The organism is Streptomyces sp. AMJ-169 (assembly GCF_055597585.1).
On sequence record NZ_JBVLTJ010000008.1, the window covers coordinates 343,540 to 401,210 of the forward strand.

Sequence of the window (57,671 nt, forward strand, 5' to 3'; positions counted from 1 at the left end):
GGGCGTCACGCTCGCCGCGACCGGCGCCACCGCCCTGCGCGTCCGCCTCGCCCCCGACGGCCCCGACACCCTCACCGTCCAGGCCGCCGACACCGCGGGCGTCCCGGTCCTGGCCGCCGACCGCCTCCGCGTCCGCGCGGTCCCCGCGACGACGGCCGGCCCGGCGAACAACCTCCAGCGCATCACCTGGGAGAAGCTCCCGGCGGCGGGCGCCGCCCCAGCCGACTGGCTCACCTTCGACGCCCTGACCCCGGGCGCCCGCCCAGGCCAGGTGATCCTGCCCGCCCAGTCGCTCCACGCGGTCCTCGCGACCGTCCGCGCCTGGCTCACCGAAGAGGCCTACGACGGGCTGCCGTTGACGGTCGTCACCCGCGACGCGCAGTCCACCGGCCTGGAGTCACGGCCTGTCGACCCCGAACAGGCCGCCGTCTGGGGCCTGTTGCGCACCGCCCAGTCCGAGAACCCCGGCCGCTTCACCCTCGTCGACCTCGACACCCCGTACGACGAAGGCGCGTTGGCGGTGGCCCTCGGCACCGGGGAGCCGCAGGTCGCCGTGCGCGGCGGCGAGCCGTACGTGCCCCGGCTCGCCAAGGACAGCGCCGCGCTCACCGTCCCGGACGTCCCGCTGTGGCGGCTCGAGGCGCCCGAGGGCGGCGGCTCGCTGGACTCCGTCGCGCTGGTGCCGTGCGAGGAGACCGACCGGCCGCTCGGGGAGTTCGAGGTCCGGTTCGAGGCCCGCGCCGCCGGGCTGAACTTCCGCGACGTCATGATCACCCTCGGGCGGATGGAGTACACCGCCGGACTCGGCTGGGAGGCCGCGGGCGTCGTCACCGGTATCGGCTCCGGCATCACCCACCTCGCCGTCGGCGACCGCGTCGCCGGCATCACCATCGACGGCAGCGGCTTCGCGCCCGTCTCCGTCATCGACGGCCGCGACCTGGCCCGCGTCCCCGAGGACTGGTCCTTCGTCCAGGCCGCCGCCGTCCCGCTCGCCTGGGTGACGGCCCAGTACGCGCTCGCCGAACTCGCCGCGCTGAAGCCCGGCGAGAAGGTACTGATCCACGCCGCAGCGGGCGGTGTCGGCATGGCGGCCGTGCAGATCGCGCGGCACCTCGGCGCCGAGGTGTTCGGCACGGCGAGCCCGGGGAAGTGGGACACGCTGCGTGAACTGGGCCTGGACGACGCGCACATCGCGAACTCGCGTGACCTGGACTTCGAGTCGAAGTTCCCGCGCGTGGACGTCGTACTCGACTCCCTGGCAGGGGAGTTCGTGGACGCCTCGCTCCGACTGCTGGGCGACGGCGGGCGGTTCGTCGAGATGGGCAAGACCGACATCCGTGACGCCGACGAGGTCGCCGCCCAGCACCCCGGGGTCGCGTACGACGCCTTCGACCTGCGGGACCTGGAGGCGCCGCACCGGGGGCGGATGCTCGCGGAGGTGCTGCGGCTCTTCGCGGACGGGACGCTGACCCCGTCGCCCGTGACCACCTGGGACATCCGCCGAGCCCCCGAGGCCCTGCGGTACCTGAGCCAGGCCCGCAACACCGGCAAGATCGTCCTCACCCTCCCGCGCGCCCTGCGCCCCGAAGGGACCGTCCTCATCACGGGCGCCACCGGCACCCTGGGCGGCCTCGTCGCCCGCCACCTGGTCGCCGAGCACGGCGTACGGCACCTGCTGCTCGTCGGCCGGCGCGGCGCCGCCGCCGAGGGGATGCCCGAACTCCAGGCGGAACTCAAGGAGTTGGGCGCCGCGGAAGCCACCGTCGCCGCCTGCGACGTCGCCGACCGGGACGCCCTCGCCCAACTGCTGGCCGCCGTCCCCGCCGACCGCCCGCTGACCGCCGTCGTCCACGCGGCCGGCGTCATCGACGACGGTGTCCTCGCCCAACTGACCCCAGAGCGGCTGGAGAAGGTGCTGCGGCCCAAGACGGAGGCCGCGCAGGCACTGCACGAGCTGACGGAACATCAGGACCTCAGTCACTTCGTGCTGTTCTCCTCCATCGCCGGTGTCATCGGCAACGCCGGACAGGCCAACTACGCGGCCGCCAACGCCGCGTTGGACGCGCTCGCCGTCCGCCGCGCCCGCGCCGGGCTCGCCGCGACCTCCGTCGCGTGGGGGCTGTGGGACCAGGAGAGCGGCATGACCGGGCACCTCGGCGCCGCCGAGAAGGCCCGCCTCGCCGGCGCCGGCGCCCTCGCGCTCGCCACCGAGGAGGGGCTCGCGCTGCTCGACGCGGCGATGGCCGGACCCGAACCGGCCGTCGTCGCCTCCCCCTGGGACCTCGGCGCACTGCGCGCCCGCGCCCAGCGGGGCGACGAACTGCCCGCCCCGCTCAAGGGACTTGTACGGGTCCGCCGCCGGGCCGCCGAATCCGCGCCGGCCGTCTCCGCCGCGCCGGGCGCGAGCTTCGCCGACAGCCTCGCCGGGCTCGACGAGGAGACGGCGCGCCGGCGGGTCACCGACGCCGTGCGCGGCCTCGTCGCCGGGACCCTCGGCTACGCCGCCGACGCCGCCGTCGCCCTCGAACGGCCCTTCACCGAGCTGGGGTTCGACTCGCTGACCTCCGTCGAACTGCGCAACCGGGTCGCCGCGCTGACCGGGCTGCGGCTGCCGACGACGGTCGTCTTCGACCACCCGACCCCGGCGCAGCTCTCCGCGCACCTGCACACCAGGCTCGCCGCCCAGGCCCCGGCCAAGGAAGCCCGGGTGGCCGGCGAACTGTCCCTGTCCCTCGACGAGTTGGAGCGGGCGCTGCGCGGCGCGGCCGGCAAGGCCGGCAGCGACGAGGCCGTGCGCGACGGGCTGCTGCGGGTGCTGCGGCAGACGCTCGCCGGGCTCGACACGGCGGCCGTCGAGAGCGCCGACGCGGCCGACGGGTCCGCCGAGGAGGCGGCGGAGTTCGACTCCGACGAGGAGATGTTCGCGTTCCTCGACCAGCAGGTCTGACCCTCTTCATCCTCCGGCCGGTCAGGCCGGCAGCCACCACCCGGGCCGGCGCCGCCCCGCCGGCCCGGGTGCCCCCAAGACGACAAGACGAGAAGAGCCCGAGAACCCCCATGGCCGCCACCGAAGACACGCTGCGCGACTACCTCAAGCGCGCGACGACCGACCTCGCGCGCACCCGCCGCAAGCTCGCCCAGATCCAGGAACGCGCCGACGAACCCATCGCGATCGTCGGCATGGCCTGCCGCTACCCCGGCGGCGTCGCCTCCCCGGACGACCTGTGGCGGCTCGTCGCCGACGGCGTGGACGCCACCGGGGACTTCCCCACCGACCGGGGCTGGGACCTGGACGCCCTGTTCGCCCCCGAGGGCCCGGCCACCAGCTACGTCCGGCGCGGCGGATTCGTCTACGACGCCGACCGGTTCGACGGCCCCTTCTTCGGTATCAGCCCCCGCGAGGCCCTCGGCATGAACCCGGCGCAGCGGCTCGCGCTGGAGACCGCGTGGGAGGCGCTGGAGCGGGCCGGACTCGACCCGGCGGCGCTGCGCGGCTCCGACACCGGCGTCTACCTGGGCGTCATGGACGACGAGTACGGCCCCCGCATGGACGAGCCCGGCGAGGCGGGCGGCCATGTCGCCACCGGCAACCAGGCCAGCGTGACGTCCGGCCGCATCTCCTACACCTTCGGCTTCCACGGCCCCGCCCTCTCCGTCGACACCGCCTGCTCCTCCTCCCTGGTCGCGCTGCACCTCGGCGTGGAGGCGCTGCGGCGCGGGGAGTGCTCGCTCGCCCTCGTCGGCGGCGTCACCTTCATGTCGGGGCCCGGCACGTTCGTCCAGTTCAGCCTCCAGGGCGGGCTCTCCCACGACGGCCGCTGCAAGTCGTTCGCGGCCTCCGCCGACGGCACCGGCTGGGGCGAGGGCGCCGGCATGCTCGTCGTCGAACGCCTCTCCGACGCCCGCCGCCTCGGCCACCGGGTCCTGGCCGTCGTCCGGGGCACCGCCGTCAACCAGGACGGCACCAGCAACGGGCTCACCGCGCCCAACGGGCCCGCGCAGGAGAAGGTGATCCGGCAGGCGCTGGCCGCCGCCGGGCTCTCCGCCGACGGCGTCGACGCGGTCGAGGCGCACGGCACCGGGACCGTCCTCGGCGACCCGCTGGAGGCCGCCGCGCTCATCGCGACCTACGGCCAAGAGCGGCCGCAGGAACGGCCGTTGCTGCTCGGCTCGCTCAAGTCGAACATCGGGCACACGCAGGCCGCCGCGGGTGTCGGCGGGGTCATCAAGATGGTCATGGCGATGCGCAACGGCCTCTTCCCCGCGAGCCTGCACCTCGACGAGGCGACACCGCACGTCGACTGGAGCGGCGGGGGAGTGGTCCCGCAGGCGACGGCCGTGCCCTGGCCGGACAGCGGGCGCGCCCGGCGCTCCGGCGTGTCCTCGTTCGGGATCAGCGGGACCAACGCGCACGTGATCCTGGAAGGGGTCGAGGAGGAGGAGCCGGCGCCCGAGGGCTCCTTCGAGCCCGCTCCCGCCCTCGCCTGGCCGCTCTCCGGCAAGGGCGAACCCGCGCTCGCCGGCCAGGCCGCCCGGCTGGCCGGGGCCGCCGTCGACGCGGACGGCGCCGACATCGCCGTCTCCCTCGCCGGCCGCGCCGCCTTCGAGCAGCGGGCCGTGGTCGTCGCCGCCGACGCGGCCGCCGCGCGGGCGCTGACCGAGGCCGTCGCGGCGGAGGACGACGCCGACGGGATCGTCCGCGGCAACGCGCCCGCGGTACGGCGCCGGCCCGTGTTCGTGTTCCCCGGGCAGGGCGCCCAGTGGGCCGGCATGGGAGTTCAACTCCTCGACGAGTCACCGGTGTTCGCGGCGACGGTCGCCGAGTGCGAGGCCGCGCTGGCGCCGTACGTCGACTGGTCGCTGACCGAGGTGCTGCGGGCCGGCGCCGACGCCGGGTGGCTGGAGCGGGTGGACGTCGTACAGCCCGTGTCCTTCGCCGTGATGGTCGCGCTGGCCCGGGTGTGGGAGGCGGCCGGGGTGGCGCCGGCCGGGGTGGTCGGGCACTCGCAGGGGGAGATCGCCGCCGCGTGCGTCGCCGGGATCCTGCCGCTGGAGCAGGCCGCGCGCGTGGTCGCCTTACGCTCGCGGGCCATCACCGCGCTCGCCGGGCAGGGCGGCATGGTCTCAGTGCCGCTGCCCGTGGACCGCGTCACCGGACTCATCGCCCCCTGGGCGGGCCGGATCGAGATCGCCGCCGTCAACGGGCCCGCCCTGACCGTCGTCAGCGGCGACGCGGAGGCCGTCGAAGAACTCCTCGCCGCCAGCCCCGACGCCCGCCGCATCCCCGTCGACTACGCCTCGCACTCCCACCACGTCGAGCGCATCGAAGGCGAACTCGCCGTACTGCTGGCCGAGTTGACGCCACAGAAGGGCCGCGTCCCGCTGTACTCGTCCGTCACCGGCGAGGACACGACCGTCACCGCGACCGACGGCGCCTACTGGTACCGCAACCTGCGCGGCACCGTCCGCTTCGAGTCCGCGCTGCGCGCCGCGCTCACCGCCGGGCACGACGCGTTCATCGAGATCAGCCCGCACCCCGTGGTCACCGTCGGCGTCACCCAGACCGTCGAGGACTCCGGCGCCGCCGTCGCCACCACCCTCCGCCGCGAGCAGGGCAGTTGGGCCCGGATGCTCACCGCCTTCGCCGAGGCGTGGGTCCAGGGCGTCCCCGTCGACTGGGCCGCCCTGCACCCCACGGGCCGCCGTGTCCCGCTCCCGACGTACGCCTTCCAGCACACCCGCTACTGGCTGACCCGCGAACCCTCGGGCGCCCCCGCCCAGTTGACCAGTGCGGGCCTCGAAGGCACCGGGCACGCGCTGCTCAGCGCCGCCGCGCCGATCGCGGACACCGGGCAGTGGCTCCTCACCGGCCGCCTCTCCCTGCGCACCCACCCCTGGCTCGCCGACCACGCCGTCGAGGGCCGCGTCCTGCTGCCCGGCACCGCCTTCACCGAACTCGCCGTCACCGCAGGCGACTTGGCGGGCTGCCCGACCGTCGACGACCTCACCCTGCACACCCCGCTCACCCTCACCGAGGGCGAGGCGGTCCGCCTCCAGGTGTGGGTCGAGACACCGGGCGAGGACGGCCGCCGCGCCCTGACCGTCTCCTCGTCCCCCGACACCGGCTCGACCTGGACCCGCCACGCCTCCGGCACCCTGACCCCGGCCCAGGCCCCCACCCCGGACCCCCTCACCCTCTGGCCCCCGAAGGCCGACCCGATCCCCGTCGACGGCCTGTACGCCACCCTCGCCGCCGCGGGCTACGGCTACGGCCCTGCCTTCCAGGGCCTGCACGCCGTCTGGCACGCCGGGGACGACCTGTACGCGGAGGTCGCCCTCCCCGACGAACACGCCGACAGCACAGGGGAGTTCGGCCTCCACCCGGCCCTCCTGGACGCGGCCCTGCACACCCTGCGCGCCGCCGACTGGTTCCCCTCCGGCGCCCCCCTGCTGCCCTTCCACTGGTCCGGCGTCCGCCTCCACGCGAGCGGCGCGACCCGGCTGCGGGTCCGGCTGCGCCGCGCCGGGAGCGGCGAGGTGGAACTCCTCGCCGCCGACCCGGCCGGCGCCCCCGTCGTCACCGTCGACGCCCTCACCCTCCGCGAGGCGACCGCGACGGCACAGGCGGCCCACGTCGAGCACCTCTACGAGGTGAGGTGGACGCCCGTCGAGGCAGCCGCCGGGCAGCCGGCGCAGGACGTGACCGTCGTGCCCTGCGCCACCGTCCAAGAAGCCCTCGCCGCAGTCCAGTCGGACGACCCGCAGATCGCGATCGTCACCCGGGGAGCGGTCACCACCGCCCCCGCCGACCGACCCCCGGCTCCCGAACTGGCCGCCGTCTGGGGCCTGATCCGCTCGGCCCAGTCCGAACAGCCGGACCGCTTCGTCCTCGTGGACGCCGACACCGACACCCACGACGCGGCGGTGATCGCCGCACTGGCCTCGGGTGAACCGCAACTCGCCTACCGCGCAGGCACGTTGTACGCACCCCGGCTGGTCCCCGCGACCCCGGCCCTGCAACTGCCGCCGTCCCCCGCCTGGAAGCTCACCGCCACCACTACCGGCACCCTCGACAGCCTCGCGCTCACCCCCTACGAGGAAGCCCTGCGCCCCCTCGCCCCCGGCGAGGTCCGCATCGGCATCCGCGCGACCGGCGTCAACTTCCGTGACGTCCTCATCACCCTCGACATGGTCGAGAAGGGCGCCGGACTCGGCTACGAGGCCGCCGGCGAGATCCTGGAGACCGGCCCCGGCGTCACCGGACTCACCGTCGGCGACCGGGTCACGGCCATGGTCGAGGGCGACGGCTACGGCCCGGTGTCCATCACCGACCAGCACAACGTGGCCCGCATCCCCGGCAGTTGGACCTACGCCGACGGCGCGTCGATCCCGGTCGCCTGGCTCACCGCCTCCTACGGCCTCATCGACCTCGCCGCGCTGAAGGCGGGGGAGAAGGTGCTCATCCACGCCGCAGCGGGCGGTGTGGGCATGGCGGCGGTGCAGATCGCGCGGCATCTCGGCGCCGAGGTGTTCGGCACGGCGAGCCCCGGGAAGTGGGACACGCTGCGTGAACTGGGCCTGGACGAGGCCCATATCGCGAACTCGCGTGACCTGGACTTCGAGTCGAAGTTCCCGCGTATGGACGTCGTACTCGACTCCCTGGCAGGGGAGTTCGTGGACGCCTCGCTCCGACTGCTCGCCGACGGCGGGCGGTTCGTCGAGATGGGCAAGACCGACATCCGTGACGCCGACGAGGTCGTGGCCCGGCACCCCGGCACCTCCTACCGCGCCTTCGACCTGCGCGAGGCGGGCCCCGAGCGGACCCGGCAGATGCTGACCGAGGTCCTGGACCTCTTCGAGACCGGCGCCTACACCCTCCTCCCGATCACCACCTGGGACGTCCGCCACGCCCCCGAAGCCCTGCGGTACGTCAGCCAGGCCCGCCACACCGGCAAGGTCGTCCTGACCGTCCCCCGCCCCCTGGACCCCGAAGGCACGGTCCTGATCACCGGCGCCACCGGCACCCTGGGCGGCCTCCTCGCCCGCCACCTCGTGACCGGGCACGGCGTACGCCGCCTGCTGCTCGTCGGCCGCAGGGGTGCCGCCGCCGAGGGCATGCCCGAACTCCGGGCGCAGCTCGAGGAGTTGGGGGCCTCGGAGGTCACCGTCGCCGCCTGCGACGTGGCCGACCGGGACGCCGTCGCCGCCCTCCTCGAAGAGCACCGCCTCTCCGCCGTCTTCCACGCGGCGGGCGTCCTCGACGACGGCGTCGTCCAACAGCTCACGCCCGAACGGCTGGAGAAGGTCCTGCGCCCCAAGTCGCAGGCCGCGCAGGTACTTCACGAGCTGACGGCGGGGCACGACCTCACCCACTTCGTGCTCTTCTCCTCCCTCGCCGGTGTCGTCGGCAACGCGGGACAGGCCAACTACGCCGCCGCGAACGCCGCGTTGGACGCCCTCGCCGAACAGCGCACCCGCGCCGGACTGCCGGCGGTGTCGCTGGCGTGGGGCCTGTGGGAGCAGGTCAGCGGGATGACCGGGCACCTCGGCGCCGCCGAGAAGGCCCGCCTCGCCGGCGGCGGCGCGCTGCCGATGTCCGACACCGAGGGGCTCGCGCTGCTCGACGCGGCACTGGCGTCCGGCGGCGCGGCGCTCGTCCCGGCCAAGCTCGACACCGCGCGCCTCGCCGCCCCGGTCCCGGCCCTGCTGCGCTCCCTGGTGCGCACCCCGGCCCGCCGCACCGCCGCGCGCGCCGCCGAGGCGGGCACCGGACTCGCCGACCGGCTCGCCGCGCTGCCCGAGGCCGACCGGGACGCCGAAGTCCTCGCCCTGGTACGGGAGGAGACCGCCCGCGTCCTCGGCCTCGCCGCCCCGGACGCCGTCGAGCCCGACCGCCCCCTGCGTGAACACGGCCTCGACTCCCTCCTGGCCGTCGAGCTGCGCAACCGCATCAGCACCCGCGTCGGCGCCAAGCTCCCGGCGACCCTCCTCTTCGACCACCCCACCCCGCAGCGCCTGGCGGCCCACCTGCTGACGACCGTCCTGGGCGCGCCCACGACCGCCAAGCCAACTTCCGTACAGAGCAAGGCAACTGACGAGCCGATAGCGATCGTCTCCATGGCCTGCCGGCTCCCCGGCGGGGTCGCCTCGCCCGAGGACCTGTGGCAGCTGGTCATGGACGGCCGCGACGCGGTGGGCCCCTTCCCGGCCGACCGCTGGGACGTGGCGGACCTCTACGACCCCGACCCGGAGGCCCTGGGCAAGTCGTACGCCCGCGAAGGCGGCTTCCTCGGCGACATCGGCTCCTTCGACGCCGGGTTCTTCGGGATCGCCCCGAAGGAGGCGGCGGCGATGGACCCGCAGCAGCGGCTGCTGCTGGAGACCACCTGGGAGGCGCTGGAGCGGGCGGGCATCGTCCCGGCCGACCTCGCGGGCAGCACGACGGGCGTCTACGTGGGCCTCTTCGACAGCGGCTACCACAACGACTCCGGTCTCGACCGGATGGACGGGTACGTCACCACCGGCTCGGCGGTCAGCGTCGCCTCCGGGCGGCTCGCCTACGCGCTCGGCCTCAACGGGCCCGCGATGTCCGTCGACACGGCCTGCTCGTCGTCGCTGGTCGCGCTGCACCTCGCGGTGCAGGCGCTGCGCGCGGGCGAGTGCGACCTCGCGCTGACCGGCGGCGTCACCCTCATGGTCACGCCCCGCATGTTCGTCGAGTTCAGCAGGTTGCGCGGGGTCTCCGAGACCGGCCGCTGCCGCTCCTTCTCCGACGGCGCCGACGGCGCGATCTGGGCCGAGGGCGTCGGGATGGTCGTCCTCAAGCGGCTCAGCGACGCGCGGCGGGACGGGGACGAGGTGCTGGCCGTCGTGCGCGGCACCGCCGTCAACCAGGACGGGCGCAGCCAGGGGCTCAGCGCCCCCAACGGGCCCGCGCAGGAGGAGGTCATCCGGCGGGCGCTCGCCAGGTCCGGGCTCGGGCCCGCCGACATCGACGCCCTGGAGGCGCACGGCACCGGCACGAAGCTCGGCGACCCCATCGAGGCGAACGCGCTCGCGGCCGTCTTCGGCGCCAGCCGCCCCGACGGGCGGCCCCTGCGGCTCGGCTCGCTGAAGTCCAACATCGGCCACGCGCAAGCCGCTTCGGGCGTCGCGGGCCTCATCAAGGTCGTCCAGTCGCTGCGGCACGAGACCCTGCCGCGCACCCTGCACGCCGCCGAGCCGAGCCGCCACGTCGAGTGGGACGGCAGCGGACTCGCCCTCCTCCAGGACCACCAGCCGTGGCCCGCCACCCCGGAGCGGGTGCGCCGGGCCGGCATCAGCTCCTTCGGGATCAGCGGGACGAACGTCCACGCCGTCATCGAAGAGGCGCCGGCCGTCGAACCGGCCGCCGAAGTCCCTTCAGGGCCCGGCCTGTTCACCCTCTCGGGCCGCACCCCGGACGCCGTCCGCACCCTGGCCGGACGGCTCGCCGAAACCGTCACCGGAGGCGCAGAACTCCCCGCGCTCGCCCACAACCTGGCCCGCCACCGCACCCACTTCGACCGGCGCACGGCCGTGGTGGCGGACGGCCGGGACCAACTCCTGGGCGCCCTTGAGGCGTTGGCGTCCGGCGACACCCCGCTGCCCTCGGCCGACGCCCCGGCGGGCAAGGTGGCCTTCGTGTTCCCCGGCCACGGCGGCCAATGGCCCGGCACGGGGCTTGAGTTGGCATCGAGGTCCGCCGCGTTCGGCGCGGAGCTGGACCGCATCGACGAAGCCGTCCGGCGGATCGCGGGCTGGTCGGTCACCGACGCCCTCAGGGGCGAGGAGTTCGGGCGCACCGAGATCCTCCAGCCGGTCCTGTTCGCCCTCAACGCGGCCCTCGCGGCGGCCTGGCGCGCCCTCGGCGTCCACCCCGACGCGGTGCTGGGCCACAGCCTCGGCGAGATCGCGGCGGCCTACGTGTCCGGCGCCCTGCCGCTCGACGCGGCCGTCACCGTCGTCACCCGCCGCGCCAGCGCCGTCGTCCCCGTCGAGCACCAGGGCGGCATGCTCGCCGTCGAGCTGCCCGAGGCCGAGGTGCGCGCACTGCTCACGCCCGGTCTCTTCATCGGGGCCGTCAACAGCGCGAACTCCACGGCGGTCTCCGGAACCTCGGACGAACTGGCCGCGCTCCGGCGCGAGTTGGACGGCCGCGACATCCGCACCCGCGAGCTGTCGACGCCGTTCGCCTCGCACACCCCGCTCATGGAAGCCGTCCGCGAGCCGTTCCTGAACGGCCTCGACGGACTCACGCCGACGGGGGAGAAGGTCCCGTTCTACTCGGCCGTCACCGGCGCCCAGGAACCCGGCGAACTCCTCGACCCCGCCTACTGGTTCGCCAACCTGGCCGAGCCGGTCCGGTTCGCGGACGCCGTACGGCGCATGCTCGACGACGGCTACCGCTGGTTCGTCGAACTCAGCCCGCACCCCTCGCTGGCCGCGTCGGTCGAGGCCGTCGCCGCCGAGGCCGGCGTCCGCGTCGCGACCGTCGGCTCCCTCCGCCGCGACCAGCCCGAACTGCTGCCCAGCGCCGCCAAGTTGTACACCGCCGGATACGACCCCGACTGGCGGGACCCGTTCCCGGCCGGCCGGCGCACCGCGCTGCCCACCTACCCCTTCGCCCGCGAACGCCACTGGGTGACGGCGGCCCCGGCGACCCGCGCGGGCGCAACTCCCTTGGTGGAGACGCATGTCGAGCCGAGCGACGAGCCCGGCCGGCACGTCTTCGAGACCCGGGTCGACCTGCGCGACCCCCGCTTCGCCTACCTCGCCGACCACCGCGTCTCCGGCGAGGTCTGGCTGCCCGGCGCCGCCTTCCTGGAAATGGCCTTCGAAGCGGCCTCCCGCCTGCGCGACGGCGAACTCCGGCTCGCGGACGTCCAGTTCCTGCAACCCCTGCGGCTGACCGAACAGACCCCCGTGGACGTGCAGCTGGTCCTGCGCGCGGACGGCTTCACCATCGCCTCCCGCACCCAGGGCGCCCCGTGGGAGATCCACGCCACCGGCCGCATCGCCGGCCAGGACACCCCGTTCACCGCAGACGACACCCCGCTCGGCGAACTCCGCGCCCGCTGCACCACCGAAGTCCCGTCCGTGTACGCCGACTTCACCGCCGCCGGCATCGACTACGGGCCCGCCTTCCGGGGCCTGGCCGAAGGCTGGTCGGGCCCCGGCGCCTCCCTGGGCCGGCTGACCGGACGCCCGCACGCCGGGCACCTGATCCACCCGGCCGTCCTCGACGCCGCCTTCCACGCGGCGGCCCTCCCGGACGAGGTCCCCTCGGGGCGCCCGTTCGTCCCGGCCGCAGTCGGCGCCCTGCGCTTCACCGGCCGCCGCACCGCGCCGAGTTGGACGGCCTGCCGGCTGCGCTCCGCCTCCGCCGACCGGCTGACGCTGGACATCCGGCTGCTCGACGAGGACGGCCGGCCCGTCCTGGAGATCGAGGGCTTCGAACTCGCCGCCCTCTCCGCCCAGGACCGCTCCCTCATGGAGGTCCGCTGGCAGCCGCGCCCCGCACCGCAGGAACCCCCGCGCAAGGGAAGCTGGCTGATCCTCGCGGACAGCAAGGGAGTCGGCGCCCAGCTGGCCGAACGGCTCGGCGACACGCCCTACGTACTCGCCCGCAGCGGCGGCGAGTTCACGGCGGACGCCCCCGGCCGCTACACCCTCGACCCGGCCGACCCCGCCCACCTCTCCCGCCTCCTCGACGAAGCCTTCCCCGGTGAACTCCCGGCGACCGTCGTGCAGTTGACGGCCCTGGACGCCCCCGCGATCGACTCCGCCGGCACGGCGGACGAGGCCGCGCGCCTGGGCTGCCTCAGCACCCTGCACCTGGTAAGGACGCTGACCGAGCACCGGGGTAAGCCGGGGCGCGGGGGCAAGCCGGGGCGCGGAGGCAAGGCCCCCCGGCTCTTCCTCGTCACCCGTGCCTCCCAGCCCGCCGACGAGACCGGCGTGGCCCACCCCGCACAGGCCCTCGCCTGGGGCTTCGGCCTCACCGTCGCCCAGGAGCACCCCGAGCTGACGGCCACCCTCGTCGACCTCCCCGCCGACGGCGGCACCGACGCCCTGTGGATCCAGCTCCGCCACGCCGACGCCGAACCCCTCGTCGCCCTGCGCGAATCGGGCCGCCTGGTACCGAGGCTCGCCCGCGCCCAGGTCACCGAGAACGCCGAACTCACCACCGACGGCGTCCACTTGATCACCGGCGGGCTCGGCGGACTCGGCCGCGTCGTCGCCGAACGGCTCGCCGCCCGGGGCGTCCGCAAGCTCGCCCTGCTCGGCCGCGGCGCCCCCGCCCCGGACGCCGTCCGCTGGGCCGACGCGCTGCGCGAACAGGGCGTCGAGATCACCCTGGCCCGCGCCGACGTCACCGACCGCGCGAGCCTCACCGCCGCCCTGGCCGTCGTACACACCCAACTGGGCGGTGAGATCACCGGAGTTGTACACGCCGCCGGGGTGCTCGACGATGCCACGCTCGGGAATCTGAGCGAGGAGCGGGTGCGGCGGGTGCTGGCGCCCAAGGTGCTCGGGACCGTGCTGCTCGCCGAACTCACCCCCCAGGCACGGAGTTTCGTACTGTTCTCCTCCGTGGCCGGGCTCTTCGGGTCCGCCGGGCAGGCGCCCTACACGGCCGCCAACGCCTTCCTCGACGCCTGGGCCCACCACGTGGAGCGGCCCGCGCTCAGCCTGGACTGGGGAGCCTGGGACGAGGCCGGCATGGCCGCCGCGACCGGCGGACGCACCGCTTCGGCGGGCCGGCGCGCGCTCGTCGGACTCAGCCCGCAGGACGGCGGCGCCCTCTTCGACCGCGCCCTGACCAGCGGCGCACGCCAACTGGTCCCGGCCGCCCTCGACTGGCCGGCGCTCGCCCTGCACCCGGAGACCGCCCGCGCCCTGCCCCTCCTCGGCGACCTGGTCACCACCCCGGACAGCGCCCCCACCGACCTGGTCGACCGCATCCTGGCCGCGCCGACCGGGGAACTGCTGGAGTCCTACGTCCGCACCAAGGTCGCCGAGGTCACCGGCGGCCGGGTCACTGACCTCGCGCCGACCACCTCCCTCAAGGAACTCGGCCTGGACTCCCTGATGATCGTCCAGCTGCGCAACGCCTTCAGCCGCGACCTCTCCGTCGACCTCACCGCCTCGGCGGTCTTCGCGGCGGCCGATGTCCGGGGCCTGGCAGCGGACTTGGGGACGGCCCTCGCGGACGGCACGGCGACCTCGGCCCGGCCGGCCGAGGAACCCGAAGGGGAGGTCCCGGACACCGAGGTCTTCCCCGCGACCCGGGACGTCGTACGCCTGCTGCGCACCGCCCAGCAGGGGGTACCCGGCGCCGCGCACGCCATCGGGCTCGCGCTGCGGCTGCCCGCGCCCGCCACGCGCGAGACGCTGACCGGGATCGTCGACCGGATCGCCGCCCGGCACGCGGCGCTGCGCACGGCCGTCGTCACCGAGGACCGCGCCCTGCGCGTCGACCGCGCCCTGCCCGCGCCGCTGCTGCGCTGGACCACGGCCCAGGCCGACGACCCCGGCACCGACGCCGCCGACCGGCTGCGCGAACTGCTGGAACCCGAGTTCGACCTCGCCGCGCCCTCGCTGTGGCGCTTCGAGCTGCTCGACTACGGCACCGGCGGCCAGATCCTGGTCTTCGGCGCCCACCACGCGGTCAGCGACCTCCAGTCGCTGCTGCTGGTGACCGGCGAACTCGACGCGGAACTCTCCGGCACCCGGCTGTCCGCCGAGGTCACCAACCGGGACGTCGCCCAGCTGCTGCGCTCCCAGGACACCGGGCCCGCCAAGGCCGACGCCGACGCCGACTGGAGCGCCGCCTTCGACGGGGTCCAGCGCCTCGACCTCACCCTCGCCGCCCCGCGCCCCGAGCGGCGGACGTACCGCGCGGGCAGCGTCACCCTCCCCGTGCCCGGCGACCTCATGGACCGGGTCACCGCGCGGGCGAGCAGCCTCGCGATCACCCCGGCCGCGTTCTGCCTGGGCACGCTCACCGTCCTGCTGGCCCGCAGGCGCGAGCGCGAGCGGTTCGTGCTCGCGGTGCCCGTCGACACCCGCATCCACGTCGACGCGCCCGGCGCCCTCGGATTCTTCGGCGTCCCCGTGCCCTTCCCCGTCGAGGCACGCCCCGCCGAACGCGTCGAGGACGTGCTGCGCCGCACCGACGGCCGGCTGGAGAAGGTCCTGGAGAAGGGCGCCATGTTCTCCGACACCCTCGCCGAACTCGCCGCGCAGGGCCTGTACCGGACCAACGCCCCCATGGTGGAGGTCTACTTCAACTACGTCCGCAGCGCGCCCCCGGCCGGCGGCGTGGACGTCCTGCCCGCCGGGACCGGCTACTCCGACCTCGACCTGATGATCACCTTCACCCCGGACGCGGGACGGATCCGGCTGGACTACAACTCGGACATCCTCGACGCGGCCAACACCGCCGAGCTGGGCGAGGAGTTCCTGGCACTGCTGGAGGAGAACGCCGCGCGGCCTGGGGAGTCGGTGCGAGCCGAGAGTGAACTGGCTGCGGATCAGGGCGAACCAGCTATGGCTCAGGGCGAATCGGCGCCCGCTGCACAGCCGTTGACGCCGGTGCGCCCCACCCTCGCCCTCGCCGCCACCTTCGCCCTCGGCGACCTCCCCCTCCTCTGCGAAGCCGCCCTCGACGACACCATGACGATCGCCGAGGCCCCCTACCACCAGGTCATGGCCGCCCTCAAGGACCCCTCGGGCCCCCTGCACGCCCCGGACACCGCCCTCGGCGTCATCCTGCTGCGCGCCGCCGACCTGGAGCGGTTCGGCCCGGTCGACGACAAGCTGCTGGCCGAACTGCGCGCCGAATACCCGGCAGCGGTAAGGGAGTTGGCGCAGCGCACCGGCAAGCCGCTGCTCGTCGGCATCGCCCCCACCGCAACCGCGGACGAGCGGCTGCTGAGCTGGGAGACGGAGGTCGCCGCCGAACTCGACGGCACCCCCGGCGTCGCGGTCCTGCGCCCGGCGGACTGGACCCGGGACCACCAGGTCGAGGACGTCTTCGACGCCGGCACCGAAGAGCTGGCCCACCTGCCCTTCACCCCCGAGTTCCAGGCGGCCGTCGCCCTCACCCTGGCCGCCACCGTGACCGCCGTACGACGCCCCGCGCCGAAGGTGATCGCCGTCGACGGCGACGAGACCCTGTGGGGCGGAGTCGCCGGCGAGGCGGGCCCGGAGGCCGTCGAACTCACCGGAGTGCGGGCGCAGTTGGCCCGGCGGCTGCTCCAGTGGCGGGAGGCGGGCGCGCTGCTCGCGCTCGTCAGCAACAACGACGAGGCGACCGTACGCGCCGTCCTCGACCGGCCCGACAGCCTGCTGAAGGCCGAGCACTTCAGTGTGCTCTCGGCCGAGTGGGGGCCGAAGCACCAGCGGATCGCGGCGGCGGCCTCGCAGTTGAACCTCGGCGTGGACAGCTTCGTCTTCCTCGACGACAACCCGGCCGAGATCGCCAAGATGCGCGCCGCGCTGCCGCAGGTCGACTCCGTGCAGTGCCCGCCCGCCGGTGAACTCGCCGCGTTCCTGGGCCGGTTGTGGCCCCTCGTGCCGGTGGCGGCGACCGCCGAGGACCGGTTGCGGGCCCGTTTCTACGAGCAGGAGCGCGAGCGGGACGCCGTCCGTGCCCAGGCCGGGTTCGAGGAGTTCCTGGCGAGCCTGGGCCTGGAGGTGGAGATCCGTCCCGTCGGCGACGAGGACGCGGCGCGCGCCGCCCAACTCGTGCGCCGCACCAACCAGTTCACGCTGCGCGCCCGCTCGGCCGACGGGCGGGACCTGGAGCGCTGGCGGGAGCGCGGCGAGGTGTGGACGGCCGCCGCGCGCGACCGGTTCGGCGACTACGGCCAGATCGGACTCCTCGCGGTCCGTGCCGAGGCAGGCCAACTCGACGTCCTGGCCTGGGCGATGAGCTGCCGCGCCCTCGGCCGGGGCGTCGAGGAACGCCTCCTCGCCTGGCTCGCCGACCGCGCCGAGCAACTGGGCTGCACGGAAGTCCGCTTCACCGCCGAGCGCACCCCGCGCAACGTCCCGGCCCGCCGCCTGATCGCCGCCCTCGGCGGCACCGACCCGGAGACGGACCACCTGGAGACCGTCACCACTCCCGAACGGCTGAGGGAGTTTCGCTCCTGGCAGTCCTGACCTGACGACGGGGCCGGATCCGCCTGGAGAGGCAGATCCGGCCCTGTCCTGCTGCTACGCGTCGAGGAATCTCGACAGCACATCCGCCTCCGCCCGCAGCCGCTCGGCCCGCCCGGCGTGCGCGGGCGACGTCAACTGGGCGGCGGCGTCGAGCCGTTCGGCGACCTCCGCCCGTACGATCGCCACGACCTCGTCCTCGCCCAGCTCCCGCCGCCGCGCCTCGGTGGCGCCCGCCCCCACCGGCGACGCCTCCAGCGCCACCCCGCGCAGCGCCTGCGCGTCGACCGGCACCGCCTCCGCGTTGTCGAGCACCCCGAGCGTGGCCCGCAGCGCGCTCACCGCGTCCTTGTCACGGGCCCGCAGGGCATCGGGCAGGGCTGCACGCATACGGAGACGAAGAGACATGCGGTGATCTTAGGACGCGAGACTCCGCCAGAACACCAGATTATGTTCGGCCCCGAAACTCCGGCTCGCCTTCGAACAGGCCGCCGGCGGCGCCCCCGACGCGGGCGAGGTGTCGCACGCGCTCAGCGACATCAGCGCCCCGCCCCCGTACCGGGGCCACTGAGGAGTCGCCGCCCCGTTCGGATCGCCGACCGCCGCGAACCGCCCCCAGAACGTGATCATCTGCCGCGACAGCTCCAACTGGTCGTCGCTGTACGGCAGCGTCTGCCCCAGGTAGTCCCACAGATACCCGAGGTCGTCGACATGGATCGCCCCGCCGAACGGGAACTCCCGCAGTTGCGGCCGGCGTTGCTGGATCAGGTAGACGGACGTGAAGTGCGGGGTGGCGCGCTCGGCGAACTCGTAGGCGTAGGTGGGCGTCCAGCGCGCGAACGCCGCCATCATCCGCTCGCGGGCGTACGAGGTGGAGTCGTTCTGGGCGGCCGTCCACGCCTCGCCGGGGGAGCCGTACGCGCTCAGCGGGTACGCGGTGAGCACCCGGCCGGCGTCCGTGCCGTACGCCGCGCGGATCTGCTCGCCGTACTGGGCGGCCGTCATGGGGGCGCCGTTGTAGTCGTAGCCCGCGAAGGTGTTCAGGCCGCGTTCGCTGTTCGTCTGGCCGATCAGCACCGGCATGCGGGCGAAGTCGCCTGCCTGGACGGCGGTTTGGGGGTCGGCCGGGAAGGCGGGGCCGCCGAAGGACGGCAGGACGTTCGCCTTCAGCTGGGCGGCGAGCAGGGCCGCGGCGGGGCGGGCGCGCAGACAGGCGAGGACGTCAGGGCCGGCGGCGCAGCCCGCCTCGCGGACGAACGCCGTGCTCTGGGCCTCGCCGGCCGCCGCCGGCTGGAGGGTGCAGCTGCCGCTCATCATCGCGGCGCGCGCGAACAGGCCCCGGGCGGCGGGGGAGGAGAGCTGCGCGCAGATCGAGTAGGCGCCCGCGGACTGGCCCGCGAGGGTCACGTTCCCCGGATCGCCCCCGAACCGGCCGATGTTGGACCGCACCCAGCGCAGCGCCGCCTGCTGGTCGAGCAGCCCGTAGTGCCCGGGCCCGGCCGCGCTCTCCGCCCGCAGCTGCGGCAGGTTCAGCCAACTGAGCGCGCCCAGGCGGTAGTTGACGGTGACGACGACCGTCCCGGTCTGCCGGACGAACCTCACCGGGTTCGTGTCCTGACCGGCCCCGCCGGTGAAGGCGCCGCCGTGCACCCACACCAGCACCGGCGCCTTCGGCCGGGCGCCGTCCGGGACGTACACGTTGAGGTCCAGGCAGTCCTCGGTGGTGACCGTCTTCTCGTAGCCCGGGTCCCAGCCGGTGTTCTGCGCGCACCGCTCCCCGAAGGACGTCGCGTCGCGTACGCCGGTCCAGCTCGCCGCCGGGCCCGGGGGTTTCCAGCGGGCGGCGCTCGCGTACGGGATGCCGAGCCAGGCGTCGTACCCGGCCCGGTCGATGCCTCTGAGCTTCCCGGCGGTGGTCTCCACCACGGTGGACGCCGGGCGGCCGGGCTCCTGCGCCGAGGCGCCGGGCAGCGCCCCGGGTAACGCCTGGGGGACGAGCAGACCCGCGGCCAGCAGGCCCACGGCGCTCAGTGCGATACCGATCGGTCTCGTGCGGCTCATCTCGCCCTGCTTCCTGCGGTAGCCGGTGTGATGACGAGTGGCCGAACGTAACGCCCTGGCGGGGGGCCAGCAATATCGAGAACAGGACTTCCTGTCTCCGCAGCCTCCTGGGCCCCTTGAGGCCCCCCCGATCGCTGGCGGACGCCCCCCGCATGGGTTTGACTGCGGACAGGGGCGACGGCGAAAGGACCCGGTATGGGCGGTGAGCACGCGCACGGTGTCACCGGCGACGCCGACCGCCGCCGGCTCGGCCTCGCGCTCGCGCTGATCCTCGCCTTCATGGCCGCCGAGGTCGTCGTCGGCGTCGCCGCCCGCTCCCTCGCCCTGCTCTCCGACGCGGCCCACATGCTCACCGACGCCGCCTCGATCGTCCTCGCCCTCCTCGCCGCGCGCCTCGCGGCCCGCCCGGCGCGCGGCGGCTACACCTACGGCCTCAAACGCGCCGAGATCCTCTCCGCCCAGGCCAACGGCCTCACCCTCCTCCTGCTGGGCGCCTGGCTCGGCTACGAGGCGGTGCGCCGGCTGCTCGCGCCCCCGGACGTCGAGGGCGGACTGATGCTCGCGACCGCGCTGGCCGGGATCGCCGTGAACCTCGCCGCCACCTGGCTGATCGCCCGGGCCAACCGCACCTCCCTCAACGTCGAGGGCGCCTACCAGCACATCCTGAACGACCTGTTCGCGTTCATCGGCACCGCCGTCGCCGCCCTGGTCGTCGTCCTCACCGGCTACGACCGCGCCGACCCCCTCGCCACCCTCGTGGTCGTCGCGCTCATGGCCAGGGCCGGGTACGGGCTGCTGCGCGAGTCCGGGCGGATCTTCCTGGAGGCCGCGCCCGCCGGTCTCGACCCGGACGCGGTCGGCGACGCGCTCGCGGCCCGCCCCGGCGTCGTCGAGGTGCACGACCTGCACATCTGGCAGATCACCTCCGGCCGGCCCGCGCTCTCCGCGCACGTCCTCGCCGACCCCGCCGCCGACTGCCACGCCGTCCGCCGCGACCTGGAACGGCTCCTGCGCGCCGGGCATGGCATCAGCCATACGACGCTCCAGGTCGACCACGTCCAGGACCAGGAAGAGGACGAGCACTGCGAGGACGCGCACGGGCCGGTGCACCGGGACGAGCCGCACGAGCACTGAGGAGGGGGTGTAGCCAGCTCCACCCCCGACTCGGGTGAACGCTCTCTCGTCCGGCCCGCCCGGACACGGGATCGTGGAACACAGAGCACGACAGAGCCCCCGCTCCCCGCCCCCCAGGAGTCCCCATGACCCGCCACCGCAAGTCCCCCTTCGCCGTCCTGAAGTCGTTCTTCGCGAACCTCGTCCTGTGGACGTCGTTCGTGGCCGGCCTCGCCGCCTCGATGGCCGCCGGAGCGGTGCTCGACGGCACGGCCAAGACGGCGGCCACCCTCGCCGGCGTCGCGGTGTCCCTGGTGGCCGGCTCCCGGATCGCGAAGAAGCCGAAGATCAAGGCGTTCCTGTCGACCCGGCCGGTCCTGTGGTTCCTGTTCCTCTTCAACGGCGCCGTCGCCGCCGTCTCCTACTTCACGATGGACGGCGCCAAGGGCATCGCCACGGCCGCCGCGATGGCCCTGGTCTCCCTGGGCGCGGCCGGCGGCCTGGTCGGCAAGTACCGCGAGCGCCCGGTCACCTCCTGACCCGCCGCCGCGCAGGTCGGCCGTTCCCGGGACGCCCACGACGTGTTCGCGCCAAGATAGGGCGACGCGGACCGGCTCCCGGGAGAGAGCGGATGGACTCAGGCAACGCGGACCCCGGCGGCTGGCGGACCCGGCTGGAGCGCACCGCCCGCGCCGAGCGGGCCCTGTACCACCGCCACCCATGGCTCCTGCGCACACCGCCGCGCGACCCCGCCCGCCGCGAGCCCGCCCTGAGCGTCCTGACCGCGACCGGACTGCCCCCGGCGGACCTCGCCCACGTCCTGGACCTGCTCGACGCCTACGTCCGGGGCGCCGCCGCCCGGGAGGCCGCGGACCCGGAGCGGCCGGAGGACGACCGGAGCTTCGAGTTCGGGCTGAAGCGGGTCCTCGACGGCATCGAGACCTTCGTCCGCGCCCGTCCGGCAGAGACCGGCGCCGCAGCCCCCTGCCCCCAGTGCGCAACCCCCGTCCCGCCCCCCGCGCCCACCGGCCGCCCCCGCACCTACTGCTCCAACGCCTGCCGCCAGCGCGCCTACCGGGCCCGGCGCACAGGGAGCGCCACCGCACCGCTCAACGCCCCAGGTCAGTGATGTGTCAACCACATCTACACTGCTCCCATGACCGAACCGGCGCGGTGGCTGACGCCGCAGGAGCAGCAGGCGTGGCGCGGCTTCCTCCGGCTCCAGGACCGGCTCCGGGGGCAGCTGGCGCGCCGGATGCAGGCGGACTCCGGCGTCTCGACGGCGGACTTCGCCGTCCTCGTCGAACTGACCGACGTACCCGACGGGCGCCGCCGCATCCTGGACCTCGCGTGCGCCCTGGAGTGGGAGAAGAGCCGGATGTCCCACCACGTCGCCCGTATGGAGCGGCGCGGTCTGGTCGCGCGGGACGCGTGCGCGGAGGACGGGCGCGGCTCGGTCGTCGCCGTCACCGACGCGGGCCGCGCCCTGCTCGAGGAGGCGGCGCCCCGCCATGTGGAGGCCGTCCGCGCGCTGTTCCTCGACCACGTCACGCCCGCCGAGCTGCGGACGCTGGCGGAGGTCTCCGCGCGGATCGTGGGGATGATCGACGAAGAGCGCCGCTGAGGGAGCAGAACGCGGCGACCCTCACTCTTTTGAAGGAAGTTGTCCGGATCCGGCTTGAGCCACCGCCCCCGCCGCCCCCGACACTGGGGGACTAGTTGATGGATCACCCTCCCTCCACCGGCAGGAGCGACACCCGTGGACATTGGACTGGGCCTCCCCCTGGCCCCCGAAGCCGACCTCATCACCTGGGCCCGCCGCGCCGACGTCGGCCCCTTCTCCACCCTCGGCCTCGCCGACCGCCTTGTATACGACAACCCCGACACCCTGATCACCCTGGCCGGCCTCGCCACGGTCACGTCCCGCGTCCGCCTCCAGAGCGAGGTGCTGGTCGTCCCGAACCACAACACCGCGGTCCTCGCCAAACAGGCGGCCACCTTGGACCGGCTCTCCGAGGGACGCTTCACCCTCGGCATCGGCGTCGGCATCCGCGAGGACGACGCGCTCGCCGCCGGCATCGACATGCGCCGCCGCGGCAAGCGGCTCGACGAACAGCTGCTGCAACTGCGCCGGGCCTGGATCGGGGTCCCGTTCGGGGAGGGCGTCGGCCCGCTGGGACCCCCGCCGCTCACCGACCTCGGACCCCAGCTGCTCTTCGGCGGCTTCGCCCCGGCCGTATTCAATCGCGTGGCGCGCTGGGGCGGGGGATTCCTCGGCGCCGGCGCCGACCCGGCCGGCATGGGCAGGCTCTTCAGCCAGGTCAGGATGACGTGGGACCGCCAGGGCCGCGAGGGCAGGCCGTGGCTGGTCGCCCAGGTCAACGCCGTGCTCGGGGACACCGCGACCGTCGCCGAGGCGCACGCCAACCTGCGGCGCTACTACGGCTCCTTCTACGACGGCACCGAAGAGCTGGTCGCGAGCATGCTCACCACCCCGCAGGAGGTCCGCGCGGCAGCCGCCGCGTACGCCAAGGTCGGCGCGGACGAGCTGATCCTGTACTGCTGGGCCGCCGACCCCGACCAGATCGACCGGTACGCGGAGGCGCTGGCAGGCTGAAACGGCACGTCCGCCGGCCGAAGAGCACAGCGGCAAACCGGTCGCCCCCACCTTGTCACCAGATCATTCAAGTCATCCTCATGTCTGACGTCACGTCAGACATGAGGCCCGGTTGCGCGCTTGCGCAGGCAATCCTGTGAAGTGCGGGGGTCGCTGAGTGGCCATATCCTCACCAGCAACACCAAGACATGGTTGTGGTGAGGCAAAAAATCTTTTTACTGTGCATCTAACGCCCCGGACAGCACAGAGCCGGGGGCCCCTCCTCGGAGGGACCCCCGGCTGATCCGGCGCGTACACACCGCGCGGCCCGAAGCTCTGGCGGGCACACGGCCGCGACGGTGCACAGTCAACGCGACCAGTTCACACGGAGGTTACCGTGAGCCACCCCAATCGGCTACGTGACGCCATCAACACCGACGGCACCACGCCACTGATCGGCGTCTTCGACATGTTCTCCGCGTCGGTCTCCGCCCAGCACTACGACGGCATGTTCATATCGGGCTTCGGCTTCGCCGCCTCCCACTACGGGCTGCCCGACATCGGCTTCATCGCCTGGCCCGACATCGTCGGCTTCGTCCAGCGGCTGCGCCTCGCCTTCCCCCAGCAGCATCTCCTGGTCGACATCGACGACGGCTACGTCGACCCCGAGACCGCCTGTCACGTCGTCCAGCAGCTCGAAGCCATCGGGGCCTCCGGGGTCATCCTGGAGGACCAGAAGCGGCCCCGGCGGTGCGGGCACGTCGACGGCAAGCAGGTGCTGCCGCTGGAGGAGTACCTGGAGAAGCTCGACCTCGTGCTGCGGGCCCGCAAGGACCTCGTGGTCGTCGCCCGCACCGACGCCACGGAGGAGGACGAGATCCTGCGCCGGGCCAAGGCGCTCGCCGCGACCGACGCCGACGTCATCCTCGTCGACGGGGTGCGCAGCGTCGACTGGATCCACAAGGTGCGCCGCGTCATCGGCGACAAGCCGCTGCTGTTCAACCAGATCGCCGGCGGCAAGTCGCCCCGGCTCAGCCTCGGCGAGCTGACCGAGCTCGGCGTCGACGTCGCGATCTACAGCACCCCCTGCCTGTTCGCCGCGCAGACCGCGATCGACCGGGCGCTCGATGAGCTGAAGAAGGCCGACGGTAGGCTCCCGCAGCACGGCCCCGACAGCGTGGGCGTCGCCGAGTGCCTGGAGCTGCTGGAGAAGAACATCAGCCGCAACCACGCGGCGGTCTGACCCCCGCACCCGCTCAGGCGAGCCCGGGTCCGGCACCCCGCCGCACCCGGGCTCGCCCGTCTTCGTGACCCCTGGCAGGAGCGCATGTCCCGGACCCTCAGTTCAGCGATCCGCCGCGTCGACTGGTACATCGTCGCGCTGTTCACCACCATCGGCGTCGCCGCCCTCCTCCCCGCCGAGGGCCAGGCCGCGGCCGCCGTCTCCCGGCTCACCCAGGCCGCCATCGGCCTGCTGTTCTTCCTCTACGGCGCCCGGCTCTCCCCGCGGGCCGCGCTCGACGGCGTCCGGCACTGGCGGCTGCACCTGCCCGTCCTCGCCCTCACCTTCGTCGCCTTCCCACTGGCCGCGCTCGCCGTCACCCTCGTCCCCGACCGCGTCCTCGGCGTCGAACTCGCCTCCGGCGTCCTCTTCCTGGCCGTGCTGCCGTCGACCGTGCAGTCCTCCATCGCCTTCACCTCGATCGCCCGCGGCAACGTGGCCGCCGCCCTGTGCCAGGCGTCGTTCTCGACCGTCATCGGCGTCGTGCTCACGCCCTTCCTCGCCGTCTGGCTCATCGGCACCGCCGAGGGCGGCGCCCCCGTCGGCCTCGGCGCGCTCGGCGACATCGCCCTCCAGCTCCTGCTGCCCTTCCTGCTCGGCCAGTTGGCGCGGCCCTGGATCTCCGGCCGGCTCGGGCGGCACCGGTTCGTCATCAGCCTCGCCGACCGCGGTTCGATCCTGCTCGTCGTCTACTCGGCGTTCAGCAAGGGCATGACGACCGGCATCTGGCAGCGCGTCTCACCCGCGCGGCTCGCGCTCGTCGGCGTCGTCTGCGTGTTACTGCTGTGTTTCGCGCTGCTGGCCGCCGACCGCTCCGCGCGCGCCCTGAAGCTGCCCCGCGAGGACCGGGTCACCGCCGTGTTCTGCGGCTCCACCAAGAGCCTGGCCAGCGGACTGCCCATGGCGTCCGTGCTGTTCCCGGCCGACAAGGTCGCCCTGTTCGTGCTGCCGCTGATGCTCTACCACACGCTCCAGCTCGTCGTCTGCGCCTGGCTCGCCCGCCGCTGGCACGCCCCCGTCGAAGAGCCGGTGCCTCAGCCCGCCTGATCCCCGGAGAGCCCCAGCAGAGCGTCGGTGACCGTGCGGATGTACGGCTGCACGACGCTCTGCGGCACCTCGCTCAGCGCCGGCGTCTGGATCGCCATCCGCATCAGGGTGATTCCCAGCATCCACGCCGCCAGCAGCTCCGCCCGGACCTCCGCGTCCGGGCCTTCGAGGCGCCGGGCGAAATTCTCCGAGAACACCTCGGCCGTCTCCGTGCGCAGCTTGCCCACCGCCTCCTCCCGGCTCGGTGAGCGCAGCATCGTCAGCACCGGATGCGGCATCTTGTCCTCCCCGGGCCCGTTGAACGACATCGCCAGGATCCACTCCGCGACCTGCTCCAACGGCATGTGCCGCAGCGGTTCGAACAGCACGCCGCTGCCGTCCGCGATCGCCTCGAAGAGCCCCTGTTTCGAGCCGAAATAACGGTAGACGAGAGCCGGGTCGACCTCCGCGTCCCGGGCTATGTCCCGGATGCTCGTACCGTCGTAGCCGTATCTGCCGAAGCGGTGCGCGGCGGCGCTGCGCAGCGCCGCGCGGGTGCCCGCCGAGTCGTATTTACGGGGAGCGGGGCGCTCGGCGCCGCTCCGTTTCGCCGCGTCCGGCCTGTCCATCATGCTTCCCTCCGCGTGGCCCGTCCGGCCCATGCTCCCTGGTCCCCACCCGCCTGTCCAAAATCTGTCGCCCAATGTCATCGATCGTTGACAACGGGTTCCGGCCGCGAAGTAGCTTGTGCCGGCGGCCGGTCGACCTGGACCGGCCGCTCCCCCTCGTGCCCGGGCCCACCGCCGTGCCCGCACCCGGCGAGCCCCGAACGAACCGAATGTGGTGATCTCTTGGATCCGCGACATGTGACCGTCATCGGCACCGGATACGTCGGCCTGACCACCGGCGCCTGCCTCGCCTCCCTCGGCCACCGAGTCGTCTGCGCCGACAACGACGCCGCCAAGGTCGACCGGCTGCGCCGCGCCGAGGTCGACATCCTCGAACCCGGCCTCACCGACACCGTCCGCGCCGGACTCGACGCCGGGCGGCTGGAGTTCGTCCAGGACACCCGCGCCGCCGTCGAGGCCGCCGAGGTCGTCTTCCTCTGCCTGCCCACCCCGATGGGCGTCGGCGGCGCCGCCGACCTCGCCGCCGTCGAGGCCGTCGCCGACGAGATCCGCGACCGCCTCCCGCGCGGCTGCGTCGTCGTCAACAAGTCCACCGTCCCCGTCGGCACCGCCGAACGCGTCGCCGCCCTCCTGCGCCGCCCGGACGTCACCGTCGTCAGCAACCCCGAGTTCCTGCGCGAGGGCCGTGCCGTCCACGACTTCCTGCACCCCGACCGGCTCGTCGTCGGCGCCGCCGAACCCGGGGCCGCCCGGCTCGTCGCCGACCTGTACACCGGCATCGACGCCCCGCGCGTCCTCACCGACACGGCCGGCGCCGAACTCGCCAAGTACGCCGCCAACTTCTTCCTCGCGATGAAGCTGTCCTTCGCCAACAACCTCGCCACCCTCTGCGAACGCCTCGGCGCCGACATCGACGACGTCGTCGACGGCATCGGCCACGACCCCCGCATCGGCGCCGCCTTCCTGCGCCCCGGACCCGGCTGGGGCGGCTCCTGCCTGCCCAAGGACACCCACGCCCTGCTGCGCGTCTGCGAGGAGTCCGGCGTCGAGTTCCCCCTGCTGCGGGCCACCATCGAGACCAACGTCGCCCACCAGCGCCGCCTCGTGGCCCGCATAGCCGCCGGCTGCGCAGGAGCCGACGGCCGCCTGGACGGCGTCCGCATCGCCCTGCTCGGGCTCGCCTTCAAGGCCGGCACCGCCGATCTGCGCGACTCGCCCGCCCTCGCCGTGGCCCGCCAACTGCGCGAACTGGGCGCCGAACTGTACGCCTACGACCCGGCGTTCAGCGAGCGCCGCCCCGACCTCAGCGACCTGGTGACCCTGGTCGGCAGCCCCGCCGAGGCCGCCGACGGGGCCCGCGCCTGCGTCGTCCTCACCGAGTGGCCCGAGTTCCGCGACCTCGACTGGAGCGACCTCGCCGCCCGCCTCGACGCCCCCCTGGTCTACGACTTCCGCAACCTCCTCGACCCCGGACGGCTCGCCGGCGCCGGACTGTCCTGGGAGGGCGTCGGCCGCACGCCCGCCCTCACCCGCTGAACCCCCCCTCACCCCCCACGAAAGGCCCGACGTGCGCGTACTGATCACCACCCTCGGCAGCCCCTCCCACGGCCGCGCCCAGTTACCGCTGGCCCGCGCGCTCGCGGCGGCCGGCCACGAGGTCCTCGCGCTCACCACCCCGGTCACGGCCACCGTCTTCGCCGACGACGACGTCCGGGTCGCCGCCCGCCTCGACGAACTCTCCCCGCAGACCTTCATGTCCCCCGAACTCCTCGACGAGTTCCGCGACGAGAGCGGCGAACTCACCGACGACGCCCTCATGCTCGCCCTGCCCCGGAGCATGGCCGACGGCATGGCCCGCCACCTCATGGCCCGCGTCCTGCCCACCGCCCGCGAGTTCGCGCCCGACCTCATCCTGCGCGACGGCATGGACCTCAGCTCCGTCCTCGTCGCCGAACTCCTCGGCATCCCCCAGCTGCTCACCCCCTCCGGCAGCAGCAACATCGTCGACCCCGCCCACACCCTGGCCGGACTCAACGCCCTGCGCGCCGAACACGGCCTGCCCGCCCAGACCGACCCCCTCTCGATCGTCCCCCACGGCCGCGTCGACTACGTCCCCCGCGCCTTCTCCTTCGCCCAGTACCTGCCCCCCTCCCTGGCCTACCGCCAGACCGTCTCCGTCGACCACAACGCGGTCCTGCCCGACTGGATCGCGGCCCTGCCCACCGACCGCCCCCTGGTCCTCGCCGCCCTCGGCACCGCGCTGCCCGTCCTGCGCGACGTACGCGCCACCGACCCGGCCGCCTTCCCCATGCCCGTGCCGGACCCCGCCGAGACCCTGCGGACGATGCTCCAGGCGCTGTCCCTGCTCGACGACTGCACGGTCGTCGTCCCCACCCTCGGCCTGCCCGCCGACACCACCGGACTGCCCGGCCACGTCCACGTCACCGACCGCGTCCCGCAGCCCCTGCTGCTGGAGGCCGTCGACGTCTTCCTCACCCACGGCGGCTTCAACAGCATCCGCGAATCGCTGCGCACGGCCACCCCCATGGCCGTCCTGCCCCAGTTCGGCGACCAGCCCGCCAACGCCCGCCGGGTCGAGGAACTCGGCCTCGGCCGCGAGATCACCGACCCCGCCCCCGAGGCCATCGCCGCCACCCTCCGCGCGACCCTCACCGACCCCGCGATCCAGGCGAAGGCCCGCGAGGCGCGGCTGGCGATGCTGGCCCTCCCCGAGATCGGCGCGGCCGTCGCTGACCTGGAGAAGCTCGCCGGCGTCTGAGCACACCCCGCACCCCCCACCCCGGGCCCGGAGCCGACCAGCTCCGGGCCCCTCCCCGAAAAGGCTCCCCATGACCGCCGCGCCGGACACCGCGCCCCCCGCCCGGCTGGAACACCGCCAGATCGTCACCGTCCTCAGCGGACTCATGCTCGGCATGTTCCTCGCCGCCCTCGACCAGACCGTCGTCTCCTCCGCCCTGCGCACCATCGCCGACGACCTGCACGGCCTCACCGCCCAGGCCTGGGTGACCACCGCCTACCTCGTCACCGGCACCATCGCCACCCCGCTGTACGGCAAGCTCTCCGACATCTACGGCCGCCGGCCCGTCTACCTCGCCGCGATCGTCCTGTTCGCGGCCGGCTCCCTGCTCTGCGGATTCGCCACGTCCCTCTACGAACTGGCCGCCTTCCGCGCGGTGCAGGGCCTCGGCGGCGGCGGACTCATGTCCCTCGCCATGACGATCATCGCCGACCTCACCTCACCCCGCGAACGAGGCCGCTACCAGGGCTACATCACCGCCGTGTTCGCCGGCGCCAGCATCGCAGGACCCCTCGTCGGCGGTGTCCTCGCCGGCCAGTCCGCGCTGTTCGGCGTCGCCGGCTGGCGCTGGATCTTCCTCCTCAACGTCCCCCTCGCGCTTCTCGCCGTCCTCGTCATCCTGCGCGTCCTGCACGTCCCGCACCAGCCGGTGCGCCACCGCCTCGACTACGGCGGGGCCCTCGCCCTGGCCGTCGGCATCGTGCCGCTGCTGGTCGTCGCCGAACAGGGCCGTACCTGGGGCTGGGGCTCGCCCCGCGCGCTGGCCGCCTACGCCGTCGGCGCCGCCGGCATCGCGCTGTTCGTCCTCGTCGAACGGCGCATGGGCGACGCCGCGCTGCTGCCGATCCGCCTGTTCCGCATCCGCGCGTTCCGGCTCGGCTCGGTGCTCCACTTCGTCGTGGGCATCTCCATGTTCGGCGCGATGACGACCCTGCCGCTCTACCTCCAGCTCGCCAAGGGCATGACGCCCGTCGAAGCGGGCCTCGCCACGCTGCCGACGGTCGCCGCGAACGTGACCGTGACCATGCTGGTCGGCCGGGCGATGGCGCGCACCGGCCGGTTCAAGGCCCAACTGGTGGGCGGCATAGGCTCGTTGGCGGTGGCCATGGCGGTCTTCGCGACCCTCAAAGCGGACAGCCCGCTGTGGTACGTCAGCATCGGCATGCTCTTCATGGGCGCGGGCCTCGGCGCCGCCATGCAGACCATCACCACCCTCGCCCAGTCCGAGATACCGCGCTCCGACATGGGCGCGGCCACGGCCTCCGTCAACTTCTTCCGCTCCAACGGCGGCACCGTCGGCGCCGCCGCCTTCCTCTCCATCCTCTTCTCCCTGGCCGGCACCCGGATATCCGACGCCCTGACGACCGCGATGACCGACCCCGCCTACCGCGCGGCGGCGGCCCAGCCCCCCAACTCCGCCGCCCTGGACGGGGTGGTGCGCCCCGACGGGTCGGTGAACCTGGAGGACTCGGCGTTCCTGCGCACCCTCGACGCCCAGGTCGCCCACCCCTTCCTGGAGGGGTACGTCGGCGCGATGCAGGTGGTGTTCCTGACCGGGGCGGCGGTGAGCGTCCTCGCGTTCGTCATCGCCGCGTGGCGGGTGCCGGACAGCAGGCTGTCGGCGGAGTGAAGCGAATCCGGAGGCTCAGGTGGGGCGTCTGAGGAAGCTCAGGCCGGCGTCACCTCCACCGGCAGCCGCTTGATCCCGTTCACGAAGTTCGACCGCACCCGGGGCACCTCCCCGGCCAGCCGGATGTCCGCGATCCTCGGGACCAGCTCCTCGAACATGATGCGGATCTCGGTGCGCGCGAGGAGGTTGCCCAGGCACAGGTGAGGGCTGCCCTTGCCGAAGGTGACATGGTCGTTGTGCGCGCGGCTGACGTCGAAGTCGTAGGGGTTGCCGAAGACCTCCTCGTCCCGGTTGCCGGAGGCGTACCACATGACGACCTTGTCGCCCTCCTTGATCCGCTTGCCGCCCAGCTCCACGTCCCGGGTCGCCGTGCGCCGGAAGTGGTAGACGGGGGACGCCCAGCGCAGGAACTCCTCGACGGCCGACGGGATCAGCGCGGGGTCGTCCTTCAACCGGGCCAATTGTTCGGGGTGCTGGAGCAGCGCCAGCATGGAGTGGGTGATGGTGTGCCGGGTCGTCTCGTTGCCGGCCACCACCAGCAGCAGGAAGTAGTTGTCGAAGTCCCGCTCCGACAGCGGCACTCCGTCCTTCGGCACGGTGTTGACCAGGCGTGACACCAGGTCGGTGCCGTCCCCGCCGCGCCGCTGGCGGGCCAGCTCCCGCCCGTACGCGAAGACCTCCAGCGAGGCGGGGGAGCGGAACGGCAGATCGCGGTACTTCTCGCTCTCCGCGCTGCCCAGCAGGACGTCCGCGTAGTCCGGGTCGGTGTTGCCGATGATCCGGTTGCCCCAGTCGATGAGCCGCCGGTTGTCCTGCGGGGGCACGTCCAGGAGCCGGGCGAGGACGTTGATGGGGAAGTCGGCGGAGATCTCCTCGACGAAGTCGAAGGTGCCCTTCGCCAGCGCCGTGTCCAGGGTCCGCGCGGTCAGCCCGCGCAGGAAGTCCGTGTACCCGCCGATCACCCCGGCGCCGAACTGCCGCTGGAGCACGCTGCGCAGCGCCCGGTGGCGCACCCCGTCCAGCTCCAGGATCGAGGCCCGTTTGCGGATCTGGCCGGCATCGACCTCCTCCAGGTTCACGAACCGCGTCGAGGTGAACGTCTCCGCGTCCCGGTCGACGCGCGCGATGTCGGCGTGCCGGGTCACCGCCCAGAAACCGGAGTGGGGCGCCTCCTCGGGCTGCCAGTGCACCGGGTCCTCATGGCGCAGCGTGTGGAACATCCGCCAAGGGGTCACCCCGTCCGTGAAGTTGTCGAGGTCGGCGAGGTCGACGTCCGCGAGCGGCATCGGCGCGGGCGCGGCGGTCTGCGTCGTCATGGCACAGCTCCCATGAAAGGTTCAGAGGTGGTAGGCGTACTCGTCGAACTCCCAGTCGGTGACGTACCGCCGGAACCGCTCGACCTCGTTGCGCTTGTAGGACAGGAAGGCGCTCACGAACTCCTTGCCGAGCAGCTCGCCCAGCGCGCCGTCCCGCTCCAGCGCGTCGAGCGCGGCCGGCAGGTCGGCGGGGAGCGCGGGCGACTTGGCGGCGTCGTACCCGTACCCCTCCAGCGGGGCCGGCGGCTCCTCGGCGGCCTGTATGCCCAGCAGGGCGGCGGCGACAATGCCCGCGACCGCGAGGTAGGGGTTGGCGCTCGCGTCGCCGAGGCGCAGTTCGAGGCGGGCCCCCGCGCCGCGCTCCGGCGGGATCCGCACCATCGCGCTGCGGTTGTCGAGCCCCCAGTCGACCAGCCAGGGCGCGAGCGTGTCCGGGCCGAAGCGCTTGTAGGAGTTGACGGTCGGGTTCAGCAGCGCCGCCAGCGCGGGGGCGTGGGCGAGGACCCCGGCGAGCGCGTGCCGCGCGGTCGCCGACAGGCCGTACGCGCCCGCCGGGTCGTCGAAGGCGTTGCGGCCCTCGGCGTCCGTGCAGGACAGGTGGAGGTGGAAGCCCGAACCGCCCGCGTCGTTGAACGGCTTCGCCATGAAGGTCGCCAACTTGCCTTCCTTGCGGGCGAGTTCCTTGACGGCCGACTTGAACCGGAACGCCCGGTCGGCCGCGTCCAGCGCCCCTGAGTGCAGCAGGTTGATCTCGAACTGCCCGCCGTCGAACTCGTGGTTCCCGCTCAGCACCCCGAGCCCGAGCCCCCGCAACTCCCGCAGCGTGCGCAGCAGATGATTGCCCGGGTCGGCCCGCAGCCCGGCCGTGTAGACGACGCCCGGACTCCCGTCGTACCGCGCCCAGTCGCCATCCGCCCCCGCCTCGCACAGGAAGTACTCCAGCTCGGGCCCGACGACGGGTTCGAGCCCCTGTTCCCGGCACCGCTCCAGCACCCCCCGCAGCAGATCCCGCGGCGACTCCGGCGCGGGCTTCCCGGTCGCCGGGTCGGTCACCTCGCCCAGACACACGGCCACCCCCGGCTCCCACGGCAGCGCGAGCGCCGTCCCCAGATCCGGCCGGACGACGATGTCGGGCAGCCCGGCGTCCAGGCCCCCGGCGACCGGGACGACGTCCCCGCGCGGGCTGGTGTGGTAGACGGCCCGGCAGAAGGTGAGCCCGTGCGCGGCCCGGGGCAGCTCCTCCACGAGGACGTCACGGGCCCGGTCGGTGCCGATGAGATCGGGATAGACGACCCGGACGACGTCGATGCCGTCGGCGGCGAGCCGCTCCATGTGCCGGTGGACTTCTGGCAGTTCAGTCACCGCTGGCTCCTCGAGAGCTGTTGTTTGGTGCCAAACGGTAGGCAGCGGGCCGCCCTCCGGCAAGGGGTTCGCGGAAAGAATTTATCCAGACGGATAGCTCTTGACCGGCCCGCGTCCGCTGCCTACTTTGTTTGACACCAAACGAGATCCGGCGGAGACCGGAACCGCTCCCTCAGGAGGACCGGCCATGAAGGTCGTCGTCGACATGAACAAATGCCAGGACCACGGCCAGTGCGTGTTCGCGGCCCCCGACGTCTTCTCGCTGGACGCCACCGGCCGCCTCGCCTACGTCGGCGACCCCGACGCCTCCCTGCTCGCCGACGTCGAGGAAGCCGCCGACGTCTGCCCCCTCCAGGCCATCAGCGTCGAGGCCTGACGTGGACGGCCGCATCGTCGTCGCCGGCGCCTCCCTCGCCGGCCTGCGCACCGCCGAACAACTGCGCGCCGCCGGCTGGAGCGGCCCCCTCACCCTCGTCGGCGCCGAACCCCACCCGCCCTACAACCGCCCCCCGCTGTCGAAGGAGGCCCTCGCCGGCGAAGTCCCCTTCGACACCCTCGCCTTCCGCCCCCGCGCCACCCTCGCCGACGCCCAATGGCGCCTGGGCACGAAGGTGACGACCGCCGACCTCACCTGCCGGACGGTCACCCTCGACGACGGCACGGACCTCGCCTACGACGCCCTCGTCGTCGCCACCGGCACCCGCCCCCGGCGGCTGCGCTGCCCCGGCCCGCGCGCCGGCCGGCACACCGTCCGCACCCTCGACGACGCCCGCGCCCTGCGCGCCGAGCTGACCCGCCCCGGCGTCCGCGTCGTCGTGGCCGGCGCGGGCTTCATCGGCTGCGAGGTCGCCGCCACCGCCCTCGGCCTCGGCGCCGCCGAGGTCACCGTCGTCGACCCGCTCCCGCTGCCCATGGCCGGGCCCCTGGGCGACCTCCTGGGACGCGCGCTGCTGCGCCGCCACGAAGAGCGCGGGGTGCGCTTCGCGCTCGGCACCTCGGTGGCCGCCTTCACCGGTGAACACCGCGTCGAGGGAGTCGAGTTGACCGACGGGCGCGTCCTGCCGGCCGACGTCGTCGTGGAGTCGGTCGGCTCGGTCGCCAACACCGAATGGCTCGAAGGCAACGGACTCGACCTGACCGACGGCGTCCTGACGGACCGTCAACTCCGGGTCGGCGGCCACCCTGACGTCGTCGCGGTCGGAGACGTGGCCCGCTTCCCCAACGCCCGCTACGACGGCGTCGCGCGGCGCGTCGAGCACTGGTCCGTCCCGTCCGACACCGCCAAGCACGCGGCCAGGACCCTGTCCGGCACCGCCGGCGCCCCCTTCGCCCCGCTGCCCAGCTTCTGGAGCGACCAGCACGACTTCCGGCTCCAGTCCTTCGGGGCGCCCGCGCTCGGCAAGGACGACGTGCGGGTGCTCGACGGGGACCCGGCCGGGGACGTCGTCGCCGGCTACCACCACGGCGGGCGGCTCGTCGCCGTCGTCGCCCTCGGCGGGCGGGAGGCCGCCGCGTCCGCCGCCCGCTTCCGCGCGGAGCTGCTGAGACAGCCCGCCGCGCTCGGTTCGTGAAGTCCCTTCGGAGTGTTGAGGAGCCCCCCGTGGCCCGTGGTTTCTTCCCGCCCAGGACGGCGAGCGGTACGTCGTCGCTGATCCCGGCGCCGCCGTGGCGCTACTCGGGCGACCTGCTCACCGTCGAGTACCGCACCGACCCCGCCCGGGTGCGCGAACTGCTGCCCGAACCGCTGGAGTTGGCGGACGACGATCCCGGGGCCGTCGCGCTGATCTGGGCCGACTGGCAGTCGTGCGCGGGGGAGGGGGCGGAACTCCTCGACCCGGTGCGGGCGCAGTACAAGGAGGCGTTCGCCGTCGTGCGCTGCTCCTACCAGGGGCGGACGTACTCGCGGTGCGTGTACATCTGGGTCGACAAGGACTTCGCGATCGCCCGGGGACTGCACCAGGGCTACCCCAAGAAGCTCGGCTCGATCCACCAGACCCGCCCGCACCCGTACGGCCCTGCGCCCCGGATCGAGGCGGGGGCGCGGTTCGGGGCGACCCTCGCCGCCGCCGACCGGCGCCTGGCGCAGACGGTCGTCACCCTGCGGGAACCGGCCGAGACCAACGGCTTCGTGAACGGGCACCCCATGGCCCACCACCGATGGCTGCCGTCCGTCGAGAAGGGCCGGGGACCCGCCCTGGACGAACTGATCGAGTCCGGCGCCGCCTCCTTCGAAGGGGGCGGGCCCTGGGTCGGGGAAGCGGAGTTGGAGCTGTTCGAGGCGCCGACCGAGGAACTGGCCCGGCTGGAGGTGCGGGAGCCGATCGCCGCCTACTACCGGCAGGTCGGCGTGGTGTGGGACGGCGGCCGGCTGCTGGAGACCCGGGCGTCCGCGGCCTCCGGCACGGAATGACGAGGAGAGGGAAGATGACCGAGCACACGCTCACCGTCGGCGGGGTCACCGTCGACACCCGGCACTGGATCGGCGGCCGGCGGATCGCCTCCGCGCAGACGTTCACCGACCACTCGCCCATCGACGGCGCGGCCCTCGGCGAGATCGCCCGGGGCGGCCCGGCCGAGGCGGAGGCCGCCGTCGCCGCCGCCCGCGAGGCGTTCCCGGCCTGGGCCGCCACCCCGCGAGCCGAACGCGCCCGCGTTCTGCGCGCGATCGCGGACGGGGTCGACAAGCGGCTCGAAGAACTCGCGATCGTCGAGACCACGGACAACGGCGCGCTGCTGCGCTCGCACCGGCGCGGGGTGATGCCCCGGGTCGCGCACAACTTCCGCTTCTTCGCGGACCGGCTGCTGACCCTGGACCACGAGGACTTCGAGACCCGGGGCCACCGCAACCACGTCAGCTGGGACCCGGCGGGACCCTGCGTGCTGATCACGCCGTGGAACGCCCCGCTGATGCTGGCCACCTGGAAGGTGGCCCCCGCGCTGGCGGCCGGGAACACGGTCGTCCTGAAGCCCGCCGAATGGTCCCCGCTCACCGCCTCCCTCCTCGCGGACATCGCGGCGGAGGCCGGCCTGCCCGCCGGAGTCCTGAACGTCGTGCAGGGCCACGGCGCGGAGATCGGCGACGCGCTCACCTCGCACCCGGACGTCCGCCGGATCAGCTTCACCGGCTCGGTGCCCACCGCCCGCCGCATCGCCGCGTCCGCCGCCGCGAACCTCACCCCGCTGAGCCTCGAACTCGGCGGAAAATCCCCCCTGCTGGTCTTCGCCGACGCCGACCTCGACCTCGCCGCGGACCTCGCGGTGGAGCAGTACGACAACGCGGGACAGGTGTGCCTCGCCGCGACGCGGCTGCTGGTCGAGGAGTCGGTGGCGCAGGAGTTCGTGCGGCGCTTCCTCGACCGGGCGGGCGCCTTGACGCAGGGCGACCCCCGCGACGAGGCCACCGACATCGGCCCCAACATCCACCCCCGCCAGCTGGAGAAGATCGACGGCTTCGTCCGCCGGGCGCTCGACTCCGGCGCCCGCGCCGCGCTCGGCGGTCACCCCAAGAGCGGCCAGTACTACGCCCCCACCCTCCTCACCGGCGTCGCGCAGGACAGCGAGATCGTCCAGGAGGAGGTCTTCGGACCGGTCCTGACCCTCCAGACCTTCACCACCGAGGACGAGGCCGTGGCCCTGGCCAACGGCACGCGCTTCGGACTGGCCGCCACCCTCGCGACCGGCGACCCGGAACGCGCCGAACGCGTCACCGCGCAATTGGTCGCCGGAACCGTCTGGGTGAACTGCTTCTTCGTCCGCGACCTCCAGGCTCCCTTCGGCGGCTCCCGCCTCTCGGGCGTCGGCCGCGAGGGCGGCACCTGGAGTTTCGACTTCTACTGCGACCTGAAGAACACCGTCACCGCCCCGAAGGGATGCGCCGACCATGGGTGAGATCACCGGGGCGGGCCTCCTCGCCCACGTCCCCACCATCGTCCTGCCCGAGGCCACCCGCCTGGAGCTGAACGAGGGCAAGGAGATCACCCTCGTCACCGGCCTGCGCCGGCTCCGCGAGGACGTCTTCGACCAGGACTCCTACGACACGGTCGTCGTCCTGGACTCCCACTGGGCCACCACCGTCGAGTTCGTCGTCACCGCCCAGCCCCGCCGCTCGGGCCTGTTCACCTCCGAGGAACTCCCGCGCGGCATGTGCAGGATGCCCTACGACTACCCCGGCGACCCCGAACTCGCCCACAACATCGCGGAGTTCGCCGACCGGCACGGCACCTGGATCACCCCGATCGACGACCCGTACCTGCCCGTCTACTACGCCACCGTCAACCTCTGGAAGTTCCTCGGCGAGGGCCTGCCCGACAAGAGGTGGGTGACGATCGGCGTCTGCCAGACCGGTGACATGGAGGACCACCTCCGCCTCGGCCGCGCCCTCGCCGACGGCATCGCCGCGACCCCCGGCCGGCGCGTCCTGCTCATCGCCTCCGGCGCCCTGTCCCACACCTTCTGGCCGCTGCGCGAGATCCGCGACCACGAGGCCAGCGACCCGGCGCACATCCGCACCCCCGAGGCCCGCGCGGCCGACGAGGAGCGGATCGCCTGGTTCAAGGAGGGCCGCCACGACAAGGTCCTCGACACCATGGACGCCTTCTGGGAGCACAAGCCCGAGGCGAGGTTCTTCCACTACCTGATGCTGGCCGGCGCCCTGGGCGAACAGGCCTGCACCGCGCAGGCCCGCCAGTACGGAGAGTACGAGAACTCCGTCGGCACCGGACAGGTCCACCTCTGGTTCGACCGCCCCGAGGCGGGCTGGACCGCCGCCACCGCACCCCGCCACCCCCACCGCCGCGCCTAGGAGCCGAAGCCATGCCCGAGTACCGCCGTATTCTCCTGGACGGCGCAGCCACCGAAGTCACCTTGGACGGGGACGAGTTGGCGGCCCCCGACGGCCGCCGCGCCAAGACCGGCGAGGCGCACCACCTCCCTCCGGTGGTCCCCTCCAAAATCATCGCCGTCCACCTCAACCACCGCAGCCGCGTCGACGAGTTCGGGATCGGCCTCCCGGACGCCCCGACCTACTTCCACAAACCCACCTCCGCCCTCAACTCCCACCGGGGTGCGATCGTCCGCCCCGAGGGCTGCAAGTGGCTCAACTACGAGGGCGAGGTCGCCATCGTCATCGGCAAGGCGGCCCGCAACATCGGCCCTGACGAAGCCGGTGAGTACATCGCCGGTTACACCGTCGCCAACGACTTCGGGCTGCACGACTTCCGCGACACCGACGCCGGTTCGATGCTCCGCGTCAAGGGCTCCGACACCCTCTGCCCGCTCGGCCCCGGGCTCGTCACCGACTGGGACTTCCGCGGCAAGCGCCTGCGGACGTACGTCAACGGCAAGGCGGTCCAGGACGGTAGCACCGACGAGATGACCTGGGACATGCACTACCTCGTCGCCGACATCGCCCGCACCATCACCCTGTACCCCGGCGACGTCCTGCTGTCCGGCACCCCGGCCGGCTCCCGCCCGGTACAGCCCGGGGACACCGTGGAGGTGGAGGTGGAAGGTCTCGGCCGGCTCACCAACCACATCGTCACCGGCCCCGTCCCGGTCCGCCCCGACCTCGGAGCCCAGCCCACCGAGTCCGAGGAGGTCCTCTCCACCGCACTCGGCGGGGACTGGGAGTACCGGGGGATACGGCCGCCGCGCAGGTGAGGGGGCCCGGCGGGGTGAGGGGCGCCGTGCGGACGGGCGGGCAGGGTGACGGCCGTCGGGCGGACGCGGGCCCGGTAGGGTCGTGGGCATGACGGACCCGGCCTCCACCCCGCGCCGCCCCGACCCCCGCTCGCGCAAGCGGCTCGGCTACGGGGAGGGCCGCGAGGCGCTGCTGGAGGCCGCCGTGCGCGTCGTGGCCCGGCGCGGGCTGCGCCACCTCACCTACCGGGCCGTCGCCGAGGAGGCCGGCGTCACGCACGGCCTGGTCGTGCACCACTTCGGCACCCGCGACGCCCTCATCGCCGAGTCCCTCGCGCACGCCGTCCACACCAGCCTCACCAGCAGCCTCCTGGAACCCGGCACCGGCCGCCCCGAGACCTACGCGAGCGGCCTCACCGCCACCATCGAGGACGACGCCGACAACCACGCCTACCAGTACGAACTCCTCCTCGAAGCCCGCCGCCGCCCCGAACTGCGCACACAGGTACGGGAGTTGTACGAGGAGTACTTCGCCGCCTCCCAGCGCGAACTGGACCGCATCCGCCCGCAGGGCGCGACCCCGGCGTTCAACCGGCTGGTCTTCGCCGCCCTCGACGGCCTCGTCCTGCACCAGCTGACGGGCGTCGCGAGCCACGAGGACACCGAGGCGGCGCTCGCCGAACTGCGGGCGCTGCTGGGCGGGCCGGCCGAGCGGGACTGACGGCTCCGCCGTCAACGCTTGTCGCCCCGCCGTAAATTCTCGTTCCCCTCCCCTTGTCAGATGGATAGTTCAGGCCCACGATGGGGCAACTCGTTTGGGCTTAAACGAATCTCAGTAGGTGATCCGAGTGGACAGTCAGACGGTCGACGCCCCTCCCCCCGCCGGAGCGGGCGACCGCCCTCCGGCCGGCCTCAAACGCAACGCCCTGGGAGTCCTGGGCATCCTCTTCTTCGTCCTGTCCGCCCAGGCCCCGCTCACCGGGGTCGCGGGCGCCGTCCCCATCGCCGTGGCCATCGGCAACGGGCCCGGCGCCCCAGCCGCGTACGCCGTCGCCGGCGCGGTCGTCCTGCTCTTCTCGGTCGGCTTCGTCGCGATGGGCCGGCACGTCGTGAACGCGGGCGCCTTCTACACCTACATCGGCATAGGCCTCGGCCGCACGACGGGCAGCGGCAGCGCTGCCGTCGCCCTGTTCGCCTACTGCACGGTCCAGGCCGCGATGTACGGCCTCTACGGCGCGACCGTGAGCGGACTGGTCCAGCAGCACACCGGCCTCCACGTCCCGTGGTGGGTCTGGTCGCTGGTGACGATGGTGGTCGTCCAGGCGCTGGGCGCCGCCGGCATCGAGCTGGGCGCGCGGGTCCTCGCGGTGTTCGTGCTCGCCGAGTTCGGCATCCTCCTCGTCTTCGCGCTGGTCACCCTCGTCCAGGGCGGCGGACCCGAAGGCCTCGACCCGGCCGGCACGTTCACGCCGGGCGCGGCGCTCGACGGGGCGCCCGGCGTGGCGCTGATGTTCGCCGTCGCCTCCATGTTCGGCTTCGAGGCCACCGCCATCTACGGCGAGGAGGCCCGCGAACCGCACAAGACGGTACCGAGGGCGACCTACCTCTCCGTCGCCGTCATCACCGGCTTCTTCACCTTCGTCTCCTGGATGCTGATCTCCTCCTACGGCCCCGCCGAGGCCACCGCCGCCGCGCAGCGCGCCCTGGCGGGCGGTGACGCGGCGGTGTTCGTGTTCGACCCGATCGCCGCCCGGCTCGGCGGCTGGGTCACCGGCGTCCTGCCCGTCCTGCTGGCCACCTCCCTCTTCGCGGGCGTCCTCGCCTTCCACAACTCTGCCAACCGGTACCTGTTCTCCCTCAGCCGCGAAGGGCTGCTCCCGGCGCGGCTGCGGTCGCTGAACCGGCGGCAGTCGCCCTGGGCGGCGGGCGTCGTGCAGACCCTGGTCGCGGCGGCCCTCGTCACCCCGTTCGCGCTCGCCGGCAAGGACCCGGTGCTCACCCTCTTCTCCTGGTTCAGCGGCGTCGGCGTCCTCGCCTGCATGCTGCTGTACTTCCTGACCTCGGTGTCGGTCCTCGTCTTCTTCCGCCGCGAACGCCTCGACACCCGCCCCTGGAACACCCTCATCGCGCCCGCGCTCGGCGCCCTCGGCATCGCCGCCGTGATCCGGGTGATCCTCGCCAACTTCGCCACCCTCATCGGCGGTGACGGCGCGACGGCCCTCTGGCTCGCGCTCGCCGTCCCCGCCGTCCTCCTCGCGGGCGCCGCCACCGCCCGCCTCGTCCGCCGCGCCTAGGGATACCCGCATGCTGACCCACGACGAACTCCTCGCCCGCGCCAAGGACTTCGCGCCGCCCACCGGCCACCACATCGACGGCCGCACGGAACCGGGCGGCGGCGCGAGCTTCACCGCCGTCTCCCCGCGCGACGGCCGCCCCCTCGCCGAGGTCGCCGACGCGGGCACCGCCGAGGTCGACCGCGCGGTCACCGCGGCCCGCCGCGCCTTCGACACCGGCCCCTGGCCCCGCCTGTCACCCGCCGACCGGGGCCGCACCCTCCTGCGCGTCGCCGAACTCCTCGAACAGCAAAGGGAGAACCTGGCCCTCGCGATCACCCTGGAGATGGGCAAACCGTTCACCGAGGCCCACGACATCGAGCTGCGCGCGGCCGTCAACACCTTCCGCTGGTACGGCCAGCTGGCCGACAAACTCACCGACGAGTCCCCGCACACCGCCCCCGACGCCCTCGCCCTGGTGACCCGCGAACCGGTCGGCGTGGTCGGCGCCGTCGTCCCCTGGAACTTCCCCCTGACGCTGGCCAGTTGGAAGATCGCCCCCGCGCTCGCGGCCGGCTGCACGGTCGTCCTGAAGCCGTCGGAGAACGCGCCCCTGTCCGCGCTGCTGCTGGCCCGCGCCGCGACCGAGGCCGGGCTCCCGCCGGGCGTCCTGAACGTCGTCAACGGCGACGGACCCGGCGCCGGGCGCGCGCTGGGCCTGCACCCCGGGGTGGACGTCCTGGCGTTCACCGGCTCCACGGCCGTCGGCCGGCACTTCCTGCGCTACTCCGCCGACTCCAACCTCAAGCGCGTCTGGCTCGAACTCGGCGGCAAGTCACCGAACATCGTCCTGCCCGACGCCCCCGACCTGGACCGGGCCGCCGCCACCGCCGCCTGGGGCATCTTCTTCAACCAGGGCGAGATGTGCACCGCCCCCTCCCGGCTCCTGGTCCACGCCTCCGTCGCCGACCGCGTCACCGAGGCCGTCGTACGCCGTGCCCGGGAGCTGCGCGTCGGCGACCCCCTCGACCCCGCGACCGAGATGGGCGCGCTCGTCGGGGAGGCGCACCTCGGCCGGGTCCAGGACCACGTCCGCACCGGGCTCGCCGAAGGCGCCCGGCTCCTGACCGGCGGCTCGCGCACCCACGCCGGCAGCGGCGGCAGCTACCTCCAGCCGACCGTCTTCGACCAGGTCGCCCCCGCCTCCCGGCTGGCCCGCGAGGAGATCTTCGGCCCCGTCCTGTCCGTCCTCGCCTTCGAGGACACCGCCGAGGCGGTCCGCCTGGCCAACGCGACCGAGTACGGCCTCGCGGCGGGACTGTGGACCTCCGACCTGACGACCGCGCACACCGTCTCCCGCGCCCTGAAGGCCGGCACGGTCTGGGTCAACTGCTACGAGGAGGGCGACCTGACCGTCCCCTTCGGCGGGATGAAGCAGTCCGGCAACGGCCGCGACAAGTCCGCCCACGCCCTGGACAAGTACACCGACCTCAAGACGACCTGGATCCAGCTGTGACCCGCCCCCTGATCGCGATCCCCGCCCGCTTCGCCGCGACCGCCTCCGCCCTGCGGTACGCCGCGGAAGTCAGCGCCCGCGCCCTGGTCGAGGCGGTGTGGCGGGCCGGCGGCGAACCCGTCAGCATCCACCCGGCCCAGGCCGAAGTCACCGCGCGGCTACGGAGGTTCGACGCGGTCCTCCTCCCCGGCGGCGGCGACCTGTCCCCGCGCACGTACGGCGCCACCGACACCCACGCGAGCGTGTACGACGTGGACGCCCTCCAGGACTCCTTCGACCTCCAAGTCGCCGCGCGCGCCCTGGAGTCGGGGCTCCCGCTGCTCGCCGTGTGCCGGGGCCTCCAGGCCGTCAACGTCGCGCTGGGCGGCAGCATGGAACAGGACATGGGCGGGCCCGGGAAGGACCACCGGCACGTGGTCCACCCGGTGACCGTGCTGCCCGGCACCGGGCTCGAACAGCTCACGGGCGCCGAGAAGTTGACGGCTTCCTGCTACCACCATCAGCGGGTGGCGCGGCTGGGGGAGGGGCTGCGGGTGACGGCGACGGCGGCCGACGGGACCGTGGAAGGACTCGAACTCCCCGGCGCGCGGGGCTGGTTCACGGCCGTCCAGTGGCACCCGGAGGACACCGCGCACGAAGACCCCGTACAGCAGCGCCTCTTCGACGAACTCGTGCGCGCGGCCTAGGAGTTGACCTATCCCTTGGCCCGCCGCCCACTGCGCCGGGGCGCCGGCTCGGCCCCGTCCAGCAGCGCGCGCCGCCGCTCCTCGCCGTGCTCCTCGACCTGGAGCACGACCCGCCGCAGCCCCTCGGCGAGCGTGCGGCACTCGGCGTCGCTGAGCCGGCCGGTCACGAAGGCCTCCTCCTCGTTGAACGCCGGGAAGACCCGCCGCATCAGCTCCTCACCCTTGCCGGTGAGGCTCAGCAGCACCAGCCGCCCGTCGTCCGGATGCCCCGCGCGCGCCAGCAGCCCCCGGGACTCCAGCGTCCGCGCCACCCCGGTCAGCGTCCCCTTGGAGATCCCGGCCTCCTCGGCCACGTGCCGGGTCTCGGACTCACCCCACACCCACACCACCCACAGCACGACGAACGCCGTCCACGTCAGCTCCGACTCCCGCAGCACCGAGTTCTCCAGATGCTGCCGCACGGCCGCCGCGGCCCGGTAGATGTTCGCCACGGCGGCCATCTGCTCCCGCCGGACCGGAATCCCGCCAAGTTTCTCGGACGCGAGCCTCTCGGCTTCCGTGATGGACCGCTGACCGGGCACAGTCGACTCCTCGAACTCGTTCGGCCTCAAAGTGTACGGACCCCCCGCCCCCGCCGGCCCGCCCGGTACGACCCCCACCTGGAGCACCCCGCATGACCGACGCCCCCACCCTGATCCTCACCGGCGGCCAAGTCCTCACCGTGGACCGCGAGTTCACCGTCGCCGAAGCCGTGGCCGTACGCGGCCGGGAGATCGTCGCCGTCGGCAGGTCCGCCGACGTGGAGGCGCTGGCCGGATCCTGCACCCGCGTCGTCGCGCTGCGCGGGCGCACCGTGCTCCCCGGCATCAACGACTCCCATCTGCACGGCGCCGCCTACGGACTGACGAAGCCCCCGTTCACCCTCGACGTCGGCCACCCGGCGGTCGGCTCGATCGCGGACGTCACGGCCGCCGTCGCCCGCGCCGCGCGCGACGCCGCGCCGGGGGAGTGGATCGCCGGCGTCGGCTGGGACGCCGGCTACCTCGCCGAATGCCGCGAGGGCCGCTTCCCGCACCGCCGCGACCTCGACGCGGCCGCCCCCGCCAACCCGGTCTGCCTGACCGACTTCTCCCAGCACACGGTATGGGCCAACTCGGCCGCCCTGAAAGCCTGTTCGGTCGACGCGGACACACCCGCCCCGCCCGGCGGAGTCATCGACACCGACCCCGACGGCTCGCCCACCGGCATCCTCCGCGAAGCCGCGGCCCGCCTGGTCCAGGCGGCCCTGCCCAGCCCCACCCAGGCCCAGCGCCGCACCGTCATCCAGAGCGTCATCGACGAACTGCACACCCGGGGCATCACCAGCTACACCGAACCCGGCCTCGGCCCCGGCGGCGCCGACTCCCTGTACGGCGGCCTCGCCACCGACAACTGGACCGCCTACGCCGATCTCGCCGCCACCGGCCGGCTCAAGGCCCGCGTCAGCGTCCTGCTGCTGCCCGCCCCCATGGGCGGCTCGGCGGCCGAGGTCCGCGCCGGCCTCACCGCCCTCGCCCGCCCCGCCTCCCCCGACCCGCGCCTCCTCAACGCCATCGGCGTGAAGATCTTCGCCGACGGCGTCCCCCCGAACCACACGGCCTGGATGACCGAGCCCTACCCGGACGGCGGCCACGGCGCCCTCTGCGTGCACGGCGCCACCCCCGCCCTCCAGGTCCGCGAGCTGCGCGAGATGATCGCCGCCGCCCACGAGGCCGGCTACCAGCTCGGTGTGCACGTCACCGGGGACCGCGGCATCGACACCGTCGTCGACGCCTTCGCCGCCGCCCAGACGGCCGGCCCCCGCCCCGACGCCCGCCACTACGTCATCCACGGCGACTTCATCGGCCCCGAGAGCCTGAAGAAGCTCGCCGCCCACGGCTGGGGCGTCAACATGAACCCCGGCATCAAATGGACCGTCGCCGACCTGATGGACGAGGTCGTCGGCCCCGACCGCTCGGCGTACCACTGCCCCGTACGCTCCGCCTTCGAGGCCGGCGTCACCGTCTGCGCCAGCTCCGACGCCCCCATCACCGAACCCGACTGGCGCCAGGGCGTCGCCTCCATGCTCCTGCGCGAGTCCAAGGCCACCGGCCGCCCCAGCGGCCCCGACCAGTGCGTCTCCCTGCCGGAGGCCCTGCGCGCCTACACGGCGAACCCGGCCCGCCAGGACTTCGCCGACGACTGGAAGGGGACCGTGGAGCCGGGCAAGGCGGCCGACCTGTGCGTCCTGGACCGACCGCTGCTCGGCATCGACCCGCACGACATCACGGAGGTGGGGGTGGATCTCACGGTTTTTGACGGGGAGGTCGTGCATGAACGCTGAGGGGGGTTGGCGGGGGTGTGCGTGAACGCTGAGGCGGGCCGGAGGGATCGTCGTCTACCCGCCCAGCACCTCCTCCGCCCCGCCCTCCTCCCGCCAGCGCCGCAGCACGTCGTGGAACGCGGCCGGGCCGTCGCCGTACACCTCGCTGCGCGCGGCCGGGCGGCCCTCGTTGTTGTAGTAGCCCGGTGTGCAGTCGGCGTGGAAGGAGTACAGGTCCGCCGCCTTGCTCCGCAGGGTCGTCACCCACTCCTCCTGCGCGGCCCGCGTCGGCTCGACCCGGCGCGTGCCCCGCTCCTCGGCGAGCCGGATCACCTCGGCGACGTGCACGGACTGCTCGTCCATGCCGTGCAGATAGTTCGCCGGGCCCGCCTTCTGGAGCTTGCTCAGGTGGTAGAGGTTGGGGAAGCCGTGGGTGTAGAAGCCGTGCAGGGTGCGCGGGCCGTCCTGCGACCAGGCCTCCAGCAACGAGACCCCGTCGCGGCCCGTGACCGCCGGGGAACCGGACAGCACACCGATCGCGCCGGTCTCGAAGCCGGTGGCGAAGATGACGCAGTCGACGTCGTAGGCGGTGTCCCCGACGACCACGGCGGTTTCCGTCAGGCGGGAGACGCCGTGGGTGTCGGCGGTGTCGACGAGGGTCACGTTCGGCTCGTTGAACGCCTGGAGATAGGTGTCGCTGAACGTGGGGCGCTTGCACATGTACCGGTACCAGGGCTTCAGCCGCTCCGCCGTCTCCGGGTCCGCGACCAGCTCCGACACCCGCTCCCGCAGCTCGTCCATCTTGCGGAAGTCGGCCTCCTCGTAGCCGCGCTCCCGCTCCTCGGGCGGCAGTCCGGCGAGCCGGTCGGTGGGGATCACCTTCTCGTGCAGCCCGGCGGCGGCCGTCCAGCGGTCGCCCACCAGATCCTCCTCGACCGGCCGCCCGCTCAGGACGTCCAGGAAGTTCTGCCGCCGCTCCCGGTGCCACCCCGGCTTCAGCGAGGCCGCCCACTCGGGGTCCGTCGGCGCGTTGCCCCGCACGTCGACGGTCGAGGGCGTGCGCTGGAAGACGTACACCTGCCCGGCGTCGGCCGCCAGGTGCGGGACGATCTGCACGGCCGTGGCGCCCGTCCCGATCAGCGCGACCCGCTGGCCGGCCAGCCCGGTCAGACGGCCGTCCTGGTCACCGCCGGTGTAGGCGTAGTCCCAGTGGGCCGTGTGGAACAGCCGCCCCCCGAACGACTCGATGCCGGGGACGCCGGGCAGTTTGGGGCGGCCGAACATACCGGAGGCGAGGACGACGTGCCGGGCCCGCACACGATCGTCCCGGTCGGTGCCGACCAGCCACTCGGCCGCGTCGTCGTCCCACGTCAGATCGGTCACCTGAGTCTGGAAGCAGGCGTCCTCGTACAGCCCGAAGTGCCGCCCGACCGCCACCGCGTGCCGCCGGATCTCCTCGCCGGGCGCGTACTTCCACTCCGGGACGCGGCCGACCTCCTCCAGCAGCGGCAGATAGATGTACGACTCGATGTCGCAGTGCAGCCCCGGATACCGGTTCCAGTACCAGGTCCCGCCGAAGTCGCTGCCCCGCTCCACGATCCGGACGCTTTCCATCCCGGCCTGCCGCAGCCGCGCCCCGGCCAGCAGGCCGGCGAAGCCGCCGCCCACGACGAGGACGTCCACCCGGTCGCGCAGCGGCGCGCGATCGGTGCGGGGGCCGCCGTAGGGGTCGCCGTCGAAGGAGCCCGGGTCCTGGTACCGCGCCGCGCCGTCGGAGCGCAGCCGGCGCTCGCGCTCGGCCCGGTAGCGGGCTCGCAGGGCCTCGGCGGAACGGCCGGGCATCGGCTCTGTGGACATGCGGGGGAGTGTCCTTTCGGCGAAGTTCCCCTGATCTTATGCGAGTTGATGTTGCGCGGTCCGGGGTGGTCCGTTCCGTCCGGCGGCGGACGGGAAGAAGGCCGGGTGGGTTCCCATGATCTAACTCACCTGTGAATCCCGGCGGGCCGGGTGATGACACCCCCCTCTCCTTGTTAGATTGCGCAATCATGCAATCGAGCCAGCTGCCCCGCCGCCACCAGGCCGAACCCACCCCCGGCGACCTGCCGGGCCCCCGGGTCCGCGGCCGGTCCCGGCGGCGCGCGGCCGGACGCGGCCCGAGCCGTGGCCGCAGGCTCCTGCGCACCGCCGTCCTGTGCCTGTCCCTGCTGGTGCTCACCACCGCGGGCGCCGGCTGGTGGTTCTACGTGCACCTCAACGGCAACCTGCACAGCTTCGCGCTCGACGGCAAGGGCGGCGAGGAGAAGGCCGACGCCTTCGGCCGCACCCCCATCAACATCCTCGTCATGGGCTCCGACGGCCGCACCAGCGCCGCCGACTGCCAACTGGGCGGCGGCTGCTCGAAGACCGGGGTGCAGTCCGGCAACGGCAACGCGGACGTCGAGATGGTCGTCCACGTCTCCGCCGACCGCTCCAACGCCACCGTCATGAGCATCCCCCGCGACACCATGACCGACATCCCGGCCTGCGAGGACCCGCAGAACCACACCTCCACCGCCGGCTACCACGGCATGATCAACAGCGCCCTGAGCTACGGCCCCGCCTGCCAGGTCGCCGCCGTCCACCAGCTGACCGGCATCCCCATAGACCACTTCGTCGAGCTCGACTTCTCCGGCGTGGTCCAGATGTCCGACGCCGTCGGCGGCGTCCCCGTCTGCGTCAGCTCCAACGTGTACGACACCTACTCGCACCTGAAGCTCTCCCAGGGCACCCACACCCTCACCGGCGTCGCCGCCCTGGAGTTCGTCCGCTCCCGGCACGGCTTCGGCGACGGCAGCGACCTCGGCCGCACCTACGCCCAGCATCTCTACCTCGGCGCGATGATCCGCAAGTTCAAGAGCGCGGGGACGCTGACGGACCCGGCGACCGTGTACAAGCTCGCCGACGCCGCCACCAAGGCGCTCACCGTCGACACCGGCCTCGGCAGCGTCGCGAAACTCGTCGGCCTCGCCGCGGACCTCGACAAGGTGCCGGCCGACCGGACGACGTTCACGACCATGCAGACGGCTCCTGACCCGGCCAACAGCGAGCGGGTCGTGGTGGGCGCGGGGGCGAAGTCGCTGTTCTCGGCGATCGCCAATGACCAGTCGCTGACGAGCGGTTCGAAGCCGGGGGACTCGGGGAGTTCGGGCGGCTCGGGTGGCTCCGGTTCCGCCAAGTCGACCCCCACGGCCGACCCCGCCCGGATCACGGTGACGGTCGAGAACGGCACGTCGATCGCCGGCCGCGCGGCCCAGCTCTCCACCGCCCTCACCGCCGCCGGCATCGGCTCGGCCCCGACGGCGAACGCCCCCAGCCGGACGGCCACGACGACGCTCACCTACGGCCCCGGCGAGCAGGCGCAGGCCCAGACGGTCGCGAAGACCCTGAACCTCCCCTCCGGCGACCTGAAACAGGGCACCGCCGCGGGCCTGACCCTGGTCATCGGCGCCGACTGGCAGACCGGCACCGCCTACCCCGCCGCCACCAGTTCCCCGGCCCCCGCCGACACCCACGCCGCCGTCTCCGACGCCCACGCCCAGACCGCCGACCAGTCCAAGACCTGCGCCAAGGTCAGCACCTTCAAGACGGTCACCCTGAACGGCGTCGCGATGACCCCGTCCCAGGCGTACGCGGCGGCGGCGAACAAGCCGGACTCGGATTCCTGAGGGGATCGCCGACGTCCCCCCGGATCAGCCCACCGCCTCCCCGGCCCGGTCCCAGTTCGCCCGCAGCCGTCCCAGATACGACCGCGCCTGGCTCCCCGGCTCCACCCCGCGCGCGAACGCCAGCATGTTGCCCTCGCCCGTGTTGTACCCGAGCGCCAGCAACTCGTCCTTCGTGTACGCCCCCGGCCACTTCGCCGGCAGCCGCGCCGCGAGGTCGTGCAGATACCAGGCCTCGGACTCGATCGCCAGCGACCGGTCGTCGGGCAGCTCCTCCCAGCTCCGCCCGGCGAAGTCCCGCCCCTGCTTGACCGCGTCGAAGGTCGCCCGGTGCATGTTGGCGATCCCGAACGAGGCGTCCGGCTTGTACTTCTGCCAGGCCCGCTCGATCTCCGGATCATGCGGCTTGTACGCCTCGTTGTAGAGGATCGCCATCAGCAGCCGGGCGTCGACCCCGGTCCGCCCCGCCCACTTGCGCGCCTCGGCGGCGTAGTCGGCGGGGTCGTACCCGGGAGCGGCCGAGGAGACGGACACGGACGGGGACGGCGACGCCGAGGGCACCGCCGTCCGGACCTCCCCCTCCGCCGCGGGCTCCGTCGTCCGTACGACGACGTAGAGGGCCAGCGCGGTGACCACCACGAAGAACAGTTGCCGCGACCACCGCGCCCTCGGACCAGCCATGTGCGCCCGAACCCTCCCGCTTCGCCGTCTCAGACGTTGACCCCGAAGTCCAGGGCGATGCCCCGCAGCCCCGAGGCATAACCCTGCCCGATGGCGCGGAACTTCCACTCCCCGCCGTGCCGGTACAGCTCACCGAACACCATCGCGGTCTCGCTGGAGGCGTCCTCCGTCAAGTCGTAACGCGCGATCTCCCGGCCGTCCGCCCGGTTCACGACCCGGATGAACGCGTCCCGGACCTGCCCGAAACTCTGCCCGCGCTGCTCGGCCTCGTAGATCGAGACCGGGAAGACGACCTTCGCGACCTGCGCCGGCACGGCCGCGAGGTCGATCTGGATCTGCTCGTCGTCGCCGTGGCTGCCGCCGGTGAGGTTGTCACCGGAGTGCACCACCGAACCGTCCGGGCTCGTCAGGTTGTTGAAGAACACGAAGTGCTGGTCCGACAGGACCTTTCCGGCCGCGTCGCACAGCAGGGCGCTCGCGTCGAGGTCGTAGTCGGCGCCCGTGGTGGTACGGACCGCCCAGCCCAGACCGACGGTCACCGCCGTCAGACCGGGTGCCTCCTTGCTCAGCGACACATTGCCGCCCTTGGCCAGTGTCACGCTCATGAGAACTGCCTCCATCGATGGTCGGATGTCGTGCGTTGGCCGGTTCGGCCCGTTCCGCCGCGGGCGGGCTGCCGCTACCGTGGCAGTGCGAGCCCCGCTGCTCCCCCGTCAGCGGGGCCGCGTCTTCGAGAAGCGGCCACCGCGATGGGCCGGCCCACAGGAACTTCGGGGCGGGCGCCGCTACAGGGCCCTCAGAAATCGTCACCCTCGTAATAGTTGTTGACGATCACATCCGGCTCGTCGTCGCTCAGCGCCTCGTTCAGCAGCGCCCCGCCGACCAGGCCGGCCGCGCCCGCCCCGAGCAGCGCGCCGGTCCCGAACCGCCGCCCGCCGCCCTGCTGCTGGGAGTTGTTGTCCCCGTACTGCTGGGGGTACCCCTGCTGCTGCGGATAGCCGGGCTGCCCCGCGTACCCGGGCGCCTGCGCCGGATAGCCGGGCTGCGGGTAACCGGCCTGCGGCGGCGTGTAGTACGGCGGCGGAGTGGTCTGCACCCGCTGCGCGCACCCTCCGCACGTCTGCACCGGCCGCGGCACACCCCACTGCGGCGACCACGTCACCGTCGCCATACCGGGGCCGTGGGCGGGATCGAAGAAACAGGTCACAGCGGGACTCCCAGTCGGAGGAGGCGGAACGGAAAGCGGGCCGGTGAGCGGCGCGGCGGCGGGGGGCACGTCGACCACGGTCGGCGTGGGGGACATCGGCATCGGCGCAGGGGACGGCATCGGTGCTGGCATCGGCGTCGGAGCAGATCCCGGCGGGGGAGTGCCCCCACCCTGCGGCTCGCCCAGGACATCCACCCCGTAATCGGCGGCGATCCCCGCGAGCCCGCTGGCGTACCCCTGCCCGATGGCGCGGAACTTCCACTCCCCGCCGTGCCGGTACAGCTCCCCGAAAACCAGGGCCGTCTCGCTGGACAGGCCCCCGCCCGTGAGGTCGTACCGGGCGAGTTCGCGCCCGCCGTCCCGGTCGGTCACCCGGATGTGCGCGCGGGACACCTGCCCGAAACTCTGGCCGCGCGCGGGGGCGTCGTACAGGGACACCGGGAACACGATCTTCGTGACCCGGTCGGGGACGCGCGCCAGATCGACGTGGATCTGCTCCCGGTCGGCCCCCGAGGGGGAGCCGGTCCCGGTGTGCCGCACCGAACCGTCGGGGCTGGCCAGGTTGTTGAAGAACACGAAGTGCTCGTCCGACAGGACCTTCCCCGACGCGTCGCACAGCAGCGCGCTCGCGTCCAGGTCGTACCCGCCCGCGGCCTCCCAGCCCAGCCCCACCGTCACCGCCGACAGGCCCGGGGCCTGCTTCGCCAGTGACACATTGCCGCCCTTGGTCAGGGCCACACCCATTCGACGTCCTCCCTAGCAGCCGCGCCGCATACCCTCATCGTGATCAACGCCCTGGGGAAACCCATGGTTCCCGGCTTGCGCAATATTTAAAATATACGAAGCCGGGGGCGGTCCTTCACGCCCCCGAAAGCGCCCCTGACCCCCCGTCACCCTCCCGGCGCGACACACCGAGTTCACCCCGGGGCCACCCTCCGATTCCCGGGCCGTGCGACCGTCTCTGCGGCGAACCGGCCATCAGCCGACGCCGGTTCGAAACGGGAGGGAAACCCATGCACGCACCCCGCAGGCGCACCGCGGCCGGCCTCGCGACCGTCGCCCTGGCGGCCGGAGCGCTCACCACCGGCTCGGGCACGGCCCAGGCGCACGGATGCGCGAGCGGGCGCGCGGCCCACACGTGCGCCGCCCCCGGCGACCTCGTCGAGGTCCGGCTCGGCGAGCTGCACCCGACCCAGTCGGTCGTCGGCTACGACGAGATCTACTACAAGCTCGGCCGCTACCGCCTCGGCAAGGACGAGGCCGCGGGCGGCGTCAACAAGCGGTTCGACGACTGGTGCGAGGCCAACGGCCAGGGCGAGGCCGCCACCGTCACCGCGGGCGCCCGCCTGGACCGGCCGAAGAGCTTCACCTGCGCGATCCCCCTCGGCCAGGAGACCGCCGACAGCCTCGCCGGGATGAAGACGGCCGTCGTCGGCCCCGGCGGCAAGCTCTACCTGACCGACGGCCACCACACGCTCACCGCGTTCTACGAACTCCCCGACGGCGGCGCGAACCTCCGCGTCCGCGTCCGGATCACCGACGACTTCAGCGGGCTCGGCACGTCCGCGTTCTGGAAGCGGATGGAGGCCGAGCACAAGGTCTGGCTGAAGGACGAGCGCGAACGCCCCGTCAAGCCCAGCCGGTTGCCCTCCCGCCTGGGCCTGGCGAACTTCCGCGACGACCCCTACCGCAGCCTCGTCTACTTCACCCGCGACATCGGCTACTCCGTCCCCGGCGAGCCCGCCGAGTTCCTGGAGTTCTACTGGGGCTCCTGGCTGCGCGGCAAGGTCGCGGCGCCCGCCAAGGACACCGACCTCGCCGGCTACCTCGACCTCGTCAAGCGCGCCTCCCAGGCGATGACCGCCCTGGCCGACGACGACGTCGTCGCGGACGGCAGGACCGCCGCCGACCTCGGCAAGATGGCCAAGTGGAACGACGGCAAGAAGGAGACGGGCGGTGAGTTCGCCAAACTCGGCAAGCCGCTCACCGAGGCCAAGCCCGGCAAGCTCGCCTACGCCCTCGACTACAAGGCGAGCCTGAGGAACCACCGCGAGCGCGCCGCCGCCTGACCCTTTCGGGCCACCCCTGTCCGACAACCCGCTCTTTACGTTCGACACACACGGGATACACCCTCTAGGCCGGTCGTTTCCCTTCCCTTTGCCGAGGGCTGGTGAAGTGACTCCCGTCCGGCCCCGCACGCCTGGTGCGGGGCCGCCGAACGCCCGAGGAGCCGTATTCCATGCGCAGACCCACCCGTCGTCACCTGACCGCCGCCACCGCTCTGGTCGCCGCGACCGCCGCCGCCGTGGCCGTCACCAACGTCGCGGGCGCGACGGACGGCAAGGACAGGGCGAAGGCCGCGATCCAGGGCGGCAAGGCGAAGAACGTCATCCTGCTCATCGGCGACGGCATGGGCGACTCCGAGATCACCCTCGCCCGCGACTACACCGTCGGCGCCAACGGCCGCCTGAACATGGACAAGTTCCCGCTGACCGGCGCCTACACGACGTACGCGGTGCACCCCGACGGCACCCCGGAGTACGTCACCGACTCCGCCGCCAGCGGCAGCGGCTGGGCGACCGGCGTGAAGACGGTCAACGGCCGCATCTCCAAGACCCCGGGCACCGACAAGGCCGTCCCCACGATCCTGGAGCTGGCCCAGAAGAAGGGCTACGCCACCGGCAGCGTCACCACCGCCGAGCTGACCGACGCCACCCCGGCCGTGCTCGCCTCGCACGTCAGCGACCGCTCCTGCCAGGGCCCCGCCGACATGGCGAAGTGCCCCACGGACACGATCGCCAAGGGCGGCCCCGGCTCCATCGCCGAGCAGTCCGTCCAGCACAAGGTCGACGTCCTCATCGGCGGCGGCAGGCAGCGCTTCGACCAGAAGATCACCGCCGGCGCCTACCAGGGCCTCACCGTCACCGAGCAGGCCAAGAAGCTCGGCTACCAGGTCGTCACCGACAGCGCGGGCCTGAAGAACGTCAAGTCGGGACCCGTCCTCGGGCTGCTCGCCACCGGCAACGTCCCCGTCGAGTGGACCGGCAAGGCCGCGGCCGTCGGCGGCACCGACCCGCAGCGCTGCGCCACCACCAACGCCGCCCGCCCGGCCGGCACGCCGAGCCTCGTGGACTCCGCGGCCAAGGCGATCCAGCTCCTGGAGGCCAAGCAGAAGCACGCCAAGAACGGCTTCTTCCTCCAGATCGAGGGCGCCTCCATCGACAAGCAGGACCACGCCGCCGACCCCTGCGGTCAGATCGGCGAGACCGCCGCCTTCGACCGCGCGGTCAAGCTCGCCCGGGACTACGCGGCCAAGCACCCCGACACCCTGGTCGTCACCACCGCCGACCACGGCCACACCAGCCAGATCGTCCCGCTGGAGGCCACCCCGCCCGGCCTGTCCGCCACCCTGGTCACCGACGAGGGCCAGCAGCTGAAGGTCAACTACTCGACCAACACGCCCGGCCAGTCCCAGGAGCACACCGGCACCCAGGTCCGTATCGCCGCCCAGGGCCCGCAGGCCTACCGCGTCCTCGGCGTCACGAACCAGACCGACCTGTTCACCACCCTCCGCGAGGCCCTCGGCGGCTGACCCGCCGCCCGCCCGTGCCCTCCCGCGCCTGTATGGCCGGGAGGGCACCGGCCGTTCAGACGGCCATCCAGCCCAGCAGCGGGGTCGACTGGAGATAGACGATCAGCGCGAACACGGCCAGCATCCCCAGGCTCCACCCCAGCACCTTGCGGAAGATCGTGCTCTCGCTGCCCGCCATTCCGATGGCCGCCGCCGCGACCGCCAGGTTCTGCGGCGACAGCATCTTCCCCAGCACCCCGCCGGTGGAGTTGGCGGCGGCGAGCAGCACCGGATCCAGCCCGGTCTGCCGCGCCGCCGTCACCTGGAGCACGCCGAACAGGGAGTTGGAGGAGGTGTCCGAGCCGGTCACCGCGACCCCGAGCCAGCCGACCACGGGGGAGAAGAACGCGAACGCGGTCCCCGTCTGCGCCAGCGCCGTCCCCAGCGTCACGGTCTGCCCCGACAGGTTCATCACCCACGCCAGCGCCAGCACCGACGCCACGGTGACGACCGTCCACCGCAGCTGACGCAGCGTCGCCCCGTACGCCCGCGCCGCCCGCCCCGGCCCCACCCGGTACAGCGCCATGGTGATGAGCCCGGCCGCCAGCAGCACCGTCCCGGCCGCCTTCAGATGCTCCAGCTTGAACGTCACCGCCCCCGCGGGCCGCCCGTCCGCCGTCACGACGTCCAGCCCCGGCCACCGGAACTGCACCACCCCGTGCCCGGCCAGCCAGTCCTTGACCGGCCCCAGCTGGGTCAGGGCGAAGAGGGCGACGATGACGAGGTAGGGCGCGAACGCCATGAGAGCGCTGCCCTCCGGCTCGTCGGCCTCTTCCCGGGCATCCGCCCCACCGCCCGCGGCCGGCCGCCACACCCGGAGAAACCCGAGCACCGCGACCAGTGCGACGACCCCCGCGACGATGTCGGTCACCTCCACGCTGATGTAGTTCGAGGCCGCGAACTGCGCGACCGCGAACGACACCCCCGCGACCACGGCCACCGGCCACGTCTCGCGCACCCCGCGCCGCCCGTCGAGCAGGAACACCAGCAGCAGCGGCACGAACACCGCGATCAGCGGAGTCTGCCGCCCCGCCATCGCCCCCAGCTCCTCCAGCGGCAGCCCCGTGACCCCGGCCAGTGTCGTCAGCGGCACCGCCATGCTCCCGAACGCCACCGGCGCCGTATTGGCGACCAGCGCCACGGTCGCCGCCTTGAGCGGTACGACCCCCACGGCGACCAGCATCACCGCCGTGATCGCCACCGGCGCCCCGAACCCGGCGAGCGCCTCGATCAGCGCCCCGAAACAGAACGCGATCAAAATGCCCTGCACCCGCAGATCGGCCGAGACCGTGCGGAACGACCGCCGCAGCACCGCGAACCACCCGGTCACCTCGGTCATCCGGTAGATCCACAGCGCGTTGACGAGGATCCACAGCACCGGGAACAGCCCGTAGAACGCCCCCTCCGCCGCCCCCGACAGCGCCTGCCCGAGCGGCATCCCCCACACCCCGGCGGCCAGCGCCACCGCCGCTGCCAGCGCGACCCCGGCCGCTGTCTGGGCCCGTACCCGGAACACCCCGAGCAGCACGAACAGCGCGAGCAGGGGTAACGCGGCCAGCAGCGCGGACCAGTAGAGGGAACCGGCGAACGGATCGAGAACCTGGCGGTACATGGAACCTCCCGGAGCGGCGGGACACGTACACGAACGAGGCGCAGGAGAACGCCTGTTGCGGCGTGATGCCCATGGGAGAGGTGTTCCATGCGGGGATGGCTGGGACTCGGTGTGGTGTTCCGTGCGGCGTCGGCCGGGGCGCGGGTCAGCGCAGTCCGTCGAGGAACAGGTCGAGGAACCGGTCACGCACCTTGGGTGCGCTCACCCCGCGCAGCCGCGCGAGGTGCGTGCTGAACCCCGAGATCGACGCCGCGAACGTCTCCGCCGCCACCGACCGGTCGAGATCGCCGCGCAGCTCACCCCGGCGCTGGGCGTCGTACAGGACGTCCTCGATCACCGCCAGCGGCCGGTCGATGCAGTCCCGCTGGAAGGACGCGTACAGCCGGGGATGGTCGGGCAGTTCGAAGGAGCAGCGCAGCGCGATCAGCCAGCGCGGGGAGTCGAGGGTCGCGGCGATCGCGTCGTACAGGCGGCGCAGGTCCGGTTCGAGCCGGCCCGTGCGCGGCGGGTCGAGGCGGCCGGAGAGGGTGCCGAGGCCGGCCGTGATCAGGTCGTCGCGCTCGGGCCAGCGCGAGTAGAGGGTGCGCTTGGCGACCTTGGCGCGGGCCGCGACGGAGTTGATGCGGAAACCGCCGACGCCGGCCTCGGCGAGCTCGTCGACGACCGCCTGGAGGATGCGCCCGTCCGCCCCCGCGTCCCGCGGCCGTCCCGGTCGCGCCGCCGCCGGGGCCGATGATGTGCCGGCCATACGCACCTCCAGATCCGCTCGCCGTCCAGTCTCACAGAACGCGGCGCGGCCATGCCCGTGCGTCATTTCATGACCGAAACGGTTTCGTATTGATGAAGTCTCGCGGTAGCGTCGGCACATGCGCAGGCTCCCGTCGGACCGGACGGGCCCGCGCAACCCGGCGGGCGCGGCGAGCCCGGCGGCCTCATAGGCGAGGAGTGCGGCAGATGAAGACGGTGGGTACGACGCGACCGGGCGACCCGGCACGCCGCCGGCTCACCCCCGAACGCGAGGCGGAGCTGTACGCGACCGTCCTACAGATCCTGCGCGAGGTCGGCTACGAGGCCCTCACCATGGACGCCGTCGCCACCCGCACCCGGTGCAGCAAAGCCACCCTCTACCGGCAGTGGGCCGGCAAACCCGAACTCGTCGCCAAAGCGCTGCGGCACGCCAAACCCGTCATCCTCGCCGACATCGACACCGGCACCCTGAGCGGCGACTTCCGCGCTCTGGTCGACCAGCTCGACCACCAGCGGTTAGCGCAGGACAGCGCCCTCATGCGCGGCCTCTTCCAGGCGATCCACACCCAGGCCGACCTCCGCCAGGCCCTGCGCGACCTCTTCGTCGCCCCCGAACTGG

The 57,671-nt window shown here is 73.4% G+C and carries 38 protein-coding genes and 1 pseudogene (2 of these 39 only partly in view); 27 read left to right on the top strand and 12 right to left on the bottom strand.

From position 1 onward, the window contains the following. Positions 1-2,947, top strand: partial view of a type I polyketide synthase gene (locus ACYUD3_RS21985; RefSeq protein WP_470972412.1) — the final stretch only. The gene continues 6,284 nt to the left of window position 1, outside the view; only the last 2,947 of its 9,231 coding nucleotides appear in the window; its start codon lies off the left edge, out of view; its stop codon occupies positions 2,945-2,947. A gap of 110 nt (positions 2,948-3,057) precedes the next feature. Further along, positions 3,058-17,190: an SDR family NAD(P)-dependent oxidoreductase gene (locus tag ACYUD3_RS21990; RefSeq protein WP_470972414.1), complete on the top strand. Its 14,133-nt coding sequence runs from the start codon at positions 3,058-3,060 to the stop codon at positions 17,188-17,190. A gap of 54 nt (positions 17,191-17,244) precedes the next feature. Here the strand turns inward: ACYUD3_RS21990 and ACYUD3_RS21995 are convergent, their stop codons facing one another. Together ACYUD3_RS21995 and ACYUD3_RS22000 are read right to left on the bottom strand one after the other, a co-directional pair. Next, positions 17,245-17,595, bottom strand: a complete 351-nt coding sequence (locus tag ACYUD3_RS21995) for a GatB/YqeY domain-containing protein (protein ID WP_470972416.1) — start codon at positions 17,593-17,595, stop codon at positions 17,245-17,247. A gap of 9 nt (positions 17,596-17,604) precedes the next feature. After that, a complete protein-coding gene (locus ACYUD3_RS22000) occupies positions 17,605-19,248 on the bottom strand; it encodes a carboxylesterase/lipase family protein (protein ID WP_470972418.1) in 1,644 nt (547 codons plus the stop codon). Between the two features lie 195 nt (positions 19,249-19,443). Between ACYUD3_RS22000 and ACYUD3_RS22005 the strand changes: the two genes are divergently transcribed. The 7 genes from ACYUD3_RS22005 to ACYUD3_RS22035 all read left to right on the top strand — a co-directional run bounded on the left by ACYUD3_RS22005 (position 19,444) and on the right by ACYUD3_RS22035 (position 25,286). After that, entirely contained in the window at positions 19,444-20,382 is a 939-nt protein-coding gene (locus ACYUD3_RS22005; RefSeq protein WP_470972420.1) for a cation diffusion facilitator family transporter, read from the top strand. A 125-nt stretch (positions 20,383-20,507) separates the two neighbouring features. After that, the gene (locus tag ACYUD3_RS22010; RefSeq protein WP_470972422.1) at positions 20,508-20,900 is read left to right on the top strand and encodes a hypothetical protein; all 393 of its coding nucleotides are present in this window, start codon (positions 20,508-20,510) and stop codon (positions 20,898-20,900) included. Positions 20,901-20,992: 92 nt separating this feature from the next. Further along, entirely contained in the window at positions 20,993-21,490 is a 498-nt protein-coding gene (locus ACYUD3_RS22015) for a TetR/AcrR family transcriptional regulator C-terminal domain-containing protein (RefSeq protein WP_470972424.1), read from the top strand. A gap of 27 nt (positions 21,491-21,517) precedes the next feature. Further along, the gene (locus ACYUD3_RS22020) at positions 21,518-21,985 is read left to right on the top strand and encodes a MarR family winged helix-turn-helix transcriptional regulator (RefSeq protein ID WP_470972426.1); all 468 of its coding nucleotides are present in this window, start codon (positions 21,518-21,520) and stop codon (positions 21,983-21,985) included. Positions 21,986-22,120: 135 nt separating this feature from the next. Further along, positions 22,121-22,978, top strand: coding sequence for an LLM class flavin-dependent oxidoreductase (locus ACYUD3_RS22025; protein ID WP_470972428.1), 858 nt, complete (start codon positions 22,121-22,123; stop codon positions 22,976-22,978). 376 nt (positions 22,979-23,354) lie between these two features. Continuing rightward, complete coding sequence (locus ACYUD3_RS22030; RefSeq protein WP_470972430.1) at positions 23,355-24,200, top strand: isocitrate lyase/PEP mutase family protein; 846 nt, start codon at positions 23,355-23,357, stop codon at positions 24,198-24,200. An 84-nt stretch (positions 24,201-24,284) separates the two neighbouring features. Next, complete coding sequence (locus ACYUD3_RS22035; RefSeq protein WP_470972432.1) at positions 24,285-25,286, top strand: bile acid:sodium symporter family protein; 1,002 nt, start codon at positions 24,285-24,287, stop codon at positions 25,284-25,286. On the opposite strand, the gene ACYUD3_RS22040 is transcribed toward ACYUD3_RS22035, so the two are convergent. Then, positions 25,274-25,897, bottom strand: coding sequence for a TetR/AcrR family transcriptional regulator (locus tag ACYUD3_RS22040; protein ID WP_470972434.1), 624 nt, complete (start codon positions 25,895-25,897; stop codon positions 25,274-25,276). The genes ACYUD3_RS22035 and ACYUD3_RS22040 overlap by 13 nt on opposite strands. 219 nt (positions 25,898-26,116) lie before the next feature. Between ACYUD3_RS22040 and ACYUD3_RS22045 the strand changes: the two genes are divergently transcribed. The 3 genes from ACYUD3_RS22045 to ACYUD3_RS22055 all read left to right on the top strand — a co-directional run bounded on the left by ACYUD3_RS22045 (position 26,117) and on the right by ACYUD3_RS22055 (position 30,342). Further along, positions 26,117-27,430 (top strand): UDP-glucose dehydrogenase family protein, encoded by a 1,314-nt coding sequence (locus ACYUD3_RS22045; RefSeq protein WP_470972436.1) that lies wholly within the window; start codon positions 26,117-26,119, stop codon positions 27,428-27,430. Between the two features lie 31 nt (positions 27,431-27,461). Continuing rightward, positions 27,462-28,673, top strand: a complete 1,212-nt coding sequence (locus ACYUD3_RS22050; RefSeq protein WP_470972438.1) for a glycosyltransferase — start codon at positions 27,462-27,464, stop codon at positions 28,671-28,673. A 70-nt stretch (positions 28,674-28,743) separates the two neighbouring features. Beyond that, positions 28,744-30,342: an MDR family MFS transporter gene (locus tag ACYUD3_RS22055; protein WP_470972440.1), complete on the top strand. Its 1,599-nt coding sequence runs from the start codon at positions 28,744-28,746 to the stop codon at positions 30,340-30,342. Between the two features lie 38 nt (positions 30,343-30,380). Here ACYUD3_RS22055 and ACYUD3_RS22060 read toward each other — a convergent pair whose 3' ends face one another. Further along, the gene (locus tag ACYUD3_RS22060) at positions 30,381-31,658 is read right to left on the bottom strand and encodes a cytochrome P450 (protein ID WP_470972442.1); all 1,278 of its coding nucleotides are present in this window, start codon (positions 31,656-31,658) and stop codon (positions 30,381-30,383) included. Positions 31,659-31,679: 21 nt separating this feature from the next. Further along, positions 31,680-32,990, bottom strand: a complete 1,311-nt coding sequence (locus ACYUD3_RS22065) for a glutamine synthetase family protein (RefSeq protein WP_470972533.1) — start codon at positions 32,988-32,990, stop codon at positions 31,680-31,682. A 217-nt stretch (positions 32,991-33,207) separates the two neighbouring features. On the opposite strand from ACYUD3_RS22065, the gene ACYUD3_RS22070 reads away from it, so the two are divergent. The 10 genes from ACYUD3_RS22070 (at position 33,208) to ACYUD3_RS22115 (ending at position 43,132) form a co-directional block, all read left to right on the top strand. Beyond that, entirely contained in the window at positions 33,208-33,396 is a 189-nt protein-coding gene (locus ACYUD3_RS22070) for a ferredoxin (RefSeq protein WP_470972444.1), read from the top strand. A gap of 1 nt (position 33,397) precedes the next feature. Continuing rightward, entirely contained in the window at positions 33,398-34,591 is a 1,194-nt protein-coding gene (locus tag ACYUD3_RS22075; RefSeq protein WP_470972446.1) for an NAD(P)/FAD-dependent oxidoreductase, read from the top strand. A gap of 29 nt (positions 34,592-34,620) precedes the next feature. Next, the gene (locus ACYUD3_RS22080) at positions 34,621-35,430 is read left to right on the top strand and encodes an acetoacetate decarboxylase family protein (protein ID WP_470972448.1); all 810 of its coding nucleotides are present in this window, start codon (positions 34,621-34,623) and stop codon (positions 35,428-35,430) included. 14 nt (positions 35,431-35,444) lie between these two features. Further along, positions 35,445-36,908, top strand: a complete 1,464-nt coding sequence (locus tag ACYUD3_RS22085) for an aldehyde dehydrogenase (protein WP_470972450.1) — start codon at positions 35,445-35,447, stop codon at positions 36,906-36,908. Then, on the top strand, positions 36,901-37,821 hold the full coding sequence (locus tag ACYUD3_RS22090; RefSeq protein WP_470972452.1) for a 3,4-dihydroxyphenylacetate 2,3-dioxygenase: 921 nt from the start codon (positions 36,901-36,903) through the stop codon (positions 37,819-37,821). Before ACYUD3_RS22085 ends, ACYUD3_RS22090 begins: the two co-directional genes overlap by 8 nt. An 11-nt stretch (positions 37,822-37,832) precedes the next feature. Next, a complete protein-coding gene (locus ACYUD3_RS22095) occupies positions 37,833-38,678 on the top strand; it encodes a fumarylacetoacetate hydrolase family protein (RefSeq protein ID WP_470972454.1) in 846 nt (281 codons plus the stop codon). 88 nt (positions 38,679-38,766) lie between these two features. After that, positions 38,767-39,378 carry a TetR/AcrR family transcriptional regulator gene (locus ACYUD3_RS22100; protein WP_470972456.1) on the top strand — a complete coding sequence of 204 codons (612 nt, stop codon included), beginning with the start codon at positions 38,767-38,769 and terminating at the stop codon, positions 39,376-39,378. Positions 39,379-39,505: 127 nt separating this feature from the next. Next, a complete protein-coding gene (locus ACYUD3_RS22105) occupies positions 39,506-40,951 on the top strand; it encodes an APC family permease (RefSeq protein ID WP_470972457.1) in 1,446 nt (481 codons plus the stop codon). Positions 40,952-40,961: 10 nt separating this feature from the next. Then, a complete protein-coding gene (locus ACYUD3_RS22110) occupies positions 40,962-42,446 on the top strand; it encodes an aldehyde dehydrogenase (protein WP_470972459.1) in 1,485 nt (494 codons plus the stop codon). Continuing rightward, entirely contained in the window at positions 42,443-43,132 is a 690-nt protein-coding gene (locus ACYUD3_RS22115; protein ID WP_470972461.1) for a gamma-glutamyl-gamma-aminobutyrate hydrolase family protein, read from the top strand. Before ACYUD3_RS22110 ends, ACYUD3_RS22115 begins: the two co-directional genes overlap by 4 nt. Before the next feature lie 8 nt (positions 43,133-43,140). On the opposite strand, the gene ACYUD3_RS22120 is transcribed toward ACYUD3_RS22115, so the two are convergent. Continuing rightward, positions 43,141-43,713 carry a MarR family winged helix-turn-helix transcriptional regulator gene (locus ACYUD3_RS22120; RefSeq protein ID WP_470972463.1) on the bottom strand — a complete coding sequence of 191 codons (573 nt, stop codon included), beginning with the start codon at positions 43,711-43,713 and terminating at the stop codon, positions 43,141-43,143. A gap of 92 nt (positions 43,714-43,805) precedes the next feature. On the opposite strand from ACYUD3_RS22120, the gene ACYUD3_RS22125 reads away from it, so the two are divergent. Beyond that, on the top strand, positions 43,806-45,494 hold the full coding sequence (locus ACYUD3_RS22125) for an amidohydrolase (RefSeq protein ID WP_470972465.1): 1,689 nt from the start codon (positions 43,806-43,808) through the stop codon (positions 45,492-45,494). Between the two features lie 54 nt (positions 45,495-45,548). Here the strand turns inward: ACYUD3_RS22125 and ACYUD3_RS22130 are convergent, their stop codons facing one another. Continuing rightward, the gene (locus tag ACYUD3_RS22130) at positions 45,549-47,330 is read right to left on the bottom strand and encodes a flavin-containing monooxygenase (RefSeq protein ID WP_470972467.1); all 1,782 of its coding nucleotides are present in this window, start codon (positions 47,328-47,330) and stop codon (positions 45,549-45,551) included. A gap of 188 nt (positions 47,331-47,518) precedes the next feature. On the opposite strand from ACYUD3_RS22130, the gene ACYUD3_RS22135 reads away from it, so the two are divergent. Further along, positions 47,519-49,177 carry an LCP family protein gene (locus ACYUD3_RS22135; RefSeq protein ID WP_470972469.1) on the top strand — a complete coding sequence of 553 codons (1,659 nt, stop codon included), beginning with the start codon at positions 47,519-47,521 and terminating at the stop codon, positions 49,175-49,177. A gap of 24 nt (positions 49,178-49,201) precedes the next feature. Here ACYUD3_RS22135 and ACYUD3_RS22140 read toward each other — a convergent pair whose 3' ends face one another. From ACYUD3_RS22140 to ACYUD3_RS22150, 3 genes and pseudogenes are all read right to left on the bottom strand, one after another. Further along, positions 49,202-49,855, bottom strand: a complete 654-nt coding sequence (locus ACYUD3_RS22140) for a lytic transglycosylase domain-containing protein (RefSeq protein ID WP_470972471.1) — start codon at positions 49,853-49,855, stop codon at positions 49,202-49,204. A 29-nt stretch (positions 49,856-49,884) separates the two neighbouring features. Then, entirely contained in the window at positions 49,885-50,460 is a 576-nt protein-coding gene (locus tag ACYUD3_RS22145) for a TerD family protein (RefSeq protein ID WP_470972473.1), read from the bottom strand. Between the two features lie 788 nt (positions 50,461-51,248). Next, a pseudogene (locus ACYUD3_RS22150) lies at positions 51,249-51,806 on the bottom strand (TerD family protein); the annotation flags it as partial. Between the two features lie 269 nt (positions 51,807-52,075). On the opposite strand from ACYUD3_RS22150, the gene ACYUD3_RS22155 reads away from it, so the two are divergent. Together ACYUD3_RS22155 and ACYUD3_RS22160 are read left to right on the top strand one after the other, a co-directional pair. Further along, complete coding sequence (locus ACYUD3_RS22155; protein ID WP_470972475.1) at positions 52,076-53,131, top strand: ParB/Srx family N-terminal domain-containing protein; 1,056 nt, start codon at positions 52,076-52,078, stop codon at positions 53,129-53,131. A gap of 170 nt (positions 53,132-53,301) precedes the next feature. Next, complete coding sequence (locus ACYUD3_RS22160) at positions 53,302-54,654, top strand: alkaline phosphatase (RefSeq protein ID WP_470972477.1); 1,353 nt, start codon at positions 53,302-53,304, stop codon at positions 54,652-54,654. A gap of 55 nt (positions 54,655-54,709) precedes the next feature. Here ACYUD3_RS22160 and ACYUD3_RS22165 read toward each other — a convergent pair whose 3' ends face one another. Together ACYUD3_RS22165 and ACYUD3_RS22170 are read right to left on the bottom strand one after the other, a co-directional pair. Further along, a complete protein-coding gene (locus ACYUD3_RS22165) occupies positions 54,710-56,305 on the bottom strand; it encodes an L-lactate permease (protein WP_470972479.1) in 1,596 nt (531 codons plus the stop codon). 145 nt (positions 56,306-56,450) lie between these two features. Next, on the bottom strand, positions 56,451-57,053 hold the full coding sequence (locus ACYUD3_RS22170; RefSeq protein ID WP_470972481.1) for a TetR/AcrR family transcriptional regulator: 603 nt from the start codon (positions 57,051-57,053) through the stop codon (positions 56,451-56,453). Positions 57,054-57,259: 206 nt separating this feature from the next. On the opposite strand from ACYUD3_RS22170, the gene ACYUD3_RS22175 reads away from it, so the two are divergent. Further along, positions 57,260-57,671, top strand: the 5' portion of a protein-coding gene (locus ACYUD3_RS22175; protein WP_470972483.1) for a TetR/AcrR family transcriptional regulator. The gene runs 194 nt beyond the window's last position; 412 of the gene's 606 nt are visible here — the first part of the coding sequence; its start codon is at positions 57,260-57,262; its stop codon lies off the right edge, out of view.

What these genes read in the sequence shown, in the direction of transcription:
- ACYUD3_RS21990 (WP_470972414.1), top strand. Translation starts at nt 3,058, where the DNA reads ATGGCCGCCACCGAAGACACGCTGCGCGACTACCTCAAGCGCGCGACG.
- ACYUD3_RS21995 (WP_470972416.1), bottom strand. Translation starts at nt 17,595, where the DNA reads ATGTCTCTTCGTCTCCGTATGCGTGCAGCCCTGCCCGATGCCCTGCGG.
- ACYUD3_RS22000 (WP_470972418.1), bottom strand. Translation starts at nt 19,248, where the DNA reads ATGAGCCGCACGAGACCGATCGGTATCGCACTGAGCGCCGTGGGCCTG.
- ACYUD3_RS22005 (WP_470972420.1), top strand. Translation starts at nt 19,444, where the DNA reads ATGGGCGGTGAGCACGCGCACGGTGTCACCGGCGACGCCGACCGCCGC.
- ACYUD3_RS22010 (WP_470972422.1), top strand. Translation starts at nt 20,508, where the DNA reads ATGACCCGCCACCGCAAGTCCCCCTTCGCCGTCCTGAAGTCGTTCTTC.
- ACYUD3_RS22015 (WP_470972424.1), top strand. Translation starts at nt 20,993, where the DNA reads ATGGACTCAGGCAACGCGGACCCCGGCGGCTGGCGGACCCGGCTGGAG.
- ACYUD3_RS22020 (WP_470972426.1), top strand. Translation starts at nt 21,518, where the DNA reads ATGACCGAACCGGCGCGGTGGCTGACGCCGCAGGAGCAGCAGGCGTGG.
- ACYUD3_RS22035 (WP_470972432.1), top strand. Translation starts at nt 24,285, where the DNA reads ATGTCCCGGACCCTCAGTTCAGCGATCCGCCGCGTCGACTGGTACATC.
- ACYUD3_RS22040 (WP_470972434.1), bottom strand. Translation starts at nt 25,897, where the DNA reads ATGATGGACAGGCCGGACGCGGCGAAACGGAGCGGCGCCGAGCGCCCC.
- ACYUD3_RS22055 (WP_470972440.1), top strand. Translation starts at nt 28,744, where the DNA reads ATGACCGCCGCGCCGGACACCGCGCCCCCCGCCCGGCTGGAACACCGC.
- ACYUD3_RS22060 (WP_470972442.1), bottom strand. Translation starts at nt 31,658, where the DNA reads ATGACGACGCAGACCGCCGCGCCCGCGCCGATGCCGCTCGCGGACGTC.
- ACYUD3_RS22065 (WP_470972533.1), bottom strand. Translation starts at nt 32,990, where the DNA reads ATGGAGCGGCTCGCCGCCGACGGCATCGACGTCGTCCGGGTCGTCTAT.
- ACYUD3_RS22070 (WP_470972444.1), top strand. Translation starts at nt 33,208, where the DNA reads ATGAAGGTCGTCGTCGACATGAACAAATGCCAGGACCACGGCCAGTGC.
- ACYUD3_RS22085 (WP_470972450.1), top strand. Translation starts at nt 35,445, where the DNA reads ATGACCGAGCACACGCTCACCGTCGGCGGGGTCACCGTCGACACCCGG.
- ACYUD3_RS22090 (WP_470972452.1), top strand. Translation starts at nt 36,901, where the DNA reads ATGGGTGAGATCACCGGGGCGGGCCTCCTCGCCCACGTCCCCACCATC.
- ACYUD3_RS22095 (WP_470972454.1), top strand. Translation starts at nt 37,833, where the DNA reads ATGCCCGAGTACCGCCGTATTCTCCTGGACGGCGCAGCCACCGAAGTC.
- ACYUD3_RS22100 (WP_470972456.1), top strand. Translation starts at nt 38,767, where the DNA reads ATGACGGACCCGGCCTCCACCCCGCGCCGCCCCGACCCCCGCTCGCGC.
- ACYUD3_RS22110 (WP_470972459.1), top strand. Translation starts at nt 40,962, where the DNA reads ATGCTGACCCACGACGAACTCCTCGCCCGCGCCAAGGACTTCGCGCCG.
- ACYUD3_RS22125 (WP_470972465.1), top strand. Translation starts at nt 43,806, where the DNA reads ATGACCGACGCCCCCACCCTGATCCTCACCGGCGGCCAAGTCCTCACC.
- ACYUD3_RS22130 (WP_470972467.1), bottom strand. Translation starts at nt 47,330, where the DNA reads ATGTCCACAGAGCCGATGCCCGGCCGTTCCGCCGAGGCCCTGCGAGCC.
- ACYUD3_RS22135 (WP_470972469.1), top strand. Translation starts at nt 47,519, where the DNA reads ATGCAATCGAGCCAGCTGCCCCGCCGCCACCAGGCCGAACCCACCCCC.
- ACYUD3_RS22140 (WP_470972471.1), bottom strand. Translation starts at nt 49,855, where the DNA reads ATGGCTGGTCCGAGGGCGCGGTGGTCGCGGCAACTGTTCTTCGTGGTG.
- ACYUD3_RS22145 (WP_470972473.1), bottom strand. Translation starts at nt 50,460, where the DNA reads ATGAGCGTGACACTGGCCAAGGGCGGCAATGTGTCGCTGAGCAAGGAG.
- ACYUD3_RS22155 (WP_470972475.1), top strand. Translation starts at nt 52,076, where the DNA reads ATGCACGCACCCCGCAGGCGCACCGCGGCCGGCCTCGCGACCGTCGCC.
- ACYUD3_RS22160 (WP_470972477.1), top strand. Translation starts at nt 53,302, where the DNA reads ATGCGCAGACCCACCCGTCGTCACCTGACCGCCGCCACCGCTCTGGTC.
- ACYUD3_RS22165 (WP_470972479.1), bottom strand. Translation starts at nt 56,305, where the DNA reads ATGTACCGCCAGGTTCTCGATCCGTTCGCCGGTTCCCTCTACTGGTCC.
- ACYUD3_RS22170 (WP_470972481.1), bottom strand. Translation starts at nt 57,053, where the DNA reads ATGGCCGGCACATCATCGGCCCCGGCGGCGGCGCGACCGGGACGGCCG.